This window comes from Shewanella sp. SW24, assembly GCF_025653395.1.
GTDB lineage: Bacteria > Pseudomonadota > Gammaproteobacteria > Enterobacterales > Shewanellaceae > Shewanella > Shewanella oncorhynchi.
This window is the reverse complement of the sequence record NZ_JAKKSH010000028.1, coordinates 1-57,671: the sequence shown is the minus strand read 5'-3', so window position 1 is coordinate 57,671 and position 57,671 is coordinate 1. Positions and strand designations below refer to the sequence as shown.

At 46.7% G+C, this 57,671-nt stretch carries 53 protein-coding genes, 1 pseudogene and 1 riboswitch (1 of these 55 running past the window's edge); of the genes and pseudogenes, 17 read left to right on the top strand and 37 right to left on the bottom strand.

Annotation, left to right across the window (positions count from 1 at the left end):
* Window positions 1–349: the start of a molecular chaperone DnaK gene (dnaK, locus tag L5M17_RS18715; protein ID WP_105251655.1), read on the bottom strand. It extends 1,571 nt beyond the left edge of the window; 349 of the gene's 1,920 nt are visible here — the first part of the coding sequence; it begins with the start codon at window positions 347–349; the stop codon falls past the left edge of the window.
* 288 nt (window positions 350–637) lie between these two features.
* Between dnaK and L5M17_RS18710 the strand changes: the two genes are divergently transcribed.
* The 3 genes from L5M17_RS18710 to L5M17_RS18700 all read left to right on the top strand — a co-directional run bounded on the left by L5M17_RS18710 (window position 638) and on the right by L5M17_RS18700 (window position 2,692).
* Window positions 638–1,558, top strand: a complete 921-nt coding sequence (locus tag L5M17_RS18710) for a DMT family transporter (RefSeq protein WP_263148816.1) — start codon at window positions 638–640, stop codon at window positions 1,556–1,558.
* A gap of 119 nt (window positions 1,559–1,677) precedes the next feature.
* Entirely contained in the window at window positions 1,678–2,154 is a 477-nt protein-coding gene (gene ybaK / locus L5M17_RS18705; protein WP_028759489.1) for a Cys-tRNA(Pro) deacylase, read from the top strand.
* 229 nt (window positions 2,155–2,383) lie between these two features.
* Window positions 2,384–2,692, top strand: coding sequence for a hypothetical protein (locus L5M17_RS18700; protein ID WP_212599364.1), 309 nt, complete (start codon window positions 2,384–2,386; stop codon window positions 2,690–2,692).
* Window positions 2,693–2,796: 104 nt separating this feature from the next.
* Here L5M17_RS18700 and L5M17_RS18695 read toward each other — a convergent pair whose 3' ends face one another.
* From L5M17_RS18695 to L5M17_RS18675, 5 genes are all read right to left on the bottom strand, one after another.
* Window positions 2,797–4,074 (bottom strand): glutamate-5-semialdehyde dehydrogenase, encoded by a 1,278-nt coding sequence (locus L5M17_RS18695; RefSeq protein WP_263148815.1) that lies wholly within the window; start codon window positions 4,072–4,074, stop codon window positions 2,797–2,799.
* Between the two features lie 12 nt (window positions 4,075–4,086).
* A complete protein-coding gene (proB, locus tag L5M17_RS18690) occupies window positions 4,087–5,205 on the bottom strand; it encodes a glutamate 5-kinase (RefSeq protein WP_105251651.1) in 1,119 nt (372 codons plus the stop codon).
* A gap of 202 nt (window positions 5,206–5,407) precedes the next feature.
* Window positions 5,408–6,697, bottom strand: coding sequence for an NCS2 family permease (locus tag L5M17_RS18685; RefSeq protein WP_263148814.1), 1,290 nt, complete (start codon window positions 6,695–6,697; stop codon window positions 5,408–5,410).
* A 241-nt stretch (window positions 6,698–6,938) separates the two neighbouring features.
* Window positions 6,939–7,277: a hypothetical protein gene (locus L5M17_RS18680; protein WP_028761705.1), complete on the bottom strand. Its 339-nt coding sequence runs from the start codon at window positions 7,275–7,277 to the stop codon at window positions 6,939–6,941.
* A gap of 25 nt (window positions 7,278–7,302) precedes the next feature.
* Window positions 7,303–7,629: a winged helix-turn-helix domain-containing protein gene (locus L5M17_RS18675; protein ID WP_028761704.1), complete on the bottom strand. Its 327-nt coding sequence runs from the start codon at window positions 7,627–7,629 to the stop codon at window positions 7,303–7,305.
* 207 nt (window positions 7,630–7,836) lie between these two features.
* On the opposite strand from L5M17_RS18675, the gene L5M17_RS18670 reads away from it, so the two are divergent.
* Complete coding sequence (locus L5M17_RS18670) at window positions 7,837–8,370, top strand: DUF924 family protein (protein WP_263148813.1); 534 nt, start codon at window positions 7,837–7,839, stop codon at window positions 8,368–8,370.
* Window positions 8,371–8,539: 169 nt separating this feature from the next.
* Complete coding sequence (locus L5M17_RS18665; protein ID WP_263148811.1) at window positions 8,540–9,397, top strand: substrate-binding periplasmic protein; 858 nt, start codon at window positions 8,540–8,542, stop codon at window positions 9,395–9,397.
* A gap of 15 nt (window positions 9,398–9,412) precedes the next feature.
* On the opposite strand, the gene L5M17_RS18660 is transcribed toward L5M17_RS18665, so the two are convergent.
* The 3 genes from L5M17_RS18660 to L5M17_RS18650 all read right to left on the bottom strand — a co-directional run bounded on the left by L5M17_RS18660 (window position 9,413) and on the right by L5M17_RS18650 (window position 10,945).
* Window positions 9,413–9,850 carry a universal stress protein gene (locus tag L5M17_RS18660; protein ID WP_028761701.1) on the bottom strand — a complete coding sequence of 146 codons (438 nt, stop codon included), beginning with the start codon at window positions 9,848–9,850 and terminating at the stop codon, window positions 9,413–9,415.
* Between the two features lie 171 nt (window positions 9,851–10,021).
* On the bottom strand, window positions 10,022–10,453 hold the full coding sequence (locus L5M17_RS18655) for a universal stress protein (RefSeq protein ID WP_028761700.1): 432 nt from the start codon (window positions 10,451–10,453) through the stop codon (window positions 10,022–10,024).
* A 108-nt stretch (window positions 10,454–10,561) separates the two neighbouring features.
* Complete coding sequence (locus L5M17_RS18650; protein WP_028761699.1) at window positions 10,562–10,945, bottom strand: STAS/SEC14 domain-containing protein; 384 nt, start codon at window positions 10,943–10,945, stop codon at window positions 10,562–10,564.
* 226 nt (window positions 10,946–11,171) lie between these two features.
* Here L5M17_RS18650 and L5M17_RS18645 point away from each other — a divergent pair, with 226 nt between their 5' ends.
* Both L5M17_RS18645 and L5M17_RS18640 read left to right on the top strand, forming a co-directional pair.
* Window positions 11,172–12,596: a coniferyl aldehyde dehydrogenase gene (locus tag L5M17_RS18645; protein ID WP_263148810.1), complete on the top strand. Its 1,425-nt coding sequence runs from the start codon at window positions 11,172–11,174 to the stop codon at window positions 12,594–12,596.
* A 17-nt stretch (window positions 12,597–12,613) separates the two neighbouring features.
* On the top strand, window positions 12,614–13,219 hold the full coding sequence (locus L5M17_RS18640) for a TetR/AcrR family transcriptional regulator (protein WP_263148809.1): 606 nt from the start codon (window positions 12,614–12,616) through the stop codon (window positions 13,217–13,219).
* A gap of 147 nt (window positions 13,220–13,366) precedes the next feature.
* On the opposite strand, the gene L5M17_RS18635 is transcribed toward L5M17_RS18640, so the two are convergent.
* The 10 genes from L5M17_RS18635 to L5M17_RS18590 all read right to left on the bottom strand — a co-directional run bounded on the left by L5M17_RS18635 (window position 13,367) and on the right by L5M17_RS18590 (window position 23,604).
* Complete coding sequence (locus L5M17_RS18635; RefSeq protein ID WP_131523188.1) at window positions 13,367–14,173, bottom strand: CsgG/HfaB family protein; 807 nt, start codon at window positions 14,171–14,173, stop codon at window positions 13,367–13,369.
* Window positions 14,173–14,568, bottom strand: coding sequence for a curli assembly protein CsgF (locus tag L5M17_RS18630; protein WP_106649655.1), 396 nt, complete (start codon window positions 14,566–14,568; stop codon window positions 14,173–14,175). The genes L5M17_RS18635 and L5M17_RS18630 overlap by 1 nt, the downstream gene beginning before the upstream one ends.
* A 10-nt stretch (window positions 14,569–14,578) precedes the next feature.
* Window positions 14,579–14,989 (bottom strand): curli production assembly/transport protein CsgE, encoded by a 411-nt coding sequence (locus L5M17_RS18625; RefSeq protein ID WP_131523186.1) that lies wholly within the window; start codon window positions 14,987–14,989, stop codon window positions 14,579–14,581.
* Window positions 14,990–15,287: 298 nt separating this feature from the next.
* The gene (locus L5M17_RS18620) at window positions 15,288–16,976 is read right to left on the bottom strand and encodes a sensor histidine kinase (protein WP_263148808.1); all 1,689 of its coding nucleotides are present in this window, start codon (window positions 16,974–16,976) and stop codon (window positions 15,288–15,290) included.
* Between the two features lie 46 nt (window positions 16,977–17,022).
* On the bottom strand, window positions 17,023–18,501 hold the full coding sequence (locus tag L5M17_RS18615; protein ID WP_263148806.1) for a sigma-54-dependent transcriptional regulator: 1,479 nt from the start codon (window positions 18,499–18,501) through the stop codon (window positions 17,023–17,025).
* A gap of 122 nt (window positions 18,502–18,623) precedes the next feature.
* On the bottom strand, window positions 18,624–19,823 hold the full coding sequence (locus L5M17_RS18610; RefSeq protein WP_263148805.1) for an FtsX-like permease family protein: 1,200 nt from the start codon (window positions 19,821–19,823) through the stop codon (window positions 18,624–18,626).
* Window positions 19,824–19,833: 10 nt separating this feature from the next.
* Window positions 19,834–21,144 carry an ABC transporter permease gene (locus L5M17_RS18605; protein WP_263148804.1) on the bottom strand — a complete coding sequence of 437 codons (1,311 nt, stop codon included), beginning with the start codon at window positions 21,142–21,144 and terminating at the stop codon, window positions 19,834–19,836.
* An 11-nt stretch (window positions 21,145–21,155) separates the two neighbouring features.
* Window positions 21,156–21,899 carry an ABC transporter ATP-binding protein gene (locus L5M17_RS18600; protein ID WP_259213469.1) on the bottom strand — a complete coding sequence of 248 codons (744 nt, stop codon included), beginning with the start codon at window positions 21,897–21,899 and terminating at the stop codon, window positions 21,156–21,158.
* Between the two features lie 69 nt (window positions 21,900–21,968).
* The gene (locus L5M17_RS18595; protein WP_259560136.1) at window positions 21,969–22,232 is read right to left on the bottom strand and encodes a hypothetical protein; all 264 of its coding nucleotides are present in this window, start codon (window positions 22,230–22,232) and stop codon (window positions 21,969–21,971) included.
* Between the two features lie 109 nt (window positions 22,233–22,341).
* A complete protein-coding gene (locus L5M17_RS18590; protein WP_263148800.1) occupies window positions 22,342–23,604 on the bottom strand; it encodes an efflux RND transporter periplasmic adaptor subunit in 1,263 nt (420 codons plus the stop codon).
* A gap of 376 nt (window positions 23,605–23,980) precedes the next feature.
* Between L5M17_RS18590 and pyrC the strand changes: the two genes are divergently transcribed.
* From pyrC to L5M17_RS18565, 5 genes are all read left to right on the top strand, one after another.
* Window positions 23,981–25,012, top strand: coding sequence for a dihydroorotase (pyrC, locus tag L5M17_RS18585; RefSeq protein WP_219251151.1), 1,032 nt, complete (start codon window positions 23,981–23,983; stop codon window positions 25,010–25,012).
* 130 nt (window positions 25,013–25,142) lie between these two features.
* Window positions 25,143–26,189, top strand: coding sequence for a hypothetical protein (locus L5M17_RS18580; RefSeq protein ID WP_263148799.1), 1,047 nt, complete (start codon window positions 25,143–25,145; stop codon window positions 26,187–26,189).
* Window positions 26,190–26,489: 300 nt separating this feature from the next.
* A complete protein-coding gene (locus tag L5M17_RS18575; RefSeq protein WP_263148797.1) occupies window positions 26,490–27,311 on the top strand; it encodes a toxin-antitoxin system YwqK family antitoxin in 822 nt (273 codons plus the stop codon).
* A 920-nt stretch (window positions 27,312–28,231) separates the two neighbouring features.
* Window positions 28,232–29,044, top strand: a complete 813-nt coding sequence (gene murI / locus L5M17_RS18570; protein ID WP_263148796.1) for a glutamate racemase — start codon at window positions 28,232–28,234, stop codon at window positions 29,042–29,044.
* A 241-nt stretch (window positions 29,045–29,285) separates the two neighbouring features.
* A complete protein-coding gene (locus L5M17_RS18565; RefSeq protein ID WP_263148794.1) occupies window positions 29,286–31,340 on the top strand; it encodes a toxin-antitoxin system YwqK family antitoxin in 2,055 nt (684 codons plus the stop codon).
* Window positions 31,341–31,543: 203 nt separating this feature from the next.
* On the opposite strand, the gene L5M17_RS18560 is transcribed toward L5M17_RS18565, so the two are convergent.
* The gene (locus L5M17_RS18560) at window positions 31,544–32,686 is read right to left on the bottom strand and encodes a glucosaminidase domain-containing protein (RefSeq protein WP_263139952.1); all 1,143 of its coding nucleotides are present in this window, start codon (window positions 32,684–32,686) and stop codon (window positions 31,544–31,546) included.
* A 263-nt stretch (window positions 32,687–32,949) separates the two neighbouring features.
* Window positions 32,950–33,864: a LysR family transcriptional regulator gene (locus L5M17_RS18555; RefSeq protein WP_263139951.1), complete on the bottom strand. Its 915-nt coding sequence runs from the start codon at window positions 33,862–33,864 to the stop codon at window positions 32,950–32,952.
* 96 nt (window positions 33,865–33,960) lie between these two features.
* Here L5M17_RS18555 and L5M17_RS18550 point away from each other — a divergent pair, with 96 nt between their 5' ends.
* Complete coding sequence (locus L5M17_RS18550) at window positions 33,961–35,028, top strand: tartrate dehydrogenase (protein ID WP_219251145.1); 1,068 nt, start codon at window positions 33,961–33,963, stop codon at window positions 35,026–35,028.
* Between the two features lie 128 nt (window positions 35,029–35,156).
* Here L5M17_RS18550 and L5M17_RS18545 read toward each other — a convergent pair whose 3' ends face one another.
* Window positions 35,157–35,615 carry a GNAT family N-acetyltransferase gene (locus tag L5M17_RS18545; RefSeq protein ID WP_263148791.1) on the bottom strand — a complete coding sequence of 153 codons (459 nt, stop codon included), beginning with the start codon at window positions 35,613–35,615 and terminating at the stop codon, window positions 35,157–35,159.
* Between the two features lie 117 nt (window positions 35,616–35,732).
* Here L5M17_RS18545 and L5M17_RS18540 point away from each other — a divergent pair, with 117 nt between their 5' ends.
* The gene (locus L5M17_RS18540; protein ID WP_263148790.1) at window positions 35,733–37,196 is read left to right on the top strand and encodes a PLP-dependent aminotransferase family protein; all 1,464 of its coding nucleotides are present in this window, start codon (window positions 35,733–35,735) and stop codon (window positions 37,194–37,196) included.
* A gap of 9 nt (window positions 37,197–37,205) precedes the next feature.
* Here the strand turns inward: L5M17_RS18540 and L5M17_RS18535 are convergent, their stop codons facing one another.
* The 3 genes from L5M17_RS18535 to L5M17_RS18525 all read right to left on the bottom strand — a co-directional run bounded on the left by L5M17_RS18535 (window position 37,206) and on the right by L5M17_RS18525 (window position 38,623).
* A complete protein-coding gene (locus tag L5M17_RS18535; protein ID WP_105251622.1) occupies window positions 37,206–37,589 on the bottom strand; it encodes an MAPEG family protein in 384 nt (127 codons plus the stop codon).
* Between the two features lie 92 nt (window positions 37,590–37,681).
* Entirely contained in the window at window positions 37,682–38,077 is a 396-nt protein-coding gene (locus tag L5M17_RS18530; RefSeq protein WP_173243103.1) for a GNAT family N-acetyltransferase, read from the bottom strand.
* A 30-nt stretch (window positions 38,078–38,107) separates the two neighbouring features.
* On the bottom strand, window positions 38,108–38,623 hold the full coding sequence (locus tag L5M17_RS18525; RefSeq protein ID WP_263148787.1) for an AAA family ATPase: 516 nt from the start codon (window positions 38,621–38,623) through the stop codon (window positions 38,108–38,110).
* A 471-nt stretch (window positions 38,624–39,094) separates the two neighbouring features.
* Between L5M17_RS18525 and L5M17_RS18520 the strand changes: the two genes are divergently transcribed.
* Window positions 39,095–40,213: a glycerol dehydrogenase gene (locus L5M17_RS18520; RefSeq protein ID WP_173243098.1), complete on the top strand. Its 1,119-nt coding sequence runs from the start codon at window positions 39,095–39,097 to the stop codon at window positions 40,211–40,213.
* A gap of 217 nt (window positions 40,214–40,430) precedes the next feature.
* On the top strand, window positions 40,431–41,822 hold the full coding sequence (locus L5M17_RS18515; protein WP_011788372.1) for an NAD-dependent succinate-semialdehyde dehydrogenase: 1,392 nt from the start codon (window positions 40,431–40,433) through the stop codon (window positions 41,820–41,822).
* Between the two features lie 62 nt (window positions 41,823–41,884).
* Here L5M17_RS18515 and L5M17_RS18510 read toward each other — a convergent pair whose 3' ends face one another.
* From L5M17_RS18510 to L5M17_RS18465, 10 genes are all read right to left on the bottom strand, one after another.
* A complete protein-coding gene (locus L5M17_RS18510; RefSeq protein WP_113941151.1) occupies window positions 41,885–42,712 on the bottom strand; it encodes a cobalamin-binding protein in 828 nt (275 codons plus the stop codon).
* A gap of 76 nt (window positions 42,713–42,788) precedes the next feature.
* Window positions 42,789–43,823 carry a DUF2235 domain-containing protein gene (locus L5M17_RS18505; RefSeq protein ID WP_263148786.1) on the bottom strand — a complete coding sequence of 345 codons (1,035 nt, stop codon included), beginning with the start codon at window positions 43,821–43,823 and terminating at the stop codon, window positions 42,789–42,791.
* A 209-nt stretch (window positions 43,824–44,032) separates the two neighbouring features.
* Entirely contained in the window at window positions 44,033–44,656 is a 624-nt protein-coding gene (gene cobO, locus L5M17_RS18500; RefSeq protein WP_263148785.1) for a cob(I)yrinic acid a,c-diamide adenosyltransferase, read from the bottom strand.
* A 74-nt stretch (window positions 44,657–44,730) separates the two neighbouring features.
* Window positions 44,731–46,365 carry a cobyric acid synthase gene (locus L5M17_RS18495; protein ID WP_263148784.1) on the bottom strand — a complete coding sequence of 545 codons (1,635 nt, stop codon included), beginning with the start codon at window positions 46,363–46,365 and terminating at the stop codon, window positions 44,731–44,733.
* Between the two features lie 105 nt (window positions 46,366–46,470).
* The gene (gene cobU, locus L5M17_RS18490; protein WP_263148783.1) at window positions 46,471–47,097 is read right to left on the bottom strand and encodes a bifunctional adenosylcobinamide kinase/adenosylcobinamide-phosphate guanylyltransferase; all 627 of its coding nucleotides are present in this window, start codon (window positions 47,095–47,097) and stop codon (window positions 46,471–46,473) included.
* Window positions 47,094–47,882, bottom strand: a complete 789-nt coding sequence (locus L5M17_RS18485) for an adenosylcobinamide-GDP ribazoletransferase (RefSeq protein WP_028759425.1) — start codon at window positions 47,880–47,882, stop codon at window positions 47,094–47,096. Before L5M17_RS18485 ends, cobU begins: the two co-directional genes overlap by 4 nt.
* A 105-nt stretch (window positions 47,883–47,987) precedes the next feature.
* Complete coding sequence (gene cobT / locus L5M17_RS18480; RefSeq protein ID WP_263148782.1) at window positions 47,988–49,070, bottom strand: nicotinate-nucleotide--dimethylbenzimidazole phosphoribosyltransferase; 1,083 nt, start codon at window positions 49,068–49,070, stop codon at window positions 47,988–47,990.
* A 208-nt stretch (window positions 49,071–49,278) separates the two neighbouring features.
* A complete protein-coding gene (locus tag L5M17_RS18475; RefSeq protein ID WP_105251612.1) occupies window positions 49,279–50,409 on the bottom strand; it encodes a FecCD family ABC transporter permease in 1,131 nt (376 codons plus the stop codon).
* Window positions 50,406–51,281, bottom strand: coding sequence for an ABC transporter ATP-binding protein (locus L5M17_RS18470; protein ID WP_263148780.1), 876 nt, complete (start codon window positions 51,279–51,281; stop codon window positions 50,406–50,408). Before L5M17_RS18470 ends, L5M17_RS18475 begins: the two co-directional genes overlap by 4 nt.
* 98 nt (window positions 51,282–51,379) lie before the next feature.
* A riboswitch (cobalamin riboswitch) is annotated at window positions 51,380–51,556 on the bottom strand.
* A 221-nt stretch (window positions 51,557–51,777) separates the two neighbouring features.
* Window positions 51,778–52,503, bottom strand: a complete 726-nt coding sequence (locus tag L5M17_RS18465) for a histidine phosphatase family protein (protein ID WP_263148779.1) — start codon at window positions 52,501–52,503, stop codon at window positions 51,778–51,780.
* A gap of 269 nt (window positions 52,504–52,772) precedes the next feature.
* Here L5M17_RS18465 and metH point away from each other — a divergent pair, with 269 nt between their 5' ends.
* The gene (gene metH, locus L5M17_RS18460; RefSeq protein WP_263148777.1) at window positions 52,773–56,507 is read left to right on the top strand and encodes a methionine synthase; all 3,735 of its coding nucleotides are present in this window, start codon (window positions 52,773–52,775) and stop codon (window positions 56,505–56,507) included.
* A 442-nt stretch (window positions 56,508–56,949) separates the two neighbouring features.
* On the opposite strand, the gene L5M17_RS18455 is transcribed toward metH, so the two are convergent.
* Window positions 56,950–57,339 (bottom strand): hypothetical protein, encoded by a 390-nt coding sequence (locus L5M17_RS18455; protein WP_150102343.1) that lies wholly within the window; start codon window positions 57,337–57,339, stop codon window positions 56,950–56,952.
* Window positions 57,340–57,440: 101 nt separating this feature from the next.
* Window positions 57,441–57,671, bottom strand: a pseudogene (locus L5M17_RS18450) (IS4 family transposase); the annotation flags it as partial.

Sequence of the window (57,671 nt, the reverse complement as noted above, 5' to 3'; positions counted from 1 at the left end):
CTGCAGAAACTTGTGGTGGAGCCATCTTGTTGCCACGCGATTCAACCCATGCATCACCGTTGTCGGCTGCAATGATTTTGAATGGCATGATGTTCACGTCACGTTGGACTTCGTCATCTTTAAAGCGACGACCAATCAAACGCTTAATCGCGAAGAATGTGTTAGTCGGGTTAGTCACAGCTTGACGTTTTGCTGGCGAACCGACAATGGTTTCATCATCTGTATAAGCGATGATTGACGGGGTTGTGCGATCGCCTTCAGCGTTTTCTAACACACGTGCTTTGCCACCATCGAGGACAGCTACACAAGAGTTTGTTGTGCCTAAGTCGATACCAATAATTTTACCCATGAGGTCCTCCGAAAAATTTCATTCAATCTAAATTTGTTTAGTTGGTTTTGATATGGGGCTAGACGGTTTAAATATCAAGTCCATCGTTGGCCACCTTCTCTGCCTTGATACCTATATTGGGACAGGGAATTTAATTACAAGGGCGAACAAAAAAATTTTCTGATTTATCTTTCTCGCATCTACAGCGGGATAAAATATCCAATCACATAAAATAGTCTTGCTTATCAACCCAAGCTGTTATTCAATCTGCCCACATTTGGCGGATGTTTATCCATGTAAGGTAGCAGAGTGAAGTCTTCGAATTTAGCGTACGTGTATGGCATGGCGGCGGTCTTTCTCTGGTCTACAGTGGCCACGGCCTTTAAGATTGCCTTGAGTTACTACACACCGCTGCAACTGGTGTTTGTTGCCGTGCTCACGTCGATTATTGCCCTTGCCGGAATCCTTGCTTGGCAAAAAAATCTTTCCTTACTCAAGCAACAGTTTTTACGCCGCCCCATGTTTTATCTGGTGACTGGACTCATCAATCCCTTCCTCTACTATGTCGTGCTATTTAAAGCGTATTCCTTACTGCCAGCGCAGCAAGCGTTGTCACTTAATTACACTTGGGCGGTATTACTGCCGTTACTTGCCGCGCCTTTGTTAAAGCAACATTTGCGTAAGAGCGACATTGCTGCGGCGCTGATTGCCTACACTGGGGTATTTATCATTGCCACCGGCGGCGATATCAGCGGCTTTAGTTTTGATAGCCCACTCGGTATCGGTCTTGCTCTCACCAGCACTTTACTCTGGTGCCTATATTGGATCGTCAACACTAAAGATCAAGGCGATCCCGTGGTCAGTTTATTATTGAGTTTTCTTATCGGCTTACCTTTTGTTGCCGTCACCTTAGTGCTGACAGATACCCTGCCCAGTTTTAGTATTAAGGCGATATTTGCAGGTATGTATGTGGGCTTATTTGAGATGGGCATTACCTTCGTGCTCTGGTTAATGGCGCTGAAAACCGCCACTCGCACCGCGAACATCAGCACTATGGTGTTTTTATCCCCTGTGATGTCGATTGGTTTTATCGCGTGGATTTTGCAAGAAACGATTGCGATGGCAACCTATCTCGGCCTAGCCTTTATTTTATCGGGGATGATGTTGCAGCAACTTCTGCCCCGTTATTTAGAGCGTAAAAACAAGATAAGCACAAAGCTAGCGGAATAATCGTTGAGTAACAGCCTTAAATAATGTTAGCTCACGGCAATGAGCCAATTAAAAGAGCTGGCTAACATTTTAAGCCAAGATTAAGCGCTAATATCCCCCGTTTTGTGAAGGAGTATAAAATGACCCCGGCCGTCCGATTGGCTAAAAAAGCCAAGATCGCGTTTGATATCTTAGAGTACAGCCACGATCCACACTGCGCCGCCTACGGCGAAGAAGCCGCTAACACCTTAGGGCTCGAACCCGCACAAGTGTTTAAAACCCTTTTAGTTGCCATCGACAAAGCCCATGCGCCGATTGCCGTCGCGCTAGTGCCAGTCGATCATCAGCTTAATCTAAAAGCCGTAGCTAAATGCTTAAGACAAAAGAAACTACAAATGGCCGATGCCGACCTAGCACAAAAATCCTCAGGCTATCTGGTTGGCGGTATTAGTCCCTTAGCGCAGAAGAAACAATTGCCAACCTTGATTGATGCCAGCGCTCAAGGCTTCGACAGGATTTATGTCAGCGCGGGCAGACGCGGTTTAGAGATAAGCTTAGCGGCCACAGACTTAGCCCTGCTTTGCAAAGGCGAATTTGCCGATATCAAGACACTTTAAGCTAGATGCTTTAAGCTATCTCGACCACATTAAGCACAAGTCATTCAACGTTAAGTAAGCAATTCACTCCACTTTAAGTCGTACGCGCTCATATTGGATAAATGGTGAACAAGGCTCAAACGGCAACAAACTGGCCAGCGTACTGAGTCTAACCGTGGAAAGCGTTTGATAAAGTCGAGATATCCGTCTATAAATTGTACTGAGGTACAAATCGACTAAGGATAGTCAGATGGAAAAATCAACCCAATGGAATCCAGAAAATAGCATCAGCCCTATCAGTTGGTGCGCCATGCTACTCTGCATCGCCTTATTTATTTATGAGCATTTCTGGGGAAACAGTTTTACCACTATGGTAGTCATGCTCTATTGCAGTTTTATGCTGCCTTCGGTTTTACTCACTCGCAGAGTACAAGAAAAGTACTTTATTTATACCTTGGAATACATCAAGGCCTTTCGTAAATTTACTGTCGTTATGTCGACGATATTTTTCTGTATCTGGTTACTTGTTACTTATACCCCGCTCACCATAAGCAGCTAAACTCGTTAGCCAAACATATTGATGTCGCTATTCAGTTGGATACCGCAAACAAAAAAGCCGTCAACGCAATGCGTTAACGGCTTTGGGTTTATCAGTATTTACCGCTAAACACGACTGGTGTAATCACCCCAAGCTAACCACTTATATGTGGTTAATGCCTCAAGCCCCATTGGACCGCGGGCGTGCAGTTTTTGCGTGCTCACAGCCACTTCAGCGCCAAGACCAAACTGACCGCCATCGGTAAAACGAGTACTGGCATTCACATACACGGCGGCTGAGTTCACTTCATTCATAAAGTGCGCCGCTGCATGAATATCATCGGTCAAAATGGCTTCCGAATGGCCGCTAGAATACTGGCGAATATGGCTAACAGCGGCATCGATATCGCCCACGACTTTGATACCTAAGGTTAATGACAGCCATTCAATACCAAAATCCTCAGCCTTAGCAAGCGTCACATCGAACCCTAAACCATCCAGTAGACTAAAACTTGTGTCACAAACTGAAAAACGCACGCCTAAACGATGCAGATACTCGGCAATTTGCGGTACAAAGCTGCTCGCCACGCGCTCATCCACCAGCAAGGTATCAAGGGCATTGCACACAGTTGGACGCTGCACTTTGGCATTAGCGATTACGCCTAAGGCACGCTCAAGGTCGGCATTTTTATCGACATACAAGTGGCAAATACCAATGCCGCCTAAAATCACTGGAATCGTCGCTTGCTCGGCACATAAGCGCTGCAATGCTTGACCGCCGCGCGGCACTATCATGTCGACATATTGATCGAGCTTAAGTAAACCTGTCACTAGGGCTCTGTCTGAAGAATCAATAAATTGCACCACATCTATGGGCAAACCTTGGGCGACAATCGCGCCGCGGATCACTTCGCTGATAAGCTTATTCGATTCAAGGGTTTCTTTTCCGCCACGGAGGATCACCGCATTACCCGTTTTAAGGGCAAGTACCGCGATATCGACAGTCACATTCGGGCGCGCCTCGTAGATAACCCCAATCACGCCCAGCGGTACGCGGCGACGAGTCAGCCTTAAACCGTTATCTAATAACTTGCTGCCAAACTCTTCGCCCACGGGATCGGCAAGGCGGATCACATCGCTGATATCACCGATAATGCCCGCTAAACGCGCATCATCGAGCAACAGTCTGTCGATCATCGCCTCAGTTAATCCATCGTTCTTAGCGGCGGCAACGTCTTTAGCATTAGCCGCTAAAATGGCGGCGGAGTTTGCCGTCAGCGCATCGGCAATAGCTTCGAGTAAGTCAGCCTTTTGGCTCGCCGTTAAATTGGCTAAAGCATAACTGGCCTGTTTGGCATTTTGGCCAAGTTGCTGTAAATACTGATCTTGATTCATTTGACTCAAAACAGACCTCGCTTATAAGACAACCATGTCGTTGCGGTGCACTATTGCGTCACCATAATCGTAACCGAGTACAGACTCGATCTCGTCGGAATGCTTACCCGCAATCAAACTCAGGGCTTGGCCACAGTATCGTGTCATCCCTTTAGCAATCACTTTACCTTGTTGATCAACTAATTGTAGCGTCGCACCACGTTCAAACTGACCTTTAACGCCTACGATACCTTTAGACAATAGACTGCGGCCCTTGTCAGTCACGGCTTTGACCGCGCCCGCATCAAGCACTAAAGAACCTTGAGTTGCAGGTCCCGCTAGAATCCACTGTTTGCGGCTTTCGAGCGGATTTTCGATGGCACTAAAGTGAGTACCGACGGACTCTTTGGCGACCACTTTTTTGATCACATCTGGGTGATGGCCTGAGGCGATAACCACTTCGATGCCAGCACGGCGAGCAATATCCGCCGCTTCCAATTTAGTCGACATACCACCTGTGCCTAAACCCGATACAGAACCGCCCGCCAGCATACGCAGGCTGTCATCAATCTTCACCACCTGTGAAATCAACTTAGCGTTCGGGTTAGTGCGTGGATCCGCATCGAATAAGCCCTTTTGATCCGTCAGTAAAATCAATAAGTCAGCATCGCATAAGAGTGCTGCGCGCGCCGATAAATTGTCGTTATCGCCCACTTTGATCTCATTGGTGGCAACGGCATCGTTTTCATTGATGATCGGCACAATATTATTCGCTAACAAGGCATTGAGCGTGTCACGAGCATTAAGGTAGCGTTCTCTATCCTGCAGATCGGCACGGGTCAGCAGCAATTGGCCCACATGCAGCCCATAAATACTAAAGAGTTGTGCCCAAGCGAGGATCAACTGACTTTGCCCGACAGCGGCTAACAATTGCTTATTGGCCATAGTGTCGGGCAGCGTCGGGTATTGGAGATGTTCGCGCCCAGCGGCAATTGCCCCTGAGGTGCATAATACGACTTCGACCCCTGACTTCATCAGTGCGGCCATTTGACGAGCAAGCTCAACCATGTGGGCTTTATCTAGCTGTTTACTGCCAGAGGTCAGCACACTCGTCCCTAACTTCACTACCACGCGGCGATACGCAATCTCACTTAAGTTCATTATTCATTTGTAACAAAATAACCGAACAATCCTTATACCTAATCCGCTGAGTAATTGGTAGCAAGGAGTTATTAACTCGAGATAAATTTTCGTTTTTGCTTAGAATCGCGCATTAAAAAGGGCCATCGATTAGATGGCCCTCAAAAAATGTAAACAATCTACGCTGCGAGTTTTTACTGTGCAGGTGAATTAATCGACAGCATCAACCATAGACAAACTTAGCTACAAACAATGCGGCTAATACTAAAATGCCCACATTAAGATCGCTAAAGCGACCTGTGAGTAATTTGATTGCTGCATATGAGATGATCCCAAAGGCAATGCCCGTCGCGATAGAAAACGTCAGCGGCATTAAAATACACACAACCACCACAGGCGCGGCTTCAGTCAAATCTTCCCATTCGACATGCACCAGCCCCGACATCATCAAAATCGCTACATAAAACAGTGTGCCCGCAGTCGCATAAGCCGGGATCATCCCCGCCAATGGCGATAAAAATAACGCAGCAATGAAGAGTAATCCCACCACAACGGCCGTTAAACCAGTACGACCACCTGCGCTCACACCCGCGGTGCTTTCGATATAACTTGTCGTGGTGGAAGTGCCAAAAGCCGCCCCCGCAATCGTTGCTAAACTGTCAGCGGTCAAGGCACGATTCAGACGTGGTAAACGGCCTTTATCATCGAGAAAACCACCGCGCTGTGCAACCGCCACTAAGGTGCCAGAGGTATCGAAGAGATCCACAAATAAGAAGGCAAAAACGACTGATAGCATAGTTACTTCAAATACTTGGGATAAATCCATCTTCATAAATGTAGGTGCGATTGAAGGTGGCATTGATACAATGCCCTGATACTGCACATCACCAAACACTAATCCTAGGCCAGTGATAATCAGAATACTGGCAATCACCGCCGACTTCATTCCCCGCTGCACCATAGCAATAATGAGGAAAAAGCCCAGCACAGCCATAACCGCCGGAAATGCCGTGATATCGCCAAGTGTCACTAGCGTAGCAGGACTTGCCACCACAATACCGGCGCTCTTAAGGCCAATCAGTGCAAGGAACAAACCAATACCTGCAGCAATACCGATACGTAACGACATGGGAATACTATTTACAATCCATTCTCGAATACGCACTAAGGACAAGATTAAAAAGCAAATTCCCGACAGGAACACTGCGCCTAACGCAGTCTCCCAGCTGTAACCCATTTCACCCACGACTGTGTAGGTAAAAAAGGCATTAAGTCCCATACCTGGAGCAAGCGCAATGGGATAATTCGCCATCAGACCCATAACCAAACAGCCGACAGCCGCAGCCAAACAGGTCGCCACAAATACAGCACCATGGTCCATGCCCGCATCGGCTAACATCATTGGGTTCACAAAAATGATGTAGGCCATAGTCATAAATGTTGTCAAACCTGCGACCGCTTCCTGCTTGATGCTCGTTTGATTTTGTTTCAGTTTGAACAGTTTTTCTAACATGGAACAAGGTTCCTTTTTATTTTAAGTATGTAGGGTATTTAGATGTAAACACTATGTAACGTGATGACATTTGCAGCCGATTATAGGGAGTTTAGGCTGGTCAGGCCAGAAAATTGGCAAAGGAGTAACGAAGAGAAAATGCTCAAATATCTATGCAAACGAATGCAATATCCTCGGGTGAGACTCGCGTTGAAGGTTAAGCCTAAAAAATGAACACATTATGAACAAGATGATTCACTCGTTAGCGACCAATGCTGATTTGTAGCCATAAACAGCCTACATAAAGAGTAACAAGAATATATACAGCAGAAATAACTAAATTCAATTTCCACAGACTCAACCAAAAACTCCCTTTAAAATATGTACGTAGCCTTACTTCTGATTTGCATAATGTTAAAGAAGAAGGTACCAACATTAACGCAGAACAGCCAAAGGCTGGTAATACCATAAAAATCATGCCTAAACCCGCAGCCCCAGCAGAAGCTTCAGATGTTTGACCGTCAATAGATGCTAGCGTTATATATCCCAAAATGACGCCTGCGATGGCAAGAATAAAACCTAACAGTTGAAGAGTTCTCAAATTCGTCCTTGGTAACAAACAGCGTTTAAATTGACTTCTCGTAAAACCCTATCAGCTCAGCGATTTCGCTTAGATGGGTATCGACCCAAGCGCTGCTGATCGGCCCCCAGGTGACTATGCGGTAATAACCTGAATTGTTACGGCTGCCTTCCTGCACAAACTCGACTCGAATACCTATATCCTCAAAAGCTGCGATAGCATCCTGTAAAGTTCGGCGAGGCATTCCGGTTAACTTATTGAGTGATAAAAGATTATGGCGGTCATCATCCATTAAATGCGCCAAATATAACTTACGCAGAAACGCTTTATTTTGCTTTGAAACCTGTTGGGATGCTGGCATTGAAAGTGACATAGGATGACCTGTCTGGAAACAAAAGTAATTATCATCAAAACTACTTTATATTCAGTCAATAAGGCAATAGCCAATGCTAAATACTTACGGTTCGCGACAAGATCATCAGATAACAAATCTGCACTTAAATCAAACGAAACGACTTGTCATCCTCCCCCAACAACTGTTATTTCTAATATCACTCAACACCTATGAAGAAAGGCTAAAATGAGCCAGACAATCACAGCAGACCAAATACTGACATTTTGGTTTGAAGACATTGACCCAAAGCTCTGGTGGATTAAAGATGTTGAATTTGATACCCAGATAAAACAGCGCTTCGAAGGTGTACTACTTCAAGCTAAACGGGGAGAACTTTCACATTGGCGAATCACGCCTCAAGGTCGATTGGCTGAGATAATAGTGCTCGATCAATTTTCCCGTAATATTTACCGCGATACGCCTGCCGCATTCGAAGCCGATGCGATAGCCTTAGTGCTCGCCCAAGAAGCCGTTGCCCAACGGGTCGATACCGCACTAAAATCCAAACAAGTCCCTTTTCTATTTATGCCCTATATGCACAGCGAATCGGCAACCATTCACCAAGTAGCAGTAAAACTGTTTAATCGCGAAGCTGCGATAACAAACCTAACGTTTGAACTGCGCCATAAAGCGATTATCGACAGGTTTGGCCGCTATCCACATAGAAATATTATCTTAGGCAGGGAGTCTACGGCGGAAGAAATTGCTTTTCTGACTTAACCGGGCTCATCCTTTTGAGCCTGTAATAGGTTAAAGCGTTAATGTGTATTTGATAAATAAAGCCGTGCTGAGTTCACAGACACACTACACTTACTCAAGAAAGTCATGGAATGACTTGGCGAGTATCAAACACAGTTGCAAGTGTATACCGCGGAGGTGTTGGTAACTTATGGCGCATAAACTAAATAAGCCAAATAGCTCAGTGGCTCGTCGTAACCGCTATAAATTGATGGGGTTACTCATCCTATGCGGCGCTCAGCTCGGCCAAGCGGCTGAAATTAAGATAGGCGTCAGCCTGTCTATCCCGCCCTATGTCATCCAAGCAACCAATAGCGGGATCGAACTCGAATTACTTAACCAAGCCCTCGCCGTTAAAGGCCATACTGCTTCTATCCACTACTTACCACTGGCGCGCACTTTCCATGAACTCAGGGAGGGTAAACTCGATGGCATCATCAACATCAAAGAAGGAATGATTAACAACATTTTTTATTCCAACGTTGCGATAACCTACCAAAACTGCGCCATTAGCCTCGAGAGTAATCAATTTAACATCAATAGCATAGAAGACTTAAACAACAAACAAGTCGTCGCCTTTCAACGTGCATCATCGTTACTGGGGGAAGAGTTTGCCAACATGGTTAAGACCAATAGCGGCTACCAAGAACAAGCGAGGCAAGTGCAGCAGGTTTATATGCTGATGAAGCGCAGAGCCGATGTCGTTGTGATGGATAAAAATATTTTCAAATACTACTTAAAGCAGGCCTATCTTGAGGGCAAACTCACTGAGAAAGACTTAAAACAACAGGCGATTTGCCACCAAATATTCCCACCTACAGAATACAAGTTCGCGTTTCTCAGTGAACAAATTCGGGATGATTTTAATGCGGGACTCAAACAAATTACCCAAGATGGTAGCTTAGTGGCTCTGCAGGAAAAGTATCGACGCCTGATGTCATTTGACAATGAAGCCGAGGCGTCGACTAAGTTAACAGAACCTAAAATGATCAAAAATGATTCCTACTAAACTTATCCCATAGTGTTATTTCACCACCAACACAGGGCACTTAGCGTACTTAACAATATCCTGTGTAACGTGGGGTTTTAAAAAGTCAGCTAAACCGCTGCTCCCATGACTAGCGATAACCACCATGCCCACATCAACGGCTTCCGCTAAAATCTCATCAATAGCATCACCATGGCGCACGACTAACTTAATATTGAGCCCTTCGGTAAGGTTCTGCTGCATTTCCTGCTGCAAACTTTGCATTTTTGCATCAACGAAAGCTTTGAGTTCATTTTCCAATGTAGCGGGAATATCGACCGCAATACCATAACAATGGGCGCCACGGGCAGGGCTAGTCACATGCAACAACCGAATATCGACTTGATAAACATTTGCCATTTCAACCGCATATTTTAACGCATGGGCCGCAGTGGATGAAAAATCCGTAGGGCATAACACTTCTTGAGTACGCATAAGCTTATCCATCATTTGAGTTTTTAATTAAGCTAATTATTAAGGCCAAAATACCACTATTTTATAGCAGTTTGCTATGCTTCTTGCGTACCCATTTCAATTAATTATTCTTTATCAATCAAAAAGAAAGGACGCTATAAGCGCCCTTTGGATTTATAGAGTCAAAGCCAGTTACTTAACCACAAGCACAGGACAAGCTGCACCATTCGCCACCGCTTCTGAGACATTGGTGTGTAAAAAATGCGAAATCCCAGTTCGGCCATGGCTAGCAATTACTACCATGCCAATGTCTTTACTGTTGGCCTCTTCTAAAATTTGATAGACAGGATCGCCACGGCGGATCAAGGTAGTGATGGGAAGCTCAGTATTCAATCCATCCAATAGTGCTCGCATTTTAGTTGCCGCCGCTTCCTCCATGCTTTTAGCAAGTTCTTCAGGGGTAATAGATAGAATCATAAAGTTTTCATCACCGATCGGCTGTTCAACCACATGTAAAATTTTTAGCCCTACATGGTATAGATTAGCCATTTCAATGGCATAGCTCAGTGCATGGGCCGCAGTTTCCGAAAAATCTGTGGGCCAGAGTATTTGACCTGTACGCATAATTTGTACTCCTTCTATGGCGCGAATGGATTGTTGGGTGAATCTTTACGGTGCTGCTATAACGCCCGATTTAGCGCATTGGCAGACCACAAACTTCATCTCACAACCTTAGTCTCTCAGCCAAGCAACAGCATCGCCATTATCAACAAAAAACCTTACCTCAGCAGGCGTAAACCAGTTTGCCAATTTAGCCAACACTTCCTGCAAAGTCGTCTTACCGACGATGGCTATTTTCTCGAAATGACGAATATGCTTCACCCCAAGTTTGAGATCGTCCCAAGCGGCCTGTAGTTCCAAGCCTTCCAACTCGGTGACATCTACCAAGGCGAAGATATCAGGATCTTTCACCCCAGCTAATGCAGACTCCAACACAGGCACCATCATTTCGTAGTCTTGATGAGTTAAGGTACCGATAGCTTTAAAGGTAACGAAAAAATCATCATCACCATAACGCTCAATACCAATCGAAATTCCGTGCTTTAACAATGCCATACATACTCCTTATGTAACAACCCTTGATTTAGTGTAAAAGCTAACGCCACAACAAGCCGTGATCTTGCTCAAAAATACACCAGATACCTTGCGCCATCTCACTAAGCAAGCTAGGATAAACCGACTAATCAGTCGGTATTGATTTAATAAAAGACTCAATCGAGACGATTACTTAAATAAAGTACCGAATAAGACTCAGCCTACCATTTCCCTTGGAGCAACCACTATGAATATGGCCACCGAACACCTTAATACTTCGCCACTGACTCAGTTGCTCCAACGCCAACGCAGCAGTTATTTAGCGGCGCCGAATCCTAATTACGCTACGCGAGTGGAGCAATTAACTCGACTGAAGGCGGCCATACTGCAATTTCAAACACCCTTAGTCGAAGCCTTAAGCCAAGACTACGGCCATAGATCGATTGATGACAGCCTGATCTCAGACATTATGCCTGTCATCAACAACATCAATTACAGCTTGAAAAACCTCAAAAAATGGCTCAAGCCCAGCGCTCGCCATGCGGGCATCTTACTCGCACCCGCCAAAATCACAGTGCATTATCAACCTTTGGGGGTGATCGGTATTATCGTGCCGTGGAATTTCCCCGTCATGCTGTCAATTGGCCCGCTAGTGACTGCCATTGCCGCGGGTAATCATGCCATGCTCAAAATGTCTGAATTTACCCCAGCGACCAACCAAGTGCTCAAACAGTTATTGGCACAAGTCTTCGATGAATCCCACGTGGCGGTTGTTGAAGGTGAGGCGGATATTGCTGCCCAATTTTCTGCCCTGCCCTTCGATCATTTACTCTTTACAGGCTCGACCACAGTCGGCCGCCATGTGATGCGCGCCGCAGCGAATAACCTCACCCCAGTAACACTCGAATTGGGTGGTAAATCGCCTGTGATTATCGCCCCCGATATGCAGCTTGAGATAGCAGTAGAACGAATGATTTACGGTAAGTGTTTGAATGCCGGACAAATCTGCGTAGCCCCTGATTATGTGCTTTGCCCTAAAACCAAGGTGGATGACTTTATCGCCGCCTACCAAGCTAAGTTTAAGGCCATGTACGGCACCATTAACCACAATAAGGACTATGGCAGCATCATTAATACACGTCAGTTTGACCGCTTGATGACAGTGCTCGAAGACGCCAAAGCAAAAGGTGCCCGTGTTATTTCAGCAACTGACGAAGCCATAGATAGCCAACATCGTAAACTCGCAACTCAGTTGATAACTCACACCAGTGAATACATGCTATTGATGCAAGAGGAAATCTTTGGTCCATTACTGCCGATCATTGGCTACGACTCCTTAGATGAAGCGATTCAGTACATCAACCACAGAGCCAGACCCTTAGCGCTATATGTGATGAGTTTCGATGAGCCAACTCAGCAAAAGATCCTCCAGCAGACCCATTCTGGCGGTGTTTGTATCAATGAAACCGTGTTTCATGTCGCCGCCGACGATGCGCCCTTTGGCGGAATAGGCCCGTCGGGCATGGGGCATTACCATGGCAAGGAAGGCTTTTTGACCTTCAGCCACGCTAAAACGGTACTCAGCCGTGGCCGATTCAACACAGGCAAATTTGTTCACCCGCCCTACGGCACTTTTATCCAGCGCATCTTAATGAAGCTATTTTTGCGCTAGTCATTGGGGGATAAATCTTGAATAAACCATCAACAGCACAACCCATTAAAACCATGACTGATAAACGCCAAGCTATTCTCGATACTGCTTTAGCGCTCTTTGTCAGCCAAGGATTTCATGGCACGTCTACCGCCTCGATTGCGAAACAAGCAGGTGTAGCAACGGGCACCTTGTTCCATCACTTCCCTTCTAAGGAAGCCTTGATGGAATCTTTGTTTCTTACCATAAAACAAGAATTTGCCGATGCCTTACTGTTAAACACCCATAAGGGCAGCGATCTTAAGCACAATGCCCTACAACTATGGCAAAGTGCGATAGATTGGTCGCTAGATAACCCTGTCAAGCAACTGTTTTTTCAGCAATATTCAATGTCGCCCATGATTGCAGCTAAGGTGCGCGATCAAGCGATGAATAGCATCTTAGGCTTTATTAGCGAACTCATTAAGCAGGGACAAATGATGGGGCTAATCGCCCATTATCCAGTCGAATTGATGCTAGAAAACTGCCACGGCCAATATCTAGCTGCAACCCGATTCTTTATCGATAACCCGCACTTGGGGACAGATAGAACATACCGCGATGCCAGTTTTGAACTGTTTTGGAAGGCCATGCAAGCGGACTAAAATAGCCAAATATCAACTGACTGCTGCAATAACTGCAATAAAAAACCGAGTCAGCTTAACTGGCTCGGTTTTCTTTTTCGCTATCGCGACTAAGTGCTAAAGCAGAAGTCTGCTTTGCTCTAGCATCTAATACCGACTTTCAAGCACCTAGCCCTGACTCAACTCCTGGGCTTTTTCTGCTGGCTGCGCCACTTGAGTTGGGCTCCAGTAACCTTGTTTGATACCCTTATCAATCAGCTCAGCGACCGCCAATTCAATGGCTTGTAACACGCAAAATTGCACTGGCTCATTGGTAGTAAAACCGACTTCAGCCTCAGCGAGTCGATTTAAACTCGTGTAACGGAACAAGCCCGCACGCATTTCTTGGGATAAAACACGTTTGCTGGTTGAGACCGACATCATGACTTTACCTGTGTGTACATCCACGGCGCGTAGATAAATGGTCACCAGATCTTCACGGTACATTTCAGAGGCGCCAATACCATAGTATTCGACCCCGCTACCGCCTGTGCTAGTGTTGGTCTCATAACTAATCACCCCACCTTCGAGTAACAATCTGGCGGTGGATAATACGGGCACTTCATCGCCCTTAGTACCGCTCTGTTTGTTGCTGATCTTACGCTCGGTAAGCAAATTTTGTAGCCCTTCACGCTCAACGGGTGTAAACCATTTAGAGTCGAGCAAAGTCTGCATCAACATCGATGTTGCGCCCTGAGTTACCGCGGTCGAAAACGAACTCACGTTAGCCTGCGGCTTATATTGGCCAGTTTGATCGCGAAAGGAATACACGGCCACAGGGATAGGAAACTTAGGTCCTGGTTGAGTTTGCAACCCACGCATCACCTCACTCAAGGGGTTAACCTCGGCAGCCGTGATATTTAAATCGGGTTTGGAGATCAGGCTACAAGCCGACACACTTAACAGTAATAAACCCACTAACACTAGACGGGCCATTAGTTGACTCCTCCGAATGTCGGCATTTCAATCACAGTGACTTCACCGGTTTCAGTATTAGTAATAGTTAGCATCACGCCATTTCCCGTAGAAGCCACTTCAATCCGAAAATCACCTGTATCGTAAACACCATCGGTAATTTCACCATCAGCAACACCGCGGGTGATTGAGTTAATGATATTACGCTCTAGGGATTCTTTAAAACGGGTGACAAAGTCCTTCTCGGTCGAGGTAGATTTATTGTCATTCTGGGCTTGAGCTTTATTTAATAAGAAAGCCCCATTTTGTGGATTGCCGCCAAAGCTGGGATTCACTGGCGTATAAATCAATTCAGTGGCTTGGCCACTGCTTGCCACACATAGCGTGACAAGAGCAAGTAACGTCCTGTATGTCATTATTATTATCCTAAAAGTCGTCCGATGTTCCTGAAAAATCACCTGTTATTGCATTGGCTCTGACTTGCGCTAAATAATCAATCGTAAGCAAAATCGCCTGCTCTGCGCTCTCTTTAATCGGATTTGCACGACGACCAAAATGAGTAGTGTAAATCCGAGTCCCGTTTACCTCTAAGGTTAAAACGGTTCCAGCCTGTGGAAACACTGTCTCATATAGAGTGACGTTAAAGCCTTGAGTAAAGGGCAGTTCGCGCCAATAGCTTGAGTAGTAAAAGCCAAAGTCCTTACCAAACCGAGTCAAGGTTCTATCTATTACTAAGCCACTAATTTCAATGTCGTTATCGGCAATAGTGATAGGGGAAGCCAGCAGCAGGAATGGACATAAAACGTAAGTAAGCAGACGCTGTTTTAACTGTTTCACTTATCCCTCCTTAACCTTTTTAATCGAACCTTAAAAACCGCGCTAACCTCTGTTAGAACAAGGTGAGTATTAACGCAAATTTTCGATAAAACAGGTTAACAGGGTTAAAGATCTCTCGTCATTACGCTGGGGGGCAAATTAGCCCGAAGAGCTAAGGTAAAAAGGCAAAAATAGTCCATTTGGCTAATACGCCAAGAGGCAGTTGAGGATAGAAGTTATGCTTTAAACAAGCGGATAAGATAAGCAATAAAAATGCGACTTAAGAGTCGCATTACGGTGTTGATTCAAAACGCGAGCATTATTGTGGCAACCATAGTCGAACCAACAGGCCACCGTCACTGCGATTATGCATGCTAATACTGCCATCGTGGGCTTCGATAATTTCACGGCATAAAGGTAAACCTAAGCCTGTACCCGATTGTTTTGTTGAGTAAAACGGCAGTAGCGCCTGCTCTAATACTTCACCAGACATACCAGTGCCGCGATCCTCAATCACAATGCTAAAACCTGCACCATCCACTAAGGTTTGATACCGAATCGATAGAGTGACATCCTCGGGGTTTGAGCCAGATTCATGGGCGTTTTTAAGTAAATTGAGGAGCACTTGCTCCATCTGTCCTTGATCGAAAAAACCATCAACCTCAGGTAACTCATGAGTGAGCTTAAAGGGATAATGCTGAGTCAACTGGGCAGTAAATTGCGTCCAATTCACCTGACGCCGTTGCGGGAGCGGCAACTTAGCAAAACGGGCATAGTTAAAGATAAACTGGCTTAGATGACTGGTGCGATTCTCGATAGTATCGAAAATCAGCTTAAGTTTTGGATTATCCAGATCTTTAGTCAGTAACCGCCCCGAGTTCACCATAGAGGCGATGGGCGCCACTGAGTTATTGAGTTCATGGCTAATAATGCGGATCACTTTCTTCCACACTGCCACCTCTTGACGATTGATCTCGCGGGTCATCTGCTTGAGCAAAATCAAGTTATGCTGTTGGTTATTCAATAAAAAATGACCACGACTTAAATACCAAGTTTCCACATCATCTTCACCCATGGCGAAGAGTCCGTTCTTTTCATGTTTAAGCGCTAAGGCCAATACTTCGGGCAAATCCACCAGCAATTCATCTAGGCTCAAGCCTTCCATTCTGCCCTTTTTATGGAATAGGTGACGCGCCGCATCATTGGCGTAAATGAGCCGCTGATGATCATCCAGTAACAACATCACATTGGGAGAACTTTGAATCACCTTATCCAGTAATAACTCCCGCTGGTAAATGTACTGCCTTTCTTGGCGTAATTTAGCAGCGCTATGGTTAAATAACTGCGCTAAGGTTTTGAGCTGACCTTCGCCATGTTCAGGAATACTCACACTAAAGTCATTATCACTAAAATTTAGCAAGCCGACTTCAAGGGAATCTAAACTGCGGCCGAGATGTCGAGTCAACCAAGCAATACCTAAACCACAGACAGCACAAGCGAGAAACAACACGATCAAACCTTCACCTAAGGTCAAACTCGAGACACGATCTCCCTTAGCTATCTCAGCGGATATCGCAGGAGATACAGGTGCTTTGGGCGGTAAAATAGATAGCGGTTCTACACGTAAAGGCTCAACCACATGAGGAATAGAATTAAACAGCCCTTCTTTAAGTTGTTCTAACTTGAAGAGTTTTATTTGTAACTGCTCTTGTTTAAGTTGTTCAAGCTTTTGCAGCTCGGCCTTAATCTGCTCGGCCCTCTGGTGCGCTTGCATCGCCGCAGCCTCCTGCAATTGCTCACTATTGTTAAGGGCGAGTTCGATGGAAGCGACCGTTTTCTCAAGCTCCGCAAAATCGAGTTGCACATTCACATCAGGGATTTCAATCGTGTTAGACGTGGCAACAGACGAAGCATAGGGTGAGATATACTTCACCAAAGCAAAACTCAGCAAGACGCCAAAGGCGCAGCAAGCCATTGAATAAATGATAAGTTTAGTTCGAATTAACACTCTGATTCCTTAATCGATAGCCTTTACCCTAGCATCTACACTTAGCCTATGACTTATCTAAACCAAACTTGTCCATCCGCCGATACAGCGCTTGGCGACTGAGTCCAAGCGCTTTTGCCACCCGAGCAATTACGCCATGATGCTGTTTTAGCGCCGCTTCGATATCTTCTCGGCTCACGTCTATCGCCTCATTGGCATCTGACACTTGGGCACGAACAGACTCATGATAAAATGCGGTATTTACGGGGATGGAAGCGGGCGAATAAACAGGCAGAGGATCAGACAGTCTCAAGCCAGATAGCCGCGACTCAGATACAGCCGAAACACTGGAAGCAGATTTGATGACACTCGCAACAGGTGCCAAACCAAAGTCAGCCTCAGTCAGCACATGGCTTTGCGCCAACAATACCGCTCGCTTACAGGCGTTTTCAAGCTCGCGCACATTTCCCGGCCAGCGGTGCTGTAATAACGCCTGCAACGCAGGTTTACTCAAGCTAAAATCGCTGCCAATAAAATGCTGCACTAAAGGTAAAATGTCATCGGTGCGTTGATTCAGCGGTGGCAACGCCAGTTCAATCACATTTAAGCGGTAAAACAAATCCTCACGAAAACGCCCTTCGGCAATATCTTGGGCCAAATCCGCATTGGTCGCACTGATCACCCGCACTTTCACTTTTTGGGTTTTATGGCTACCTAAGCGTTCAAATTCACCGGTTTGCAGCACGCGCAGCAGTTTTACTTGGCCAGATAAGGGCAAGTTACCGATTTCATCTAAAAACAGTGTGCCGCCGTCGGCCGCTTCAAAGCGACCAATACGCGCTTTAGTCGCCCCCGTAAAAGCCCCCGCCTCGGCACCAAACAGCTCTGCCTCTAATAAATCCATCGGCAAGGCGCCGACATTAACCTTAATAAAAGGTTTGTTTTTTAAGGGAGAATTAGCATGGAGAATATCGGCAAGCTTGTCTTTACCCGCGCCATTAGGGCCAGTGATGAGGACCGACACATCGGAGCGTGCCAGTTGCAATGCTAAATCAATACAACGCTGCATCGCGCCGCTGCCAAAGACAATCCCGCAGAGGTCCGCATCGGCGATCGCCACTTGGCGTTGATGATTCACCCGCTCGAGACGATGGTTAGCACGGGAGAGTTTATAAAGCGCAATCAAATTGGTGATGCTATTGAGTACCTTAGCGTCATCCCAAGGTTTACCCATGTAATCGGCCGCGCCCGCTTTGACTAATTCAACGGCGGTTTCGAGTTGCGTCCACGCCGTCATCAAAATAATCGGCAGATCGCCTTGGCGTTCGCGCAGGGCGTAAAACAGTTGCTTGCCTTCCTCGCCCGAGGTGGTATCTCGGGTAAAGTTCATATCTTGGATCACTAAATCCACATCTTGCGTCGCCAATAACCCAAGGGCGTCCTCCGGACTATGGCAAGTCAGCACCCGATAATCATTAAGCTCTAGCATCAAACCTAGGGCTTGGCAGATGGCGTGATTGTCGTCGACGATGAGGATAGTATCCATAAGTATGAGTGTTGTCCTATATAAAACTATTAACCGTAAAGTAACAAAAAGTGCAATAACATCCTATTGTTATCGCACTTTATCAGGCTTTTATCGTACCTTGAGTGACATCAAATATTTCGCTATACGCTGCGGGTTGCCGTTGCTGGCGAAATATTTGCCGCCTTACGCGCCGGTAAGTAAACCGCCAGCGTGGTGACAATAAACAAACCTGCCACAGTAAATAGTGGGTAGCTTAAATCCAACATAGGCAAGCTATAGATTTTCATTAACTGTTGGCCTAACTGTATCGCTAACAAGCCGCCCAGCACGCCTCCCGCTAAGCAAATCAAATAATTTTCTACGAGGAAGTAACTGACAATGTCGCGCTTTTTCGCACCCAGTGCACGGCGGGTACCTATCTGCTTAGTGCGGCGCTGGATATTAAACATCACCATACCCGTTAAACCGAGCGAGGTGATCAGCAGCAGCAACACTACCATCATGATCAACACGGTAATCATCAATTTATGATCACGGTATGAGCTATCTTTTAAGGCCTCGATTGACTTAAAGCCATCGAGAACTCGGTTAGGATTCTCGGCCAGCAACGCTTTTTTTATCGCATCTTTAAGCTCGGTGTGGTGCTCAGGTTTGGCCCGAACCATGTAAGAACTGCTGCCATAATCCACATTTTGAATCACACTGTTTTCAAGGCTAGAACTGTCAATCCACGCGCCTTGCAGTTTATCGACAACCCCTATCACAGTGATCTGTGCATCTTTGCCCTCGTACAACACTTTGCCAAGTGGTGATTCATCAGGCCAAATCGCTTTCGCTAACGCGCTGGAGATGATCGCTAATCGGCTCGGGCTATCGAGATTGTCCTTAAGTTCATGGGGGTAAAAGTTACGCCCTTCAATCAGCTTAAGGCCTAAGGTCTCAAGGGTGTGATCTGTCCCTAAGTACATGGCAAATTGCGGTGTCGATTTAGCGCTATCCGGATCGGGCCCCAGATTGAAGGTGCTCGACCAGCCGCCACCGCTTAATGGCAACATATTGGTTGAGGTCGCATCAATCACATTGGGTAGCCCACGTAAAATTTGCTGATCAATTTTGTTTTGCGCGGTTTTATCGATCAATGGATCGAAGTTGAACAAGCTAAAGGTCAAGACTTCAGACTCTTCGACTCCCGAAACGCGCTGCATCAGGGCTAAACGCTCCTGAATAATAAAGCTCGCGTTCGCCACAATTGCCACAGACAAAATAATCTGAATAAGCAGTAAGACAGGACCGCTTTTACTGCGCAACAAACTGCTGAGAATAGGTTTAATATGTAACATAATAAGTCCCTTACTGGCTTTTCAGATAAACGCTAGGTTTAGTCCGGCACACGACCCACGCGGGATACAAGCCAGCCAACAAGGCTGTGCCTACCGCAATACTAGGAGTGATAATCCACATACTCGCCGATAAATGGGTTAACCCCTTCGAGACCTCAAACTGTGCCGATAAGCCGTAAAGTGACGCGTAAGCCCAAGCGAGTCCCAGTAAGCCGCCTAATAAACCTATCATGCCTACTTCCACCATATATTGAGCGAAGATTTGGGCTCGGCTAGCACCGATTGCGCGGCGTACCCCAACTTCAGGCGCTCGCTTGAGGAACTTAGTGAGCATTAAACCTAATATATTGACTAAACAAACACTTAAAAATAGTACGCTCAAGCCAACCAAGATTTTATTGTCTTCAGGCACCACATTATTGTATTCAAGCCAAGTCGCGACATCGGAGACTTTGACTGAGTCAGCGGCAGATTTTTTATCGGTAAAGCGGCCCAATGCTTTTTGCTCTGCGACATAATTACTGAGCCAAGAACGGTAACTGGTTACTGCATCTTTATTGGGTAACTCAACCCAATACAGCAGCCACACTTTTTCAGAGTTAAGGCGATCGCTGTAACTATTCATCGTCTCAAACTTCCAACCCGAGGTGTTCCCCCATACATCAAACTCTTCGATAGGTGTCAGTGAAAACGGCACAAAAATTTGTTCAGTGTCGTTAAAAGCACCGTTAGTAGGATCATAATATTTAGGCTTAGGGTCCCAGGCTTTAATCACCCCCACTATTTGATAAGGTTTACGATTAAGATAGATAACCTTGCCGACACTGTTTTGGCCCGCAAACAGCTTTTGATTGAGTTTATCGTTAATCACCACTTGATAAGCAGGTTCAGTGTCAACGGATTTATCCCACACATTGCCGTACAAAAATGGCACGTCAAACAGCTTAAAAAAGTCGCTATCTGTCACCCGAATACTTTCTAAAATAGGCGCGAAATTGACATCCTCAGTTTGCAGCGCCATCCCAGTGCGAAACATCGCCGCTTGGCGTTTAGGTAAGGTATTGTTGCGCAAATTCATCGCATCTTGATAAGTCACTAACGAGTTAAGCTCATCCCAAGAATCGGGACCTTGGCTCCAAAGCTGTACCGCATTTAACTCATCTGAGCGTTCACCCGCAGGATTAAACGACATCATCTTGTAGACGTTTAACGTGGTGATTGTGATGCCAATACCTATCGAAATCGCCAACACCATCAACAGCGAGAGCGCAGGGGTTTTCTTAATGCTGCGCCAGGCTAAATCAACATAATAAAAAAACATAATGCGTATCCTTAGTCAGCGTTGGCGACAAGTTTGTCTAATGGGTGCGGGGTCGCCACAGTTTGTACACTGCCATGGGGCTGATACATAGTAAAATCACACACTTGACCGTCGACAATTTGAATATTGCGCTGGGCGCGGCGAGCGAGTTCAGGGTCATGGGTCACCATGATAATAGTCGTGCCCGCTTGGTTGATATTTTCAAGTAATTCCATCACTTGGCGCGCCATTAAGCTGTCGAGGTTACCAGTCGGTTCATCGGCGAGCAGGAAGCGAGGTTCACCGGCTAATGCTCTGGCAATCGCCACCCTTTGTTGCTGTCCGCCCGAAAGCTGAGTGGGAAAATGCTTGAGTCGTGAAGCTAAACCCACTTGTTCTAATGCTTGCTGTACGCGGCGTTGGCGTTCCTTGGCATTAAAACCACGGTAGCGCAGCGGCACTTCAATATTCTCTGCCAAGTTAAGGTCAGGAATTAAGTTAAAGCCTTGGAAGATAAAGCCGATTTTCTCGTTACGGATAGCAGCGCTCTTATTATCGCTCAGGTTAGACACGTTAATGCCATCGAGAAAATAGTCACCATGGGTAAAACCTTCGAGCAAACCCGCGATATTTAAAAAAGTCGTTTTACCTGAGCCAGAAGGACCCGTTACCGCAACAAACTCGCCTTCATTCACTTCGAGGTTAAAATCGCGCAGGGCGTGGGTTTCCACTAAATCCGTTTTAAAAACCTTGCTCACACTCTTCATTGATAACATGTTAATTTCCTTAAAATAATCAAATCAATTTTACGCTGCATCTAAACGACTCGATGCATGGCAGCGTCATCAGCCGAAAAATGGCTCAACGACAGACTCTAAAAGCCACACAAAAACGCCCAATATAAGGTCGGCACTTTCGACCGAAACCTCACCCACTTGGCGAACCTCCTCCAATGGATTGGTCCATTCCAGCACATTCAGCCCAAGGAAAAACCAGCTATTGGCTTCACCGATACTCAACTCCACCGCGACCACCAGTAGCAGTAAGGCCAACACGCCAAACATTTTTGATGACATCAACATGCTGAAATCAAATTGTTTATCACGCATATTCGGCTCCTATTCTTGTCCATGTCGCAGCAGGTTTCGTCATTCACCTTGATCACTGCGCTGTTAAATTCATCAGATTGGTTATTTAGTAATTTACGAATATCGGTCATCAATGAATCCTGACCTGTTCGGCGTGGTTAAAGGGCTCGACACTGGATATCACCCACTCGTCTCCGGCTTTACCGCCATCCAGCACTTCGACTTGGCTCAGGCTAGTACTGCCGAGCTTAACCTCACGACGACTGGCTAAATCGCCCTCGATTTGATAAACCACATTACCCCCACCGCTGGTCATAAAGGCGCCGCGTTTTACCATAAGAACATTAGGTCTGTGCTCTAATAACACTCGGGCCGAGATGCGTTGATTCTGGCGCAGTGTTAGGCTGTCGCTTTGGTCAAATTGCACTCTTGCGGTCACTTCACGGTTACGCACTTCTGGGGAAATTGACGATAACTTGCCCATTAACTTAATACTGCCAAAACTCAACTCGACTTCCATGCCTAAACCCAGATCATCCGCATAGGATTCAGGCACGGCTAACTCAGCCTCATAGGCGCTTAAATCCACAACAGTTAAAATCGGTTGGTTAGCGCTAAGACGGGTTTTCTGCTCGGTAATCCAGTTACCGATAATGCCGTTAACAGGTGCAATAATATTCAAGGCATCGACTTGACGTTCTAATTCACGCACCGCGAGAGTTTGACGCTCAACTTCTAGGGCTTTGTTTTTAATTTCAAAGGTTAACGTATCTTTCGTTAACGCCACTTCTTGCTCGGCATGCTTAAACTTCAGCTTGGCTTTGTGTAAATCATCTTTGCCCTTTTCATAATCAATCTGGCCAATAAGCTGACTTTGAATCAGCTCCTCTCCGCGTCGGCTTTCCCTATCCGCCGCTTCAAGATCGACCGTTGCGATATCTAAGGTTTGATAAGCTTGTAATTGATCGCGTCGTGCATCCAACTTAGCGCGCTCTAATGCACTCTCCATGCCCGCTAATACGGACTTGGCTTGCGCTAGCTGATTAGTGAGTCTTGGACTATCGAGTTTGGCGACCACATCGCCCTTATTAACAGTATCGCCAGGATTGCTGAGCAGAGTCACAGTACCTTCCTCTGTGCTATACAAAATAGGCGCATTGGCCGCCACGATTTTACCTGTGGTCGCCACATCGCGGGTTAACGTTCCAACGAAGAGTTTTGCGGTAGTGATGTCGCTGCGGCTTAAGGATTTGCTCACGCTATCAGTGCCCAAGCTCGCCCAAACTAAGGCGCTGACTAATAAGGCGCAACCGCCAATGATCAGCGGTAACTTAAGACGTTTAGAGGTAGATGGCACAAGTACTGTATCTTGGCCGCTAGTATCTTTAATCATGGCTTTACTCGCTTCCCTGTTGGAATCATCAGTGCCGGAACGCAATCAACGGACACTATTGGAAATCTATACCACAGAGATAGCAAAGCCTATGCCAAATAGTTAAACACATTATTATTCAAAACTTTAAATTAAAATTATTGATAGAAGTGTCCGCGGACACTGGGGTTTAAATCGAAAAGTGTCCGCAGCAGATTAATCAAAAGTGTCCGATGCTAAAAACAGCGATATAGCGCGAGCCATGCTGCTAAGCGTTTCAATTACATGTCCTAACAGATTTATTGGCCGAAACTACCGAGTTTCCCTTTACAGTAAAATCCTTGCCACATAAGATCCTGCCACCCTCGCAGCAAAAACGATCAAAAGACCAAACCCTATGACTACAATAACAATCACTCGCCCAGACGACTGGCATATTCATTTAAGAGACGGCGCCCAGCTTAAAGATACAGTGCGCGATATCAGCCGCTATATGGGCCGCGCCATCGTCATGCCAAACTTAGTGCCCCCCGCTATCGATACTGAAACCGCACTGGCCTATTACGATCGCATTAAAGCGCAGGTGCCCGCGGGCTCACAATTCGAACCTTTGATGGTGTTGTATTTAACCGACAAAACCAGCCCAGATGAAATCCGCAAGGCTAAAGCTTCGGGTAAAATTGTTGCCGCTAAACTCTACCCAGCGGGCGCGACGACTAACTCAGATTCCGGCGTAACCGATGTTAAAAACATCTATCCCGTACTCCAAGCCATGCAAGAAGTCGGTATGCTGTTTTTAGTCCACGGTGAAGTCACAGATTCAGCTATTGATATTTTCGACCGCGAGCGTGTCTTTATTGAAAATATCCTCAGTAAAATTGTCGCCGATTTCCCAGCGCTTAAAATCGTGCTTGAGCATATCACCACCAAAGATGCAGTCGATTTTGTCACTCAAGCCTCAGACAATGTGGCCGCGACTATCACAGCCCACCATTTGCTGTATAACCGTAATCACATGCTGGCAGGCGGTATTCGTCCGCATTTTTATTGCCTGCCGATTTTAAAACGCAACACCCACCAACAGGCGTTATTAGGTGCAGCGGCAAGCGGCAGCAAGAAGTTTTTCCTCGGTACAGATTCAGCGCCACACGCCAAGGATAAGAAAGAAGCGGCCTGTGGCTGCGCGGGCTCCTACACGGCTCATGCCGCCATTGAGCTTTATGCCGAAGCATTTGAGTCGGTCAATGCGCTGGATAAACTCGAAGCGTTCGCAAGCTTTAACGGACCAGACTTTTACCATCTGCCACGTAATACCGATACCATCACGCTGGTCAAAAAGTCATGGGATGTCCCTGCCACTTACCCGCTTGGCGATACTAACGTCGTGCCTATTCGTGCTGGAGAAGCCATTGATTGGCAAGTTGAGTAAGCCTTAAGTCTTTAACATCAAGTCGCCTACGGGCGACTTTTTATCAGATTTTGATTTTTAATCCACAATCAGTCAGTATCCTGCGCTTAGAATACGGCCCTTACTTATCACCTTTTAAGAGAAAATCAGTATGCCCACAAGGATGTTATTCTCCGTTTTATCTTCAAGCCTATTGCTGAGCGCCACGATCTCTTTGCCGACCTTTGCGGCCAATGAACTCACAGGGATCTGGCAGGGACAGTTAGGTAAAAGCAAAGTCAGAGTTTGTTTTAATCAATATGGAACAGGTAGTTATTACTATCAACGCTACTTAACGCCGATAAGACTCGAGCAGCAAGATGAACTGTGGAAAGAAGAAGGCAATACCGGAAATTGGCAGTTTGATAGTGTCACGCCACAAAAACTGAGCGGCCATTGGTTTAAAGATACCGCGAGTAAATCGTTACCAGTGCAACTTGAGCGAGAAATCAGCCCAGATAAGGTCGAGGATTGTGGTGCCGATGCGTACAATCTACCGCTAGAAACCACGCCAAAACTCAGCCGAGGTAAATGGCAAAGCTACGAAAATATTGAGTATCGCCCGCTGACTTTTGGCACAGATGTGGGTATCGAATTTAAAGGCCCACAAACGGGTATCTTGGCAATTAATCAATGGCTTGAACATAAGCTCACCGATGAAGCCCAACTAGCACAAACCTTTGACACTCGCCGCAGAATGCTGGCACAAATGGGCAGTTTTGTGACTGACGAAACCTTTGCCGAACCGATTTTTATTAATCAGTATTGGCTTAGTGTGCGCCTATATCGCTGGGCCGCAGGTTATGGCGCCAATGGTATCAGCCAAGAATTTGTGAGTTTCTCCCTTACCGACGGCAAACCTTTCCACCCGTGGCAATGGTTTCTCGCCGATACGCAACCACAAAGCATGCTCGAGGGTATGAGTCATCCTTTACCTCCTGCATTAAGGGACAAATTGTTTGCTGGCAAAGCACCGGACGCAGAATGCCCCACATCAGACGGCTCGGGATATTACCAGCTCACCCTTGAGCCAAAGGGGATCAAATTCTGGGAAACGCCCCGCGGCGATGGCTGTGAAAATGAGTTTATCCTCAGCCCGCAAGAAGCCATGCCCTATGCCACCCAATGGGGAAAAACACAGCTTAAGATATTGGAATAGTGTACTTAACTGAGAAAATATTAGAGGGAAAGAAAGCAGTCATGGCGATGATAGTAGTGCGATGATAGTAGCGCGACGACAAGCGCTCTTTCCCTCCCTACACAGCAATGCATTTCGAGATAATTCATTTCAGTAAGGAATCATCTTTGAGCAATTTAACCGCAAAAATAGCGACACCCGAAGCCTTAGTGCAAGCTCAGCTTGAAGCATAATATTTGAGCAAGGAGTGCCTACTACCTTGAAAAACACCGATGGTAGGTGTGAGAGCATTGAGAATTATAGATAAAAAAGGAGTTATCGATGAAGGAAATAGATTTTAATCAATTGCAAAATATAAATGGGATCTATTATGAAATAGATACACAAATACCTTTTACTGGGAAAAGTAAAAGGTATTATAAAAGTGATGATTGTGACGGATATAGGGAAATAACTTATAGAAATGGTCTAGAAGACGGTTCTTTTAAAACATATGATGAAGATGGTTTGCTATTGTTCGAAGGATCTTATAAAAATGGGTTGGAAGAAGGCCCTTACAAAAAATATTATGAAAATGGCGGAGTGGAGAAGGAAGGAAGTTATAGAAATGGATTAGAAGAAGGCCCTTACAAGATATTTTATAAAAATGGCGCTGTAAGGCTTGTAGGGAATTATAATAATGGATTAGAAGATGGTCCTTATAATAGATATTATGAAAGTGGGAGGATATTGAGAAAAGGAACTAAGAAAAATGGACTTCCAGAAGGAATTTGTGAATCATATTATGAAAATGGTCAATTGTGGGGAGTGGTTTTCTGTAAGGATGGTAAGCAGGAAGGCCTTTCTAGATATTATTATGAAAGTGGTCAGTTGTGGTGGGAGATGACGTATAAAAGTGGTTTGGAAAATGGCCACTCTATACATTATTATGAAAATGGAAAGGTCAATTGTGATGCAATTATTGAAAATAATCTAAAAGAAGGTCCATATAAGCGATATTATGAAAGTGGTCAATTGATGGAGGAAGGGACTTATAAAAATGACTTATTAGAAGGAGTCCTTAAAAGCTATTGTGACGATGGGCAATTAGCATCTGAAGAGATTTATAAAGATGGTCAATTAATCATGGTAAAAAATAAATAAAATTTAAATCTGCAATTCACTGAACCAGACTTATCTCGTCTGGTTCCCAGGGTAATCGCGTAAATGTTCATATTTTGTCCGCCTTGGCAAGCCCAGCCATTAATATCTTTTCAAGAAATGCGGTTTTCATCCAAGCTCGATTTCTTTTGGTCACTAGACTCGACTTGCTCGGCTATGCATTGAGCATATAAGCGAAAGTCAGGACTCCCATAACTCTTTTCTGCTTTATTATCAATATTATCAAGACATCCATTGTTCATAGCCTGTACCTTAAGCATCTAAATGTGCCCATATCACCTCTAAGCTATTGTCGTGCTTTGTTTTTGACTGCTTGCTGCGATAACATTTGGTGGTAATAAATTCTATTGCCCAACTCAGATCGGCCTTGAACTGCGTATTACCACGCATGGCAGTAAAAAAAGCGGACAGCCATGAATTTTTTAAGAATCAACCATCTGACATACAAAGGGATTAACCCAAATTAAGCACCATCATGGAAGTGACAGTCCGTGGCATGGTCGCTTATTCACATACATGTGATCGCGAGATTAGTATGTCCTATATAGCAGATGCCACGTTCGAGCATCCAGGGACGGGCTTGCTGCGTGTCACTGGAATGATAGTGCTTAATGGATATGGGAATTAAAGCTCCAGCAATATTTACAAACACACAAAGGATTAAGTTGGCATCCAAACTAAACTGCGGACAAAACTGAGTATTCATGATCTCACGCTGCGGTAGATAGCATTAACTCACCAAAAGATTTTTTGTTTACGAAAAAGTCTTAACCAAACATATCCTCATTGTTCAAAATAGGCTGAAAGAGCAAAATGCGCCTCTTGAAGCTGTATGCCAATTCGACTAACGCTCCTGTGTCTATGGCAAAATTAAATGTGTTGATTATGTGAAGGTAGGTGCAATGGATAGCTCAATATTAGTTTTTGATTCAGGTTCAGGTGGACTGACTGTCGCGGCCGAAATAAAAAAGAGAATCCCCAACATACGGCTGAGTTACGTCTCTGACGCTGGCTTTTTCCCGTACGGAAAAAAGCCGCACGATATACTTAAAAAGCGAATTTTAGACGTTATATCCAAAGCAAGCTCACTGACTCAACCCGATATCATCGTTATCGCCTGCAATACAGCGAGTACCATTGCGCTAGACTTACTTCGTGCTGAACTCAATATACCTATTGTCGGCGTTGTCCCTGCGATAAAACCTGCCGCTTCGTTATCAAAATCAAAGGTAGTGGTGGTACTTGGCACTCACACCACAGTGAACTCAGCTTATGTGAAGATGCTGATCACTAATTTCGCCACAGAATGTAAGGTTTTAGTAGAAGACTCTGAAGTGCTGGTTCTCGCCTCAGAGCAAAAACTTCTCGGCAATGGGTTTGATCCCGACATTGTAACCCAGGAAATTCAGCGTATTTTTAGCAAACCCGATGCGTTTAATACCGATGTATTAGTGCTGGCTTGTACTCACTTTCCACTTATCAATGCAGAAATCAAAAATGCCCTTCCCCACCACTTTACCGTCATTGATTCTGGATTAGCCATTGCTAATCGAACGCACTCATTATTAAAAATCGAACACCAAACGTGTAGCCCGATACTCGATCCAGAAATAACGTTTTACACCACTGGGAATGTAGATTCAGAACAAGCGAAACAAAGCAAAATTGAAGCACTGCTTCAGTGCTCTATTAAATTTAAGCAGCTGTTATTGTAATATTTTTAGCTCATTTTCTTTTAAAACCCGTTTTCAAAGAAATCTAAATGATTACCCTAAAAGACACCCGTGAAATAAATGCTATATCGCATCGCTGATTGTTAAACATTAGATCTTAACAGGCCGCTATTGCGGCCTTTTTTGTATCAGCTACTTCCTGAAGTGCTTGTCTTCGCATAAAATTCGGCCCGTTTACTGGTGCGCATGAGGCGCAAGTTATCGGTGTAAAAGGTGTAGTTAAATGGAACTTTCGATTCGCAGTTTATTCACTGCAGCGGGCATGATGTTGTTATCCTCTTTAACGGTTATTCCTGCGGCAAGCGCTGCGGGCAAAGCCGTCCATCCCACTGTCGATTTACCGAATGGCCAATGGCTTAATTTTCACCAAAAAGACAATCAAGTGTGGAGCGAAATGTCCGACGGCGATGCGCCCGGGGTACATCTTGATGATTATGGTGCGGCTGAAATTGTGGCCGTTTTTTACTATGACTTTGATAAGGGTGGCGACAAAGAAGTCGTGGTCATGCTTAAAGATACTGATGGTCAGCATTTACGGGGTTATGGTTTTGAGGATTCAAAGCTCACTAAGCTACCACGCCTTCAAGTTATGCTGGATGAAGTCGCCCCGACGTTATCGTCATTTACCGTCAGCGACACCCGCAAAGTGTTAAACCAAATTCCGCCACAGCAATATCGCATGACCTATGATGTTGAGGCGATTGAAGATCCCGCCATTAAAGCGATTATCGATGGTTCAACCAAGCTCAAACCAACCTTAATCGGCTATCGCAATGCTAAAGGTTTACCCGCCGATGTGAAAACCGCGGACGAATATAAATTACGTTATCCCCTCACCCGCAAAGATAAAGATGCCCAAGGCCGCGAGCATCAATACAGTTTAGTGACCCACTTTTATCGCAATGATTATCGCGAACAACAGGGCAGTTTTGTGTTGGTGAGCGTTGTCTTTGAAGCCGATGATGTGGACTGGCTAAACAGCGGTGAGGGTGAGATCCCAAAAACGGGCCCAGCTTATGATTATATGAATCTCGGTGGATCTTGGGCTGGACTTGCGCTTGAAAGTCATTATGCCCAAGGTGTGCTCGATGGCCCCTATATCGCCTACGATAACCGTAATGCCAATATCATGTTGAATGGTCAGTACAAACAAGGCAAAAAAGTCGGTAAATGGATGGAGGCTGACGGCCAAACAAGCTATTGGGAAGGTGAATATCTTGACAGTAAAAAGCAAGGTAAATGGATTGCACAGTCCATGTTCGATGAGGCAGATAACTACGGTTTTGCCCATTACAATCAAGGAGTGCTCGATGGCCCATATGAAATCTATGAGCCCGAATATGGCGCAGACACAGGTGATAAGCGATTGTCTGAAAAAGGCATTTATCGCAACGGCGTCAAAGACGGTGAATGGCTTGAGAGCAATGGCAATAAAGGTCACTATCAAAACGGCATTAAACAAGGCCCTTGGGTAGATAAAGTCTCGCTTGGCGAATACCGCAACTATGTGGGTAACGGGGCTTACCTTGATGGCAAGCGCACTGGCCCTTGGGTATTTAAAACTGACAAGAAATCACGGATCGAAGTGACTTATCTCAATGGATTACGCGAAGGTGAAGAAAAACTAATCAGCGATGAAAATGTGCTCTTTGCCAATAAGCATTATAAGCAGGGACTGCTCGATGGTCAGAGTATTTGGTACTTAGCACAGGATGTTGCCAACGGCATTAGACACTATCGCAAAGGTGAATACCATGGCATGCAGGCGATATTTGATCCTAACCATAATCACCGGCTTATGGAGTTAAGTCATTATGAATATGACGAAACCTTGCCCGTCAAGCCCTCTCAAGATGAGTGCATAATGCGAGAAAATCCCTATAGCAATGACTGTAAGGACATACTGAATCCCCCCTTTAGAAATACGCCATCAATTAAGCATGGGGAACAATATTATTATGATAGTAAAGGAAAATTATACAAATTTTCTGACTACCATCATGGCAACCTCATCAAAGAATATGAATTCGATGAAGAGGGGCATGTCCAAAAGCTGCAAAATAATGAACAGGGGCAAGACAGTCAAATCAACATCCGCTACAAGAAGGATGGCGGTTATTCACTGTCCAATTACAGCGACAATGAGCAACGTGGCTGGACATATGAAATCGATAACAAGGATCGATTACTGTCCCTGAAGTATTACCACGATGGTGAGAAAAAAGGGTTTATCATCCGCTATAACACAGATGGCAGTTATGCGATTACTGAAAGGTAAACATTAATATCGAACATCAGGCACTGCTTATCCTTTTATCCTAATGGTTAACTCAAGACCTTGAAGACAATTACCAGCAAAAAGGCAAAGTTTAAAATTGGGATATAGGGTAATGCGGATGCCCTTGATTAAATTGACCTATATAAGCCTAATTAAAGTGCGCTTTATTCAGGTTAAGTGAAAATGGTTATTTTACCAATCACTTAGTTTGTTCTTGTTAATAGATGTAATGGCGCGTCATCACTTAAATAAATATCATCCACCAGATATAGCTTATTGGTACGGATCATCTGACGAATCGCCTCAACATAGGCGTGCCCGCGCTCCGAATATCGGTCTAACGTCCCTGCGAGTGCAGAGCCTGTCACAGCTTGATTAGCTTGTCTTGATTGGGCACGAAAATCTCGCATCTTCTGATAAGCATTATGGGTATTCAAATTCAACAAATACCCTTCTACTGAAGCAAATGGTGTATCGAATCGTGCTAAACCATAATTGCCTAAACCTTGGCGCTTTTGCCTAGGTTCCATACCATTACCCTTGAAATCCCACTGCCCAAATAATGCATTACCTTCACGGGCAAATCGCGATGTGCCCCAACCGCTTTCTTTTGCCGCTTGAGCTAACACTAACGATGGTGGCAGGATATCCACCCTTTCAAGTAGCATTTGTCTTTGGGCTTCTAACAGCGGTTTATCTTCACTGCTTATTACTTTGTACTTTACCCCTAAGGCTAATAACGCAATATCATCAAGGGGGGCAGACATAATGACCTGTCTTTCTTGTAAAATTTTCTCATTCGCCAATAAGACTAAAGGGGCAATCATTCTAAGAAACACCATTTTCTTTTGCTTCACCGGGAGTTGGCTTGACACTGAACTCCAGCCCTCACCCACGGCATCAAAGGTCAATCTAGGGACCGATTTATTACCATCACGAAAGCTTTCTGGCGTGTAATTAAGCGAGTCAAACAAGCCCATGAGTTCATCGAGAGAACTGATATTCAGACTCAGTTGTTTAGACTCTGGATTGTCTAAGGATGACTGCTCAAGCATTTTTGGGGATGAGAAATGTTCAGCAACCGTTGGGTTTGCAACAGCACCTTGATTCGCTTGCACCAGGGAAGTCGTCATCAGTTTTGGCAAACTCTGCATATGATGTAGAGCACTCTGACTGGCAACTAAAGGATTGGAAGCCGTCAGTGACTGAAAACCAAGAGCATCAACTGGCAGCCTATTCGAAATCAGCTTAGTCGCTAGCGTTTCTTGCACATACACCGAAGAGCATAAAACAGACAAAGCAATGAGTGCGAGCATAGCAACGGGAAGCTTAAACTTTATAAACATGGTATCTCTTTAACTGAGGTAAAACGGTAGCAATGGGATTAGCCAATACATCGGGGGCGTAAGGTAACAGTAAAAACCTGACAGTTTGCTTAATAGATATACAAAATGACCTATTACGATCATTTTTTAAGGAGAATAGGACGAGCGCCTTCTTGGCCGCCTCTTGACCCAATGTCAGCAATTAAATCCAACACCTTGATTTATTTAAACTCAATATGAAAATAGCGAGCGTTCACTCGCCAATAGAGATTGGCGAAATAAAATCAACTTATTCCAGTGCCAGCAAAACGAGGTAATGCCTCTTCAAGATAGGCGACGCAGGTGCGAAGTTTGGCAGACGTTTCTAATCGTGATGCATAAATTACATGAATTTCAGCGGATTGATGATACTCGGGGAGTACTCTGACTAATCTGCCACTTAAGAAATCTTGCTGTAAATCCCAGATGGAGCGCAACATAATACCGTGGCCTTTAAGGCACCACTGCTTAGCGACTGTGCCATTATTGGTCATCAAGGAAGCCGCTAAATCAACCGAGGCTATGCCAGCCGCACTTTCCAATCGCCACACTCTATGGTTTTGATCGCGCTCGCGGATCCCTATGCACTTATGCTCGGCTAATGCCGCGAGATTGTTTGGCATGCCATGCGTGTCGATATAGGTCGGCGATGCAGCCAATACCCGATAATTACTCGCAAGACGCTTAGCAATCATTTGCGGTGGCAATTCGCCACCGACACGGACCTCTAGATCAAAACCTTCAGAGACCAGATCGACCGGGCGGTCGAGCAACTCTAAATCAACTTCTAATTCGGGATAGTGGAACACGAGGTCTGAAATAATCGGCGCAATACAGTGGCTGCCAAATCCTGTGCTAGTTGCGATACGTAATCGCCCCCGTGGCACTTGCTGCTCTAAGCTAATTTCAAGGCTCATTTGCTCCATGGTATCGAGCAAACGTTCGGACCATTCCAAGGCAATCTTGCCCTCTAAGGTGAGGCTGACACTTCTGGCAGAGCGCAGAAACAAGCGCACTCCGAGCGCTTTTTCTAATAGGCCAATGCGTTTACTCACATACGCTGGAGAAAAAGATAATTGCTCCGCAGCGGCTGTAAATCCCCCGCTTGTTGCGGCGATAACAAAGACCCGTAAATCTTCAAGTGGCGGCAGTTGACTCACGATTCGTAATCCTTAACAAAACATTTAGCCTATTCATACACGATACGAATATGGAATAACATACTAAAAACGCAGAATCCCCTATTGGAGTCAAAGATGTCTAAGGTAAAAATCGCCGTAATTGCCGGAGATGGCATAGGTACAGAAGTGATCCCCGAAGGGATACGCACACTCGAAGCCGCAGGAAAAATCTTAGGTGTGGCGTTTGAGTGGACCTACTTCGACTGGTCCTGTGAAACCTACCATAAAACCGGTCGCATGATGCCAGAGGATGGACTTAAGCAACTAAAATCCTTTGATGCCATCTACTTAGGCGCTGTTGGATTTCCAGGAGTTCCCGACCATATTTCACTCTGGGGATTGCTACTACCGATCCGCAGAGCCTTTGAGCAATACGTGAACCTTAGGCCTATTCGGTTATTTGAAGGCGTGCCCTGCCCACTCTCGGGTAAAAAGCCCGGCGATATCGATTTTTATGTAGTACGTGAAAACGTGGAAGGCGAATATTCCGCCGTCGGCGGCATTCAATATGAAGGCACTGAACATGAGATTGTCTCCCAGCAGAGCATTTTTACCCGTCGTGGCACAGATCGCATCTTAAAATATGCCTTCGATTTAGCCCAAAGCCGCGAGGCAAAGCACTTAACCTCGGCGACCAAATCCAATGGCATATTTCACTCTATGCCCTATTGGGATAGTCGCGTCGGGGAAATGGCAAAACAATATCCCAATGTTAAGGTCGACCAATATCATATCGATATTCTGACGGCAAATTTCGTGCTAAAACCCGAGCATTTTGACGTGGTTGTTGGCTCAAATTTGTTTGGCGATATCCTGTCTGATCTTGGCCCTGCGTGCACTGGCACTATCGCCATTGCCCCTTCGGCGAACATCAATCCAAGCAAGGAATTTCCGTCGATGTTTGAGCCGGTACATGGTTCGGCGCCGGATATTGCAGGCCAAGGTATTGCCAATCCTTTAGGCACAATTTGGGCGGGCGCTATGATGATGCAACATTTAGGTTATGGCGCAATGCACGACCTGATACTCAGCGCGATAGAAAACGTATTGAAAGATAAGCAGTCTTTAACCCGCGATATGGGCGGAACGGCGAATACTCGGGAGCTGACCGATGCGGTTATCGCTGCGATTAGTCGCAATTAAAACGTGCATTAAAACCTAATGCTAAAAGCCCTTTAGCATTAGGATTGAAAGAATTTGAAACTATCAAGAAACTGATAATAAACGCATTAATAAGCTAGCCAATTAATGCGTTAATTAAAGGCCCCTCCTTACAGCGGCATTCTGTACTCAATGACTCCCGGTTTTTCACCAATCCAGTTATAGAGTTTTTGCGCGGTTAAATTTGTTTCCTGTGTATGCCAGTACAGGCGCGCACACTTGTGTTCAATGGCCGCTTGCTTTACATACTCAATCAATTGTTTTCCAACATGTTGGCCCCTTGCCGTTGGGGCAACAAACAAGTCTTCAAGATAACAATAATCCGTTTCGGCCCAAGTAGAACGATGAAAAACATAGTGCACAAAACCGAGTAAGTTTTGGCCCTCTCTTGCGACGGCGCAATAAATAGGTTCTTGGTCATCGAAGAATCGGCGCCACGTGGCTTGGGTAGTCGCTTCCGATAACGCCACTTTGTAAAAAGTCTGGTAATCACGCCAGTGTGGTAACCAGAGTGAATAGTCCGTTTCTTTAACCATATCAATGGTTACTGTTAGTGATTGGCTGGACATTAGCGCACTCCTTGAAATTAAGTAAATGGTCTCAGTTTTACTGAAGCAAGATTCTAGATTCAATTGTGGTACCGCATAAGGTACACTTTTTGTATTTTTTACAGTACCAGTTAGCAAATGAAAAAACCTCAATCCAATTTCCCTCACTTGCAACTCAAAGATGGCATCCTCAAAGATCAGCTTTATCATGCGTTTAGAGAGGCCATTCTTGATGGACGTTTACACCCGAGAATGAAGCTCCCATCCAGCAGAGCCTTGTCGGAAACCATGCAGATTTCACGTAATTCAGTACTGCAAGGGTTTGAGCGCCTGATTGATGAAGGCTATCTGCTGACTAAACCGGGATCGGGCACTTATGTGTCAGATACCATTCCCGATGAATTGATCGATATTCCAAACCGTGCCAGAGAAAGCGCTCAAGCCACTGATTCCAAATTAGAAATTAATCCACAGTTAATAGAAATGGCGCGACTGAAAGCGAAGGAAAATACGGACCACAGCCATAGCATGTTGAATATTGGCGTCGGATGTGTCGATCTTTTCCCGCACCAACTTTGGGGGCGGCTGTTAGGCCGAGTTTGGCGGCAATCCCGTAAAACCTTAGGTAAATCAAACCATAGCGCGGGGTATTTGCCGCTGCGTGAGGCGATAAGTGACTATGCGCGTTCGACCCGCGGCCTCAATTGCACACCTGAGCAGATCATCATAATCAATGGAACTCAGCAGGCCATTAACCTCACAGCGCAGGTACTACTCCAACAGGGAGATGAAGTCTGGCTTGATGAACCTGGATATGACGGGGCTTTAGGCGCTTTTCTCTCGCAAAATATGCGGGTTCGTCCTGTGAGTGTTGATGATGAGGGCACAAATATTGCCGATGCGATCCAGCGGTGGCCCGCAGTGAAACTGGCTTTTACCGCGCCCTCACACCAATTTCCCCTCGGCGGTATGCTAAGTCTGCCACGACGATTGGCCTTACTCGATTGGGCCGCTGAGCAGAATAAGTGGATTTTAGAAGATGACTATAATAGCGAGTTTCGTTATAGCGCCCGCCCAATTCAGGCACTGCAGGGACTCGATAAACAACAGCGGGTGATCTACGCAGGCACCTTTTCCAAGATGCTGCTGCCTGAATTGCGACTCGGCTTTTTGGTGGTGCCCCCTAAACTGATACAGGCTTTCCAGTTGGCAAAATATTATGCCGATACGCACACGGCTCACCTAGAGCAAGCAACATTAGCGTTGTTTATCGCCGAAGGACATTATGCGCGGCATGTTCGCCGAGTGCGAAAAGCCTGCTTAGCACGCCAAACAGCGCTAATCGCGGCAATTGAGCAGTATCTGCCCGACAAATTGTCCGTTCAAACCTCAGACTCAGGTATTCACCTCGTGTGTTGGCTGAAGGGCGACTTGACCGAAGAGGAAGTGATCAACAAATGCCGCCAAATACGTTTGGGGGCACAGCCTTTGTCTCGATATTGCCAAGCCCCCTATCCAAGGCAAGCTATCTTACTGGGCTATGCCGCTCATACGCCTGATGATCTGCGGGAAAGTATCAAAAAACTGGCGCAGATCCTTTAATATCCAAGCTTAAAAAGCCTGAAAGAAAATCCCGAAAGCACTGAAGATGGCAACAAACCATGTGAGGGATCTTAAGGTGCCTTTGTTGGCAAGATAGAGGATGTGATACACAAAGCGGGCGCCTACATGGACGATTGCGAGCCACTCAGTGGTGGGATTCACTTTGCCCGTGGCAATCACCACTAATACGGCTAGGCCAAACACCAGCAATGATTCAAAGGCATTTTGATGTCCCGCTAAAGCGCGAGCGCCAAAACCGGTTAGCTGTGCTTGCTGAGCACGGGGATGATTATTATCGTAACCACCCGTCTTTGCCATAGCCCAAGCCACTGGACCTTTCGCAAGATATGGCAATAACATGGCGACAAATAAGCAAATAAGTAAGGTATTCATGGGGTAATCTTCCTTTGATTGTTGTTTTGAGCTCTACTGTTTGAGTTCTACTGCTATAAGTGCCTAAGTTACAAGTGTATTGGTTAGCGCCGTTATTTCACCATATACATGCCTTCACTTGCGGGACGACTAAATTTAAAGCCAAACTTTTCATAGAGTTCAGGCACATCCGCCATCAGGGTAATATACGCGCCCTCAAAAGCCTCACGATCTAGATAAGCCATGATGTGCTGCATAATAAGCCGCCCTAATCCCTTACCTTGATGCTCAGGATCCACTGCGATATCGACAATTTCGAAGTTGAGCGCGCCGTCACCAACCACACGCCCCATACCCACAGTCTGCTCAGCGAGCTTTATTTGCACGCCATATAAACTCCTTGGCAAAGCCTTAATGGCGCCCTCCAATGGTCTAGGGCTTAAGCCAGAAATCTGTCGTAGGCGAACAAAATCATTGGCTGAAACAACCTCCTCAAGCACTTGGTACATGATATTTCCTATTGTTTTTATTCACTATAATTATCTTTCTATCACCTCAAGATCAAAGCCTTCATCCAGAGTCGGCGGCTGAAAATAACCGCTCACATGCCAGAACATCGCCTCGGTATCGAACATAGCGCGCTCAGGGTGGCTTTGTCTGCGTTTATCGAGTTGGCTCAAACAAAGCGCATCGCTGTGATTAAGATAAATAAGTTTATGGGCGGCGCAATCAGTAAAAATGCTTCGAAACCACAGGCGCTGATTGATAGTATTCGCGGGAAAGTCCATGACCACAGAAACACCCGAACAGAGCAGTTCCTTCACATGCTTTTTAAGCAAAGGCTTAAGGCGAGCGGAATAGCTCAAGTAAGTATCAAAATCTTTAATTTCATCGGGATATAGCGCCGCCAGCCATGCGTCTTCCGAGATTAAAATACAGTTTTCGGCCTCAGCAATTTGTCGCGATAAGGTTGATTTACCTGCGCCCATTTTGCCACAAAAGAATATTAACTTACCTTTACTGACAAATTGTCCTAACGCATTCTGCTGTGTCATCTTCACTCCTTGATTACTGGTCTTTTATCTCAGCCGACGATTTCACTCGCTATGACACCAATGAACGACAGTACAGAGCATCACATAAAGCATGAATACCGAGCAAGACTTGGGACGAGTTTAAGGTAATAAAATCCCATTACATTAATGACTATGCAGTGTTTAGACAGCAGACGTTTACCGCTATTCGCACAATCCACCGTTAGCTTTTTTTGAGATCTTACATCTCTTCGCCCGCTTAGATCGCCTCGCTCTCTGCGCCCTATCCTTGCCTTAAATCAGGGAGAAACCAAAGCATTTAACTCGAAAAATAAAACAATAAACCACATTATTAATCTAACAATTAAGCACTAAAGTAGTAATTTACGCTTAGCAATAAAAACATTGCCACCATTCATGCTATGACATTAATTTAGGCGTATGCTAGGGTAAGAATGAAAGGATAACCGTCATAAGTGCAAAGGAGGCTCTATGAGCACTGTCGTTCCACGTACCGTCACTTCCCCTAAAAAATTCATTATCGGCAAGGGCCTATTAGCTCAAATGCATGATTATGTTAAGGACTTTGGTGACAATGCTTTTATCATCTGCGATGAATTTATCCTCAGCCGCGTGAAGAATGAAGCGGTCGCTGGGCTAGATCAAAATGGGATCAGCAGCCACCTCGAAAAATTCAACTATGAGTGCAGCGAAGCCGAGATAAAGCGCTTAGGCGCGCTGGCAGAACAGCATCATACCAACGTTATTGTTGGAGTTGGCGGTGGAAAAACCTTAGATGCCGCCAAAGCCGTCGCCTTCTATCAAAAAAAGCCAGTCATCTTGTACCCCACAATTGCCTCAACCGATGCGCCTTGTACTGCACTTGCAGTGATCTACTCCGAAACAGGTGAGTTTGAACGCTATCTGTTTCTGCCACAGAACCCAGATGCTGTAGTTGCCGACACTGCTATTATCGCCGCGGCTCCGGCCCGATTTTTTGCGGCAGGCATAGGCGATGCACTGGCAACCTATTTTGAAGCTCGTGCCTGCTATCAATCAGATGGCGTCAACCTAGTCCTGAAAAAGCCTTCCCGCACAGGGCTGGGATTGGCCCAACTTTGTTATCAGTTACTGACTGAAAATGTTGAAGCTGCTATGGACGCCGTTAAAAACAAAATAGTCACACCTGCGCTAGAGCAAACCATTGAAGCCACCATCTATCTCAGTGGTGTTGGTGCAGAAGCGGGCGGGTTAGCCGCCGCACATGCCGTAAACAATGGTATGTCAGCGGTGGCAGACTTACATAAAGCTCAGCACGGCGAGAAAGTCGTCTTTGGGCTGCTAACTCAGCTCGTGCTCGAAAATGCCCCAAAAACCGAAATCGATAACGTTATCCGCATCATCAAAACAGCGGGACTACCGCTCACTCTCGCAGATTTAGGGCTGAAAACCTTTATCGAGGCCGAGTGGCGCAAAGTGGCTGAGATAGCCTGTGCAGAGGGCGATACTATGGGCAATATGCCGATGAAATTAACCGCAGATGATGTCTATCAAGCCATGATAGCCGCCAATGCCATGGCTGAACGCTATAAAACAGCTGAAGCTTGTTAACCGTAACAATATGACGTGTACTCCGCAGGTGGCAACCATATGATTTTATTAATTAATACTACTGAAACAGTTCCTGCTGCCACACGAATTTACCGTTCATCCTAGGCTTCCTTGCCACATAATCAATGGCAAGGGAGTCCACAACAAACAAGACATTTCCACCCTCGATGCCAAAGCTGGCATTTACGCTCTATTTGTTAAACGCTTGGAGGCACATATGGCTTATGCAACAACCAATCCCTTTACGGGAAAGCTCATTAAAGAATTTCCAAATGCAACAGATACCGAAGTCACACAGGCGATAGAATCCGCCCATCAGGCATTTTTAAGCTGGCGAACCACTCCCTTTGCCGACAAGGCCGCAATACTGTCTAAGGCAGCGAAGATCCTCAGAGACAACAAATCCAAATACGCCAATCTACTGACCTTAGAAATGGGCAAAGTCACAGCAGAAGCCGAAGCTGAAGTCGAACTGTCGGCGCAAATTTTCGAATACTACGCCGAACATGCCGAGCGACTGCTGGCACCGCAAAAACTGCCGGTTGCCGATCCCGCCGAAGGTGAAGCGATACTGGTTAATGAGCCGCTGGGCGTATTATTGGCCATCGAACCTTGGAACTTTCCCTACTACCAAATTGCGCGCATCTTAGCGCCGCAGCTTGCCGCCGGAAATACCTTACTACTCAAACATGCATCCAACGTGCCCCAGTGCGCAGCGGCCTTTGAAGGCTTAATGCGCGATGCCGGACTGCCCTCAGGTGCATTCCAAAATCTGTATGCCACCCGAGAGCAGATAGAACAGATCATCAATTCACCCAAAGTGCATGGTGTTGCGCTCACGGGATCAGAAGATGCGGGATCGATCATTGCCGCTCTGGCGGGTAAGGCACTGAAAAAGTCCACCCTAGAACTGGGTGGCGCAGATGCCTTTATCGTACTTGAAGATGCCGATCTGCCTAAAACTATCGACTGGGCTGTGTTTGGCCGTCACTGGAACGCGGGACAGGTCTGTACATCATCTAAGCGGATGATCTTAGTTGAAGCCATTTACGATGAATTTATGAAGGGTTATATCAAGGGGATCGAAGCGCTAAAAGCGGGCGATCCTATGGACTCGGCCACTACGCTAGCGCCGCTGTCTTCCCAAGGCGCGGCCGATGAGTTGAAGCAGAAGATCCGTGATGCCGTAAAACACGGCGCAACCGCGACCGAAGTGGGTCCTAAAGTGCCGCAGCAAGGCGCCTTTGTGCAGCCAACAATACTGACAAACCTGACGCCAGATAACCCCGCCTACTATTGGGAATTCTTCGGCCCTGTGTCCAGTATCCACAGGGTGAAGGATGAGCAAGCAGCGATTGCCATCGCCAATGACTCACCCTTTGGACTGGGTGGCTCAGTGTTTACCGCCGACACCCAACGCGGGCTGGCGGTCGCTAAGCAGGTTTCCACAGGCATGATGTTTGTCAATCATCCAACTATGGTCAAGGCCGACTTGCCCTTTGGTGGCGTGCGCCGCTCAGGTTATGGCCGCGAGTTGATTGATTTAGGATTGAAAGAGTTTGTAAACCACAAGCTGATTAATGTGGTCGACATCAACGCGCCTTTCTAAACGCTTAGAAAATAGCAACATCTGACTAAACGCCTGACGGAATAATCTGTCAGGCGTTTTATTTAACGTGCTTTATCCAAGGCATCACATAAGGCTTGAACGCCAAGTAAAGCTCTGGGCGTCGCGCGGTGTAATAAATCGGCATTGAGTTGATAAATATGCTGTTTCTTCACGGCAGGAATTTCTGGCCATTGGCGCCAATCAACCCCTTTCACATTACCTTCTTCTTCACTCTGCAAAATCACCTCGGGCAAGGTCAGCAAGACGTTTTCTAAACTGACTTGCGGATAATCACTGGCAGCATCGTAAAACACATTTTGTCCATGGCACACACTGATGATCTGTTGGATCCAACTGTTTTTAGAGACTGTCATCAAGGGGGTCGACCAGAGTTGATAAAATACCTTAGGTTCTGATTTTTTAGCATTTTCAACCCGCAATCGGATAAGCTCAGCGCGATAAGCGGCCGCAGCCTTGCTTGCTTCTTCAACATGCCCCGTAAGTTGGCCTAACTCTTCAAGCTCCTTGGCGACGCCTTCTAAGGTTTTAGGATCGCTACCATAAAGGTTAAATCCTAACGTCCTAAGCTGGTTGATATCTTCGGCTTTATTACCCGAATCCCACACCACAATCAGATCGGGATTAAGCTCCATCACCCGCTCCATTTGAATGCCGTAGTAACCGCCAATACGCGGGATATTTTTTGCCGCCTCGGGATAATCCGCATAATCGGTTGCGGCCACAATCGTATCGCCCGCGCCTATGGCGTAGAGCATTTCTACCGCGTGGGGCGAGAGCGCAATAATGCGTTTAGCGGGCTCGGCCAATACGCTATGGGGAAGAAACAGACTGAGCCCAAAAACGAGTCCAGCTAAGTGTCGCTTAATCATGATATGCCTTAGTATTTATCCCCAAACCGCCTGAAGATGCAGGCGTAGTAGCTTCAGGTCACTTGGGGTTATAGAGTTAAACTAGCTGCTCTGGCCAGCCATAGTGTTCGATATAAGTTTGTAGATTCTTGGGGCGATACTGAGGATCTTGATCCCAGCGGGCCTTCACCGAATGATGCAAAAGTACTGGGACTTGCTCAGGGTCGAGTGGTCGCAAATATTCCTGTTTTATCCGATAAAAACTGCGTCTCGAGTCATGTAAGGTCGCGAGCGGATTTGGATGCACACTCGCGGCTAAGTGTGGCTCTAGGCTTAAATTAAATTTCTGCGCCTCGGATATCATCCACAACAGTGCAATATCCGACAACAATGAACCGTCTTTATCGGGTTTATAACTGCCGCCAATATTGCTATGGGCGCCCGCAAACCACACTTGCTGCATGTCCATATTGTCACGCAGTTGCCAAATGGTCGGCTCAAAATCACTGCGATGTTCATCTATGGCTAAGGCATGGCGGGCAACGCGCACATTGCGGCCAATTTTAGTGTCGTAAAACTCGTCTTTATCTTCGAACAAACCTAAAAACGAGATAGGGATCCCCATAGCGCCCACGGTATCCCACACGCCAACAAACTTGATTTCCCGAGATTCATGACTGTATCTCGCTCTAAATTCGAGGGATTTTTCACCATCAGGCGCAAAGGGCGCACTGCTTTTTTTATAGTGGTCGAAAGCTTGTTGAATCAACGCCGCATCGGGGCGTTTAAGTATGCCGCAGTTATTAATCAAGCCACACAAACAACGCACAGTGTAAGCACCACGGCTAAAACCAAAGAGGTAAATCTCATCGCCGGGGGAATAGTTTTGCACTATATAGCGATACCCATCCATGATGTTTTTATGTAAACCGCGTCCTGTCGCACCGCCAATGGCTTGATCGTAATAGGAACCCACGCCCCAATCATAAAATACCTGCTGGGGTTTGCCATCAGCCGCTATCGGGCTAATCGCCCGCGCGAGGCGCAGCACATTGGTGGGGAAATCGACCTTAAGATCTTTCTCGGGTCGATTCCAAGTCCCATCGGCACAAATCACAATACGTTTATTCATAGGATCATCCTTGAGAACACTTTGAACGCTCAACGGTTAGTGGCTAACCTATAGTCGCTAACAACAAATTGTCGCTAGTCACTAATAGGCAGTTACTCGTCCTCAAACTTAGCGCATTTTATGCCTGTGCTAAAGCCATTCGCGCGTCTTACTTAACATTGCAACCAACAATGCTGCGTCACTTATGCGCCGACTTTTACAAGGTTCGATTAGTAGTCAAAACCTTGCTGTGCCTTGATACCCGCTTCGAATGCGTGTTTCAACGGTTGTACTTCGCTGACAGTATCAGCCAGCTCGATAATCGCCCGATGACAAGCACGGCCCGTAATAATCACATGCTGCATGGGTGGACGATTTTTAAGTGCGCTAAGGACACGTTCCACATCTAAATAGTGATAGCTCACCATATAGGTGAGTTCATCGAGCATCACGCAATCTATGCTCTCATCTTGCAGCAGGGCTTCGGCGGCTTCCCAAGCGAGTACTGCGGCGGCGGTATCTTTTTCTTTATCTTGGGTTTCCCAGGTAAAACCTGTGCCCATTACATGAAACTCAACCCCTGCACCTTCGAGTAAATTACGCTCACCGCACTCCCAAGTGCCTTTGATAAATTGCACGACCGCGGCTTTTTTACCGTGACCGACGGCGCGGGCCACAGTGCCAAAACCTGAGGTCGATTTGCCTTTACCGTTACCGGTTAACACCAGCAGAATCCCCTTCTCCTCTTGGGCGGCGGCAATTTTAGCATCCACACCGGCTTTCACTTTTTGTTGGCGAGCCTTGTGGCGTTCGGCCTTGATTTGCGCTTGTTCGTTGTAGTTTTGTGCTGTCATGGTCTTCTCTTCACTCTGCTGCTAAAAATGTCTGCTTCTAAAACTTATGTTTCTAAAACTTATGTTTCTAAAACTTATGTTTCTAAAATTGGCTGTAATTTTTGCATGTCTAAATGCTCAGCTAACACATCGGCTAAACGATCGAGCTGCTGCTCACGTATTTGATTGATATCTATCGCCTTAGCATCGTTTAATCCCGCCCAGCGCAAAATCAACTGACACGCATCCGGGCTATCAAACAGCCCATGTAAATAAGTGCCAAGGATTTGCCCGTCATCACTTTGCAGGCCATCGGCAAAGCTCATAGATGTGGAATCAGGGATTAACTGCAAGGGCGCATTCGTTTGTTCAAGCCTAGGGATAAGATAGCTTGATTCACCGCAGTGGATTTCATAGCCCTTAACAGCAACCTTTTGCCCAAGTAACGTTAGCTCACCGCTCACTCGCCGTAACTGTTTTTCGGCTTTCAGTTCTGTGCTCAGCGGCAGGTAGCCAAGTCCTGCGGTATCACCCGCACTGTCTTCAATGCCTAAGGGATCGGCAATGCTTTGGCCTAACATTTGATAGCCGCCGCAAATGCCGAGCACTTTGCCGCCGTAACGCAGGTGTGTGGCGATATCTTTATCCCAGCCTTGCTGGCGTAAAAAGGCTAAATCGGCGCGCACATTCTTACTACCGGGTAAGATCAATACATCGGCAGCGGGCAAATGAGTCGCGTGACTCGCGGCTTGGGTTTGCAACGACACATAATCAAAATCAATATCGGGATGCAGCCGCAGCGGATCAAAATCCGTGTGATTACTGATCCTCGGGTACACTAATACCCGCACTTTTAAGCGGCTGTTAGCGCCTTTGGTCGGCGAGCTTATCAGCGCATCTTCGGCATCGAGATGTAAATCATGCAGATAAGGCAACACACCTAAAACAGGCTTTTGAGTATAAGCTTCAAGCCAATCGAGCCCTGATTGCAGCAGGCTAATATCGCCACGGAAACGGTTGATCACAAAGCCCTTTACCCGCGCCTGTTCGGATTCTGATAACAAGGCCAAGGTCCCGACCAAATGGGCAAATACGCCACCCTTATCGATATCAGCAATGATAATCACAGGACAATCCACGGCTTCGGCAAATCCCATGTTGGCAATATCACCTTCGCGCAGATTGATCTCCGCCGGACTGCCCGCGCCTTCCACCACTATGGTTTGATACTGGGCCGTCAATCGCTCGAAGGATTCCAGCACAGCGCCAAGCGCCATTGCCTTGTAATCCTTAGATTTAGGCCCAAAAAAGGCCGAGGCTTCGAGTGTTGTCAGGGCTTTGCCATGAACGATAATTTGCGCGCCCGTGTCCGAGCTTGGTTTAAGCAGTATGGGATTAAAATCGGTATGGGGCTCAAGATAACAGGCCACGGCTTGCAAGGCCTGTGCGCGGCCAATCTCGCCGCCATCGACAGTAACAGCGCTATTGAGCGCCATATTTTGCGGCTTAAAGGGCGCAACCTTAATCCCCTGACGGGCGAGCAAACGACAAATGCCTGCGACTAAGGTGCTCTTGCCCGCATCCGATGTAGTGCCCTGCACCATCAAGACTGCCGCGCGCCGAGGTGAATTAACCGCAGGCGTATTAATTGCGGGCGTATTAACTACAGTAGTGTCAGCGGTATCGAGTGCATTAGCACAGGCTGTGTTGTCTGTGTTTGGAGAGGACATAGGTTTAAAAGGCTTATTCTAGTTTGCAGTCATTAACATAACAGCTCAGTCTAAAAATCACTTAAGTATGCAACTTAAGCTTAAAACGTGGACTGAGCCCAAAGTCTAAAGTGGTTTCAATGCTAAGGGTAAACCAGCGACCACTAAGGTGACATTATCCGCTAAGGTCGCCACGGCTTGATTTAACCAGCCCGCTTCATCGACAAATTGTCGGCTCAACTCACCTAAGGGTACTATGCCAGAACCGACTTCGTTACTGATCAAAATCACCACTCCCTCAAGCTCGACGAGGGAATCCACAAAAGCGGTTTTCTCGGCCTGCCAACTCGCATGAGCTTTATCGTCAGAGGTTGAAGTGGCAGAGGGTGAAACGGCAAAGTCAGTCGCATTCCACTCAGTCGGCGCGGGTTCATCATCGATGTTAACGTTCGATGCAAGTAATTGATTCGTTAACCAAAGAGTTAAACAGTCTACTAAAATCACTCGCCCAGGTTTTGCTAACTGTTTTAACAGTGCAGTGAGGGCGAGCGACTCTTCAAACAATTGCCATTCGATACCATCGTCCGATCGTCCCGCTTGATGCTTGGCGATACGTGTCGCCATTTCATCATCTAGCGCCTGCGCCGTCGCCACATAGCAGGCATCGAAGCCAAGCGCAGTGTACTGACGCACTAAGGCTTCGCCGTAACGACTCTTACCGCTACGGGCGCCGCCTAGGACGAGGTGGATCACAGTATGTTACCCACAACGAGCAATACAAAATAACACACGATTTCAGATATTTGTTGCGCCGCGCCTAAGGTATCACCCGTGTAACCGCCAATCTGGCGTCTAAAGATCACTATGATCAAACGGCGCAGTCCTATCATCACCAATAGCAATGACAATGCCGCTAACCCCTTGAGGAATAACAGCACTAATACGCCGCTGGCGATCAGGATAAGCAGCTCATTAATGCCTTGATGTTGCGATAGCGGCTTAGACTTACTGGTCTCGTCATCGCGGACATATTTTTCACTAAAGATGATACTGGCTGATACCACACGGCTCACTGTGTGCGCGACGATAAGTGCAGAACCCGCGACTACAGGATCGTACAGGGCCAACTCGACTAACAACTGCCATTTCAGCAGCAGGGCCAACATCAGTGCCAGTGCGCCATAACTGCCAAGGCGCGAGTCTTTCATGATCCGCAGCTTGTCTTCAGCCGTCCAACCCCCGCCAAAACCGTCGAAGGTATCGGCGAGGCCATCCTCGTGGAATCCGCCCGTGAGCAAGACGCCAACCAACATAGCTAAAAGAACAGAAACGCCAGCGGGGAGCCAGTTCTGCGTCAGCCAAAACACTATGGCGCTTAACAAACCGACCAGAAGACCGACGAGACCGAAATAACGGCTGGCCTTATTCAACTTATCGCTATCGACTTCGACCCACTTAGGCATAGGAATGCGGGTAAAATAGCCCATGGCAACTAAAAATAAATCTATCTCTTTGTGCCAGCTTTCGCGTTCTGACATAAAGCATCCTTAGTGAATTCACACTTGCTGCAAGGTTTAAAATTAAAACGGTTGGCTAAAGGCTATTATTTTAAATAAGTAAAATAAGCGACTTAGCAGAGCACATCATACAACAGCCTCAATCCCCGCATCACTAAAACTCGCCATTTGATTGTAAAAATTTACTGAGGCTTGAATAAGCGGCAATGCCAACGCCGCCCCCGTACCTTCGCCTAATCTCAGCCCTAGGGATAATAAAGGTTTAGCCTGCAAAAATTCTAACATTCGCAGATGACCTTGCTCATCGGATTGATGGGCAAAAATCAAATAATCACGCACATTGGGGGCGATTTGCACTGCGACTAATGCCGCCGCTGTCGCGATAAAACCGTCCACGACCACCAGCATTTTACGTTCGGCGGCGGCTAACATAGCCCCCGTCATCTGCACAATTTCAAAGCCTCCTAGGCAAGCTAACACTGACTTAGGCCCAGTTAAAGCGCTTTGATGCAGCAATAACGCGAGCTCAATCAGCATCAGTTTACGTTCTAAGGTTTCGCTATTAATGCCAGTACCACGGCCAACGCAATCAATCACATCCAGCTGCATAATCGCCGCCATAATGGCCGCAGCAGAGGAGGTATTGCCTATGCCCATTTCACCAAAGGCGACTAAGTTACAACCCGCTTGATGGTGACGCTCAATCAAATCGCGCGCCATAGCAAAGCCTTTATCGACGGTTTCCAACGTCATCGCGGGTTCTAAATGGATTGCCCCCGTTCCAGCGCCAAGACGTTGATCGATAATACCTTCAACTCCTTCAACTGGCGTTAACATACCGCAATCGATCACTTCGAGCTTAAAGCCCACCTGCCGACAAAAAACGTTAATCGCCGCGCCGCCATGGGCAAAGTTTTGCACCATTTGGTGAGTCACTTCGCTAGGGGCAATCGACACGCCTTCTGCGGCAATGCCATGATCCCCCGCAAACACTAACATAGTTGGATGGACTATTTTGAGCACATCCGTTTGTGGCTGCTCCGTTTTTTGCAAATCAGTCGTTTGCACGCGGGCAATCTGCAAGGCTAAGGATTCGAGCTGACCTAAGGCGCCGGGCGGCTTAGTCTTAAGATCAATTTTCTGCAGAATCACCAGATCCTGCGCTTTACTCACAAGGCTTATTTGAAAAGACACGGCTGACTGAGACATCCACACTCCACTTTGTAATCTACATTAAATAACCACAACGCATCCCGCGTCTATGACGAACATGTCCAATTGTGCATTTCCAATCGCGGGTGGGATATCAACAGAAATACTGATTATCCCGTCAGTCTGCACTTACGGCATGACTCAAAGATGACGACTTAACTCTGGGTTTACGTCCTGACTAGGTGACTACGGCATGACCTTGTATTTACGGCATGACTCTACGCTTACGTAAAATCAGCAAAAAGAACATGCTACCTATGGCGGCCGTGATAATGCCCACGGGCAACTCTTGATTACCCAATAAACAGCGCGCTAATACATCAATCCACACCATAAATAATCCGCCCACCAGCGCCGTTAATAAAATCGGCTGACGACCGGGAAACAGCATGCGTACTGTGTGGGGGATCATTAACCCGACAAAACCGATACCGCCGCATGTAGCCACCAAAATAGCGGTAATCAAGGAGCAGAGCAGCAACATATTGAGCCGCAGCTTAGGCACATTCACCCCTAAGGTATGCGCCGTTTCATCCCCCGCCTGCAACGCCATGATCTGCCGTTTCATGCCTAAAATAATGAATAAACTCGCACCAATCACCAGTGTCGGCAGTACTAACAAGGACCAACTGGCCTTAGCGAAACTGCCTAAACTCCAAAACAGCACAGAGGCTGTCGCCTGCGGACTGGCGAAATACAGCAGCAGACTCGTTAATGCGCCGAACATAAAGGAGGTCGCCACACCAGAGAGCAACATGCGCTCCACTTGGCTATTGAGCCCAAGCCCAGACAAAGCAAGCACTATCAGTACCGACAAACTGGCGCCAATAAAAGCGCCCAAGGGCAAGCTAAACCAAAGCAAACCAGACAAGGCGCCCGAACCGCTAAAAAGCCCAGAATGTGCCGCCATGCCCGCATTATCAAAAAATCCAGAGCCAGTGAATAAGGTCAACATCACCACAGCACCAAAGGACGCGCCAGAGCTAATGCCAAACAAATAGGGATCGGCGAGCGGATTGCGAGTCACGGTTTGCAACACACTGCCCGCCAGTGACAAACCCGCACCCGCCACAAAAGCCAGTAAAATGCGCGGTAGCCTGAGCTCCATCACAATGCGCTCAGTCATGCCATTGGCTTGAGTGAGGTTCGTCGCCTTATTGATAAACACTTGAATAACATCAGTAAAACTGATGTTCGCCGCACCAAAACTCGTCGCGGCAATAGGCGTTATCAAAGTGATGATACCTAATACGAGCAGCATCAGTTGTTGTCTCGTCAACGGTGTCACGATACGCCCCAAATATGAGATGAAATATTGTTTACTCCCCTGAGTCATCCACCCTCGCCTCGCTCGTTCAGGCCATGATCTACATGGTGGTAACCATAAAAATAGCTGATTAAGGGCTTTTTATGTTGTGGATGGGGCGATACCTGAGCACACACGCCAAACACATCGCCAATTCGCGCCTCGGTTAATACTTCGGTTGGCGTCCCCATAGCGCTGACTTCCCCGTTATGGATCAACAACAAACTATCGCACAGGGCACTGGCTAAATTAAGATCATGAATTGAGGCAATCACGCTAATCCCAAGACTACGCACCAATTCGAGGATTTGAATTTGATAGCGCACATCGAGGTGGTTCGTTGGCTCATCGAGGATTAAAAGTTGCGGCTGCTGCACTATGGCGCGGGCAATCAAGGCGCGTTGCTTTTCACCGCCGGATAAGTGCTCATATTGTTGGTGCATCTTATGGCTCAAGCCAACTTTCTCTAAAGCCTTAGCAATACGCTCAGTATCACAGCTCGAATTGGTATCAAACATGCCCTTGTGGGGCGTTAAGCCCATGCTGACCAATTGCTCTGTGGTGAGGTCAAAATAGTGCGGTGTATCCTGCTGCACTACGGCGACGCGACAGGCAAACGCCTTGGGCGACAAGCGCTCAATATCTTGATCAAAAAGGGTAATTTTGCCCTGAGTCGGGCGAACAAACCGATACAAACAGCGCAGCAAACTGGACTTGCCCGCACCGTTAGGGCCAATCAACCCCAGCATCTGCCCCATTGGCAGCGTAAAGTTAATATCGGAAAGTATGGTTTTGCCATCGATACACCAGCTCAAATGACTCACATTGAGCGCGACTGACGGGCTCAATGATGGGTTAGTGTCATTCACGGGGCTATTAGTTTGGATTGCGGAAAGTTTCACCTAAGCGGCGCTCCTATCGAGTCCAAACCTGTATAAAAAAGGTTGTGCATATTGTCATCTGCTCCCTCGAGTCACCCGCTCGAGAACTAAGGCTGCACGCAGCGATAACAGAAATAGGCAGGTCTCCTGACTCGTAGGGAAGAAGATTCGAGATCTTTTTCACTACTCACAGTTGCGGGCACAGTTCGGGCTGACTGACGAGCAGTTCCCCGATTCCCTATTATGTTTGGGTTGATATGCTCTTTGTTAACAACGCCACTGTGAATTAAAACAACGGAGCGATTCGAACAAAGAGAGTCTATTCCCAACACCTATTTCTGCGACGTTATCACTCATTGCGCATGTAATACGCTATCTGGTTCAAACGTCAGGGAAAAGCATTATCCTACATCTATACCATTAGGCAATGCTGTTTAAATCAGAATATTTTCATGTCAGCTTATTCTCGCCAAACGATCACGCCTACATGATAGCGCCGAGATAGTGAAATAAGGCCTCAACACCTGCGCCCACTAGGCCAATCTAAACGCCAATAGCAGACACCCTGTTCATCTTGCAGCACATTAATGCTCACCACGGCCGCCACGGGTAAATCGAGTTGACTATAAAACCCCACCGCCCGTTCAACCCCTAGGGCACGCGCCATTAAGTGACGGATCACCCCGCCGTGGGTCACGACCCACACTTGAGTGGCTGGCATATTGTCAGCGGTTTCATTAACGGCACTGTTTTCATTACCCATTTTATGTGAGTCAAGGGTCAATCGTTCAAACTCGGCGGCGAGTATCTGGTCAATCGTCCCATTCACCCGCGACTCAAAACTTGCCATAGTTTCACCATTAGGCAGCGGAGTTTGCCAAGGGTTTTGCCAATACGCAGCTAAGCGTTCGCCCTCTTGTTGATACAGTTCATCGAGCCGACAACCGTCCCAATCACCAAAATCAATTTCCTGTAAACCCGACAAACACTGCGCCTGCAATGGCCTTGACTCAGATATCAGTGCCGCCGTCGAATGCAACTCGGCGGCAAAAGCGTGGGCAAAATCGGCGCAGCGGCGTGAAATCGAGCTATAAATCGCGCTACACACGCTGGCCTGTGACTCAACTGCTGCCGACATTTGTTGCCAACCCTTTTTACTCAAAGGCACATCCACACGACCCCGCAAAATAGCGCCGCCTTCACACTCACCGTGGCGTAACAATAACAACCGAACTTGTTTCATATATGCCTTTTTAGTTAGGGACTAGATGCTAGGAACTCAAGCCAAGTGCCTAAATTCTTGATTCTCGATTCTCGCTCCTAATGCCTTTGACTTTCATCTTGCCCTGACAATCATAAGTCGCGTATTATGGACGTCTATACGTTTAAATGTCCAAAGCAAATTTTTAAGAACAAGTATTCAAAAAATGTCGGCAGACGACAATAAAATGCACTTAGCATAACAATGGCCGATTTTTGGACTTAACTTAGCTGTATTTAAGGTAATTATTTATGACGATACCCTCAACCAAAGCCAGCCAAATATTAGCAGACATTCGCAAACAGCTTGCAGAGCGCATTCTGATCTTAGACGGTGCCATGGGCACTATGATCCAAGGCTACAAGCTGGAAGAAGAGGACTATCGCGGCGAACGCTTTAAAGATTGGCATACGGATGTCAAAGGTAACAACGACCTCTTGGTCTTGTCACAACCTCACATCATCAAACAAATTCACACCGACTACTTAAACGCCGGTGCCGACATCATTGAAACCAACACCTTTAACGCCACCACCATCGCCATGGCCGACTACGACATGCAGTCGCTGTCCGCCGAAATTAACTTAGTCGGCGCGCGCCTCGCCCGTGAAGCTTGTGATGAAGCCTTTGCTGCCACAGGCATTCCACGCTACGTCGCCGGTGTGTTAGGCCCCACTAACCGTACGTGTTCGATTAGCCCTGATGTGAACGACCCAGGCTATCGCAACGTCAGCTTCGATGAGTTAGTGACTGCTTACAAAGAATCCACTAAGGCGCTGATTGAGGGCGGCGCGGATATCATTATGGTCGAGACCATATTTGATACCTTAAATGCCAAAGCCGCACTGTTTGCGATTGAATCGGTATTTGATGACTTATTTGGTCAGCATTCTAAAGACAGATTGCCGATCATGATTTCGGGCACCATTACCGATGCCTCTGGCCGCACACTGACTGGCCAAACGACCGAAGCCTTTTACAATTCCCTTCGCCATATCAAGCCCTTATCTATCGGTCTTAACTGTGCACTTGGGCCAAAAGAATTACGCCCCTATGTGGAAGAATTATCCCGCATCAGTGAGTGTTATGTGTCGGCGCATCCGAATGCAGGCCTGCCGAACGAGTTTGGCGGTTACGATGAAACCCCAGAGGACATGGCGAACGTGATCGAAGATTGGGCGCGCGAAGGCATGCTTAATATTATCGGGGGTTGTTGTGGTAGTACGCCTGAACATATCCGCGTGATCCGCGAAGCGGTGAGCCGTCACGATCCACGTATTTTGCCAGACATTCCGGTCGCTTGCCGCTTGGCCGGTTTGGAACCACTGACTATCGACGCCCAATCCCTGTTCGTTAACGTGGGTGAGCGCACCAACGTCACAGGTTCGGCCAAGTTTTTAAAGTTGATCAAAGAAGGCAAGTTTGAGCAAGCGCTCGATGTCGCCCGCGAGCAGGTCGAAAGCGGCGCGCAAATCATCGACATCAACATGGACGAAGGCATGCTCGATGGCGCCGAGATCATGCACAAGTTTTTAAACTTGATTGCCTCTGAGCCCGACATCAGCCGCGTACCTATTATGATCGACTCCTCTAAGTGGGAAGTGATCGAAGCTGGCCTCAAATGTATTCAAGGCAAGGGCATAGTTAACTCGATTTCCCTCAAAGAAGGCGAAGCCAAGTTTATTGATCAAGCCACCTTAGTGAAACGCTACGGCGCGGCGGCCATTATCATGGCATTCGACGAGCAAGGTCAGGCCGACACTAAGGCGCGTAAAATCGAAATCTGTACCCGCGCCTACCGCGTGTTGGTCGATAAAGTCGGCTTTCCGCCAGAAGACATCATCTTCGACCCGAATATTTTCGCCATCTCCACTGGTATCGATGAACACGACAACTATGCAGTCGATTTTATTGATGCCATTAAAGCGATTAAAGCCACCCTGCCCCACGCGATGATTTCGGGCGGCGTATCGAACGTGTCGTTCTCGTTCCGCGGTAACAACCCAGTGCGCGAAGCAATTCACGCGGTATTCCTCTACCACGCCATCAAAGTCGGCATGGACATGGGCATTGTCAACGCGGGTCAGTTAGCCATTTACGACGATATCGATCCTGAGCTTAAAGTGCGGGTCGAAAACGTGGTGCTTAACTTGCCCTGCCCAGTGGAAGGCTCGAGCAATACTGAGCAGTTACTTGAAATCGCAGAGAAATTCCGCGGTGATGGCGCGCAGGTGGGCAAGAAAGAAGATTTAGAATGGCGCAGCTGGCCAGTAAGCCAACGCTTATCCCATGCGCTCGTCAAAGGCATTACCGAATTTATCGATGAAGATACCGAAGCCGCCCGCCAAGAAGCGAAACGTCCACTGGATGTGATTGAAGGCGCCTTGATGGACGGCATGAACGTGGTCGGCGACTTGTTCGGCTCGGGCAAGATGTTCCTGCCGCAGGTGGTGAAATCGGCGCGGGTGATGAAAAAAGCCGTGGCTTACTTAAACCCTTATATCGAGCTAGAAAAGGTCGAAGGCCAATCGAATGGCAAGATTTTGATGGTGACAGTAAAAGGTGACGTGCACGATATCGGCAAGAATATCGTCGGCGTGGTGCTCGCCTGTAACGGTTTTGAGGTATTCGATTTAGGTGTGATGGTGTCGGTAGAGCGAATTCTCGACGCCGTGAAAGAACACAATATCGATATCATCGGCATGTCGGGCCTCATCACGCCGAGTCTGGACGAGATGGTGCATAACGTGAAAACCTTCCACCGTGAAGGCTTAACCATTCCGGCGATTATCGGCGGCGCCACTTGCTCGAAAATCCACACTGCGGTGAAGATTGCGCCCCATTATCCTCATGGCGCCATTTATATCGCCGATGCGTCCCGCGCCGTGCCTATGGTGAGTAAGCTCATCAACAACGAGACTCGCCAAGCGACCATAGACGAAACCTATGCCGAATACGACGACATGCGCACTAAGCGCCTATCCCAAGCCAAGCGCAAAGAGATAGTCTCACTCGAAGCGGCCCGTGAAAACCGCTGCCAACACGATTGGGCCAATTACACCCCGTTCACGCCAAACGTGCTCGGTCGCCAAGTGTTTGATAATTATCCGTTAGAAGATTTAGTCGAGCGTATCGACTGGACACCGTTTTTCCGCTCGTGGGAACTGCATGGCCATTACCCTGAAATCCTCACCGATAAAGTGGTCGGCGTCGAGGCGCAAAAGCTGTTCGCCGATGGTCAGGCCATGCTCAAACAAATCATCGAAGAAAAGTGGCTCACGGCGAAAGCCGTTATCGGCTTATTCCCTGCCAATACCGTCAATTACGACGACATTGAACTCTACACAGATGAGTCGCGCACCACAGTCGAAATGACCACACATCACCTGCGGATGCAGCTTGAGCGTGTCGGCAATGACAACTTCTGCCTATCCGACTTTGTTGCGCCAAAAGACTCAGGCGTCGCCGATTACATGGGCGGCTTTGCGGTGACCACAGGCCATGGCATAGACGAACATGTGGCACGTTTTGAAGCCAACCACGACGACTACAACGCCATCATGCTCAAATGCTTAGCCGACCGTTTGGCCGAAGCCTTTGCCGAGCGGATGCACGAACGGGTACGTAAAGAGTTTTGGGGTTATGCGGCCGATGAGCAGTTAAGCAACGAAGCCTTAATCCGCGAGAAATACAAAGGTATACGCCCCGCACCGGGCTACCCAGCTTGCCCAGACCACACAGAAAAAGGTTTGTTATGGGACTTGCTCAAGCCCGATGAAACCATCGACTTGAACATCACCGAAAGCTACGCCATGTTCCCCACAGCGGCAGTATCGGGCTGGTATTTCGCCCACCCGAAATCCCGCTACTTTGGCGTGAGTAACATAGGCCGCGATCAAGTGGAAGATTATGCGAAGCGCAAAGGGATGACTGTAGCTGAGACGGAGAAATGGCTGGCGCCAGTGCTAGATTATGATCCCGAGTGATTGGGATCTGCAATCACCCGCAGGGCTTAAACTTTCAAACTTCGTTTGAATTAAGCGTTAAAGTCGTGGGGCTTCACCCCACACCCGACCAAGGAGGACTGCTCGTCCTATCCTCCTTGGATTCTCCAAGACGCCCCTAGCGAAGTTACATGCATTAGTTACTGGCTTCGTGCTTATTCGAAAATCGCTAACGCTTCCGATGGGGCGTCCCTTCCCCCCGAAAGCTACGCAGACGTCCTGTCTGCGTCACGCTATTTTCTTCAACGCCCTTCAGCAACTTCGCAGGGGATCGGTGAACTTCTGTGGCACTAGGGTAAAGTTTTAGCATTCTAAGAGTTATATATCTCTCGGCTTATTTAAAGCAAGACCAAAACATAGCTGGAAATCGACTACAGTGCAATTGACGATGAGAGTCCATTTTTATCAACTAATTACGTAAAAACTAAATATAAAACAATGTTGTTTGGTAAACAATTTTTTTACTCGAATCATTCAAATCTGGTCGATGTTTTATACACAATGGAAATCCGGTATCAATTTGTTCCCAACATCTTGATGCTCCAGAAGTTAGCGTTTTTTTATGAACTAAATATGTTTCCGAATTTTTATCAACACAAATTACAAAATTCCTAGAATCTCTAGCATGTATTGAACTAACTTTAACAACTGTAAATCCATTGTTTACGGCTTTACTATCATTCATAAAGCAATCTAATAGCTCATGCCAATAATCACTATCAAAAAAATTACCCTCAACTTTAAGACGATACAACGTTCCAATTACACTCTTAAACTTATAACAAAAATCTGAATCTGCAACCATTTGAGTCATAACTTGATGTGCATGGGCAGATACAAACTTAGTAACACTTGACGCAAATCCCGAATCTTTAAAGTAATTATAAAAGCAATACTGTGCACTGAAGGATCCCCTCATAAATCAGCCATAGCATAGCCATATTTGAGCAACTGATTGGCGAATAATACCCAGGCCGCCAGCAATTCTTTCTCCGTGATTTGATAATCAGGCCGCCTGAGTACCTCCAATCCCAAGCGAATCGTTGAGAGTACCGTTCGATGCCCAATGGTATTGGCCTGAAAATGCTTATCCCAGCCCTGTTGCTGTGCGTGTAAACCAACTAGCCACAACAGGCATTGAACCAT

Bases quoted from the DNA above. Each gene is read 5' to 3' on its own strand.
- ybaK (WP_028759489.1), top strand. From the start codon at position 1,678: ATGACCCCGGCCGTCCGATTGGCTAAAAAAGCCAAGATCGCGTTTGAT.
- L5M17_RS18700 (WP_212599364.1), top strand. From the start codon at position 2,384: ATGGAAAAATCAACCCAATGGAATCCAGAAAATAGCATCAGCCCTATC.
- proB (WP_105251651.1), bottom strand. From the start codon at position 5,205: ATGAACTTAAGTGAGATTGCGTATCGCCGCGTGGTAGTGAAGTTAGGG.
- L5M17_RS18685 (WP_263148814.1), bottom strand. From the start codon at position 6,697: ATGTTAGAAAAACTGTTCAAACTGAAACAAAATCAAACGAGCATCAAG.
- L5M17_RS18675 (WP_028761704.1), bottom strand. From the start codon at position 7,629: ATGTCACTTTCAATGCCAGCATCCCAACAGGTTTCAAAGCAAAATAAA.
- L5M17_RS18670 (WP_263148813.1), top strand. From the start codon at position 7,837: ATGAGCCAGACAATCACAGCAGACCAAATACTGACATTTTGGTTTGAA.
- L5M17_RS18665 (WP_263148811.1), top strand. From the start codon at position 8,540: ATGGCGCATAAACTAAATAAGCCAAATAGCTCAGTGGCTCGTCGTAAC.
- L5M17_RS18660 (WP_028761701.1), bottom strand. From the start codon at position 9,850: ATGCGTACTCAAGAAGTGTTATGCCCTACGGATTTTTCATCCACTGCG.
- L5M17_RS18655 (WP_028761700.1), bottom strand. From the start codon at position 10,453: ATGCGTACAGGTCAAATACTCTGGCCCACAGATTTTTCGGAAACTGCG.
- L5M17_RS18650 (WP_028761699.1), bottom strand. From the start codon at position 10,945: ATGGCATTGTTAAAGCACGGAATTTCGATTGGTATTGAGCGTTATGGT.
- L5M17_RS18645 (WP_263148810.1), top strand. From the start codon at position 11,172: ATGAATATGGCCACCGAACACCTTAATACTTCGCCACTGACTCAGTTG.
- L5M17_RS18635 (WP_131523188.1), bottom strand. From the start codon at position 14,173: ATGGCCCGTCTAGTGTTAGTGGGTTTATTACTGTTAAGTGTGTCGGCT.
- L5M17_RS18630 (WP_106649655.1), bottom strand. From the start codon at position 14,568: ATGACATACAGGACGTTACTTGCTCTTGTCACGCTATGTGTGGCAAGC.
- L5M17_RS18615 (WP_263148806.1), bottom strand. From the start codon at position 18,501: ATGGATACTATCCTCATCGTCGACGACAATCACGCCATCTGCCAAGCC.
- L5M17_RS18610 (WP_263148805.1), bottom strand. From the start codon at position 19,823: ATGTTACATATTAAACCTATTCTCAGCAGTTTGTTGCGCAGTAAAAGC.
- L5M17_RS18605 (WP_263148804.1), bottom strand. From the start codon at position 21,144: ATGTTTTTTTATTATGTTGATTTAGCCTGGCGCAGCATTAAGAAAACC.
- L5M17_RS18600 (WP_259213469.1), bottom strand. From the start codon at position 21,899: ATGTTATCAATGAAGAGTGTGAGCAAGGTTTTTAAAACGGATTTAGTG.
- L5M17_RS18595 (WP_259560136.1), bottom strand. From the start codon at position 22,232: ATGCGTGATAAACAATTTGATTTCAGCATGTTGATGTCATCAAAAATG.
- L5M17_RS18590 (WP_263148800.1), bottom strand. From the start codon at position 23,604: ATGATTAAAGATACTAGCGGCCAAGATACAGTACTTGTGCCATCTACC.
- pyrC (WP_219251151.1), top strand. From the start codon at position 23,981: ATGACTACAATAACAATCACTCGCCCAGACGACTGGCATATTCATTTA.
- L5M17_RS18580 (WP_263148799.1), top strand. From the start codon at position 25,143: ATGCCCACAAGGATGTTATTCTCCGTTTTATCTTCAAGCCTATTGCTG.
- L5M17_RS18575 (WP_263148797.1), top strand. From the start codon at position 26,490: ATGAAGGAAATAGATTTTAATCAATTGCAAAATATAAATGGGATCTAT.
- murI (WP_263148796.1), top strand. From the start codon at position 28,232: ATGGATAGCTCAATATTAGTTTTTGATTCAGGTTCAGGTGGACTGACT.
- L5M17_RS18565 (WP_263148794.1), top strand. From the start codon at position 29,286: ATGGAACTTTCGATTCGCAGTTTATTCACTGCAGCGGGCATGATGTTG.
- L5M17_RS18560 (WP_263139952.1), bottom strand. From the start codon at position 32,686: ATGTTTATAAAGTTTAAGCTTCCCGTTGCTATGCTCGCACTCATTGCT.
- L5M17_RS18550 (WP_219251145.1), top strand. From the start codon at position 33,961: ATGTCTAAGGTAAAAATCGCCGTAATTGCCGGAGATGGCATAGGTACA.
- L5M17_RS18545 (WP_263148791.1), bottom strand. From the start codon at position 35,615: ATGTCCAGCCAATCACTAACAGTAACCATTGATATGGTTAAAGAAACG.
- L5M17_RS18540 (WP_263148790.1), top strand. From the start codon at position 35,733: ATGAAAAAACCTCAATCCAATTTCCCTCACTTGCAACTCAAAGATGGC.
- L5M17_RS18535 (WP_105251622.1), bottom strand. From the start codon at position 37,589: ATGAATACCTTACTTATTTGCTTATTTGTCGCCATGTTATTGCCATAT.
- L5M17_RS18530 (WP_173243103.1), bottom strand. From the start codon at position 38,077: ATGTACCAAGTGCTTGAGGAGGTTGTTTCAGCCAATGATTTTGTTCGC.
- L5M17_RS18525 (WP_263148787.1), bottom strand. From the start codon at position 38,623: ATGACACAGCAGAATGCGTTAGGACAATTTGTCAGTAAAGGTAAGTTA.
- L5M17_RS18520 (WP_173243098.1), top strand. From the start codon at position 39,095: ATGAGCACTGTCGTTCCACGTACCGTCACTTCCCCTAAAAAATTCATT.
- L5M17_RS18515 (WP_011788372.1), top strand. From the start codon at position 40,431: ATGGCTTATGCAACAACCAATCCCTTTACGGGAAAGCTCATTAAAGAA.
- L5M17_RS18510 (WP_113941151.1), bottom strand. From the start codon at position 42,712: ATGATTAAGCGACACTTAGCTGGACTCGTTTTTGGGCTCAGTCTGTTT.
- L5M17_RS18505 (WP_263148786.1), bottom strand. From the start codon at position 43,823: ATGAATAAACGTATTGTGATTTGTGCCGATGGGACTTGGAATCGACCC.
- cobO (WP_263148785.1), bottom strand. From the start codon at position 44,656: ATGACAGCACAAAACTACAACGAACAAGCGCAAATCAAGGCCGAACGC.
- L5M17_RS18495 (WP_263148784.1), bottom strand. From the start codon at position 46,365: ATGTCCTCTCCAAACACAGACAACACAGCCTGTGCTAATGCACTCGAT.
- L5M17_RS18485 (WP_028759425.1), bottom strand. From the start codon at position 47,882: ATGTCAGAACGCGAAAGCTGGCACAAAGAGATAGATTTATTTTTAGTT.
- cobT (WP_263148782.1), bottom strand. From the start codon at position 49,070: ATGTCTCAGTCAGCCGTGTCTTTTCAAATAAGCCTTGTGAGTAAAGCG.
- L5M17_RS18475 (WP_105251612.1), bottom strand. From the start codon at position 50,409: ATGACTCAGGGGAGTAAACAATATTTCATCTCATATTTGGGGCGTATC.
- L5M17_RS18465 (WP_263148779.1), bottom strand. From the start codon at position 52,503: ATGAAACAAGTTCGGTTGTTATTGTTACGCCACGGTGAGTGTGAAGGC.
- metH (WP_263148777.1), top strand. From the start codon at position 52,773: ATGACGATACCCTCAACCAAAGCCAGCCAAATATTAGCAGACATTCGC.
- L5M17_RS18455 (WP_150102343.1), bottom strand. From the start codon at position 57,339: ATGACTCAAATGGTTGCAGATTCAGATTTTTGTTATAAGTTTAAGAGT.